This window comes from Qipengyuania flavescens, from assembly GCF_029688735.1.
Taxonomy (GTDB): domain Bacteria; phylum Pseudomonadota; class Alphaproteobacteria; order Sphingomonadales; family Sphingomonadaceae; genus Qipengyuania.
Map to the genome: position 1 here is coordinate 115,344 of NZ_JARULD010000001.1, position 54,663 is coordinate 170,006.

Here is a 54,663-nt window from a genome sequence, read left to right on the forward strand (position 1 = left end):
GCCTTTGATGGCAAAGACAGGGATGTCCTGCGCTGCGATGGCAGCGGCTGCATGGTCCTGCGTCGAGAAGATGTTGCACGTCGCCCAGCGCACGTCGGCGCCCAGCGCGACCAGCGTTTCGATCAGCACAGCGGTCTGGATGGTCATGTGCAGCGAGCCGGTGATGCGCGCGCCCTTCAGCGGCTGCTCTTCGCCATATTCCTCGCGCAGGGCCATCAGGCCCGGCATTTCGGTTTCGGCGATATTGATTTCCGCGCGGCCGTAATCGGCCAGCGCGATGTCCTTGACAACGTAGTCGGAAAATGCGGTCACGCTCATGTCCTCGAGAGATATTTGAAAAGAATGGCCTCGCACGCGAAAAGGGGCGATGCCGTATGGCGCCGCCCCTACCCCCTCCCTCGGGCGAAAGCAATTCTCGGCACCTGCCGCTCGGCTTGCCGCCGGGCGAGTGTCCGACAAGACAATTCTCGCCGGGACAGCGGTTGCAAGGGCAGCCCGCGCGGCCTACCTCGACACCGGACGGGACAGACAAGGAATTCAGCGATGACGATTTCGGTGGGCGACAAGCTGCCCGATGTGACCCTGGTCAAGGCGACGGAAAACGGCCCTGAACAAGTTCAGTCCGGCGAGTACTTCAAGGGCAAGACGGTTGCCCTGTTCTCGGTTCCGGGTGCCTTCACGCCGACCTGTTCGGCGCGCCATCTTCCTGGCTATGTCGAGAAGGCCGACGAGCTGAAAGCCAAGGGCGTGGACGAAATCGTGGCCACGGCCGTCAACGACGCTTTCGTAATGGGGGCCTGGAAGTCGTCTGCCGGCAGTGACGACATCACCATGCTGGCCGATGGCAATGGCGATTTCGCGGAAGCGGTCGGTCTTACCATGGACGGCTCGGGCTTCGGCATGGGCAAGCGCGGTCAGCGTTATTCGATGGTGGTCGAGGATGGCGTGGTGAAAGAACTTAACGTCGAAGCGCCGGGCGATTTCTCGGTGTCCAGCGCGGAGCATATGCTCGGCCAGCTCTGACAACGAAAGCCGTCCCAGCTGCGGACAATAGCGCGCCCCGCCTTGCCCGAATCGCAAGGCGGGGCGCAGTCGTATCCGCATGGGAGCCAAGAAAAGCGAAACCGGACAAGCGACTGCGCCGTCCGCCGATGAGGATTTCGGCGTGCTGCTTGGCTGGGACTCGAGTCCGGCGGGTCAGCGCATCATGCTGCTGATGCAGAGCGCCCGGAAAACACCGGACCAGCCCGACGATGTGCGCGATTTCCGCTATTTCCTCACGCGGGAGCAGGCCGTGCAGCTCGGTAACTACCTATACGGCCTTGCCGGCGAGACGGCGCCGAAACGCAAGTCCCGCGGTTTTCTGGAAAAACTGATCGGCGACTGAGCGGTCAGCCGTAGCCCATCAGGCTCAGCACTTCCTTGCGGCTGCGCTGGTCTTCGAGGAACGTGCCCATCATCCGGCTGGTGATCATGCCCACCCCCGGCGTACGGACGCCGCGTGCCGTCATGCAACTGTGCGACGCTTCGATCACCACCGCGACGCCCTGCGGTTCCAGGTTTTCCCAGATGCAGTCGGCGACTTCGGCGGTCAGCCGCTCTTGCACTTGCAGCCGACGCGCGAAGCCATGCAAAACGCGGGCGAGTTTCGAGATACCCACTACGCGATCGTTCGGCAGGTAAGCGATTGCCGCCTTGCCGATGATCGGGGCCATGTGGTGCTCGCAATGCGACTGGAACGGAATATCCTTGAGCAGGACGATCTCGTTATAGCCGCCAACTTCCTCGAACACGCGGTCGAGGTGAATGGCCGGATCTTCGGTGTAGCCGACGCAATATTCCTTCCACGCGCGTGCCACACGCCCGGGCGTATCCAGCAACCCCTCGCGTGAAGGATCGTCGCCCGTCCATTCGATGAGCGTGCGGATCGCATCCTGCACGTGTTCCGGGACCGGCGGTTTGCCGCGCGGATCGTCTTCGTCTGGTCCAACCAGGCTGCTCATTTACGCCACTTGCCTTTCCATCGGTTGCGAGCCCGTTCGAGCCTGCTCCCTTTGCGGAAAAGGCCGCCTTTGGCAAACGGCTCGAACATATCGTCGGGGCGTTCGGGGTCGAGCATACCGCTTTCCGCGACCTCTTCCTGCGCTCCGTTCAATTCGGGCGGATGGTATCGTATCAGGTTGCGGCCATCCTCTGTGATGGAATGATCGATCATCGCGGTCATCGATCCCTGCTGCTCTAGCAACTCGGGAACTTCTTCCTCGTCCAGCCCGCAATGCTCGGCCAGCAGGGAGTAGCGGATTTTCGCAATCGCTTCGCAAGCGTGCTCGTTTCCTTCGCGCGTGCAATCGACGAATACGTCGCATTCGCTGTCGAGCCCCATGGAGCGGTTGTTCATATTCGCCGAACCGATTCGGAAAATCTCGTCATCGACGATCATGATTTTCGCGTGCACGTAAATGTGCGTGATGCCGCTGACAGGCGTCCAGATGCTGAAGCGGCCCTTCTTGTCGCTATCCTCGATACATTTGACCAGTTCGGCACGGGTATGGTCCATCGCCTGTTGCTCCAGCCAGCCATCGGCGTGTGCAGGATGGACGATGACGATTTCGGGCGGATCGTCTTCTTGCACCCGCTCCAATATCGCCTCTGCGATCGCGCGCGATGCGAAATACTGGCTCTCAGCGTAGATGAATTTCTTCGCCCGCTTGATATGCTCGACGAACAGGGTCTCGATCTCGCGAACTTCCTTCCAGTCGCGATACTCGGCGCGCGTGCGGGCGATGCCGATCTCGACGTCTTCGAACGTCGCCTCCAGCCCTTTAGGCCAAAGGCTCTCTTCCCGTTTCTGGATCGGCAGCAAGGGCGTCCCGCCGGCGCGAATCCAGCGGTCGCGGCCCAATTCGCTCAACGCATCGGCAATATCGCCTTCCATCATCATCGAGGCATCGTGCCAAGGCTCGTAAGCCTGCCCACGCGGCGTTTTGCGCAGCGGGTTGTCTTCGGCATGGTCGCGCGTGTCCCAGCGCTTGACCGTCATGTCGATCCCGCCGCACACCGCCAGCGAATTATCGAGGACGGCGATCTTTTGGTGGTGGCTGCACCCAACCGGATGTGCGCTGTCGAATTTGAAGTCGATTCGGCGGTGCCGCGCCCAACGAATCAGGTCCCACCACATCGATCCGCGCACGACGAACTTGAATACACCGAAGCTCCATTTCAGGATCCGGATTTCAAGTGTCGGTCGATTGCGCATCAGCCACGAAAAGAAGCTCCCCAACCGCGCCGGGTATTTGTCCTTGTAGCTGCGCTGCCACCAGCTGCGACCTTCGGCGAGATGGATACGAGTGTCGAAGTCCCATCCGATCAGGAAGATGCGGTGCCTGGCCTCAAGCATCGCAGCCTGCATTGCGGAGAAATAATCGGCCGCATCGATGATGACGGCAGCCCGCTTGACCTTCTCATAACGCCAGACACCCGGCTCGACGCCATCGTCCAGCCGGGTGACCTGTGTCGGGTCCTGCTCGTGCGTGTCCATACCCCCCGCCGAGCCTATTCCTTGGCGTCTTCCTTCTTTTCCGGAGTCACCTCGGCTTCGGCTTTTTCCTCTTCCTTGCGGCGCTCGAACACCTTTTCCATGTGCGCGCGGTCATCATCATCGAGGTAATTCTCGAAGTCGGGAAAATGATCTTCTTCTTCCTCGTCGATGTGGTGGCGGTACTGGTGATCGAAATCCTTGAATTTGGTCAGCCACGAACTCGATGACATGTCGGTCGCCGCAAGGTCGTTCAGTGCCTCGTCGATTTCGTGGTGTTCGGCAACGGAATGGCGGGTCTCGTCCGTCGTGGGCGGCTTGCGGAGCATGGTCGAATAGAGCGCCTGCTCCTCCGCCGCAGCGTGGCTTTTCAGTTCCTTCGTCAATTCGGTGAAGAGCTCGTCCCGTTCGCTACTGTCGCCGCTCGTCTCCAGCAGCTTGTCCAGCAACTCGCGATGCGTGTCGTGATCCTGCTTGAGGCGGTCGAATATTTCTGCGTTGGTGGCCATGGGATTGTCTCCTTTGCCTATCAAACAGGTAAATGTGGCACGGGTTCCGCTTCCTTGCACGCATCGCCCGCGCCCCCCATACTCGGAGGCACGATGCACCACCGCCCGGGCCCCACCGCAGTCCAGATGCAGCAAATGGCAGAGGCGGTAGTGCGCGATCTCCCCGGCGAGTTTCGCGAGCAAATGCTGGATGTCGTGCTGCAGGTCGAAGATTTCGCGACCGCCGAGCAGCTCGAGGCAGTCGGCTTATCGGACAAATGGGAACTGACCGGTTTGTACGAAGGCGAAGCTTTGCCCGACCGGTCGATCTGGAGCAGTGGCAGGATGCCGGCGCGAATCTGGCTGTTCAGAGAGCCGCTGATTGCCGAATGGCGCGCGACGGGCGTGCAGATGGACGACCTCGTCCGCCACGTTGTGGTGCACGAGGCGGGCCATCACTTTGGCTTCAGCGACGACGACATGCACAGTCTCGAGGACGAAGCCTGAGAGGAGGCTTCCCATAGTGTGCCGGAAAAGGTTGCATGCCACCGATTTCCCGCGGGGTAGAACCAAAAAAGCCCACGACCCTCACAGGTCATGGGCTTTTTTGGCGCGCCAGGAAGGATTCGAACCTCCGACCGCCTGATTCGTAGTCAGGTACTCTATCCAGCTGAGCTACTGGCGCGTTGGAGGGGGCCACATAAGGGGGGCATCATCCCTTGGCAATCCCTAATGCGAAGCTTTTTCGAACATGCCGCGAGCCAGCGCCACGTCGAGCGGCGGCCTTTCCAGCGTGGCAATCTCCTCGGGCCGGAACCAATCGATGTCACCACCCTCGCGCGCCGACAGCGGGCTGCCGTCCCACGGCGATGTGTAAAGAAGGATGACAATCTGCCGGTGGCCGTCCGACGCTGGCTCTTGCGCGAAACATGCCGGCTGCAAAGCACCGGGTTCGGGCCGGTACCCAAGCTCTTCCTCTATCTCACGAATAAGTGCCTGGGCAGGATTCTCGCCGTTCTCGACCTTGCCACCGGGGAATTCCCATAGCCCGGCGTGCTGCTTGCCTGCCGGTCGGCGGTGCATCAGCCAGCGCCCTTGCCCGTCGCTCAAAGCCAGGGCGACCACCGGCATCCATGTCGGAAAATTTTGCAATCTCGGAAGCCTTCTCAACTCTTTCTTAACAGTCGGACCCGTATCCCGCCGATGTCAGCTTCGACAAAGCGACGAAAGAGGCAACGTTCCAATGGTCAAATTCCTGAAATCTCTGGGACGCGACGAAAGCGGTGCCACTGCTGTCGAATACGGGCTGATCCTCGCCCTCATCTTCCTCGCGATGATCGGGGCCGTTCAATCGTTCGGCACTACGACGATCGCGACGTGGAACAACGTTGAATCGGCGGTCGTCGCTGTAACGGGAGCGTGAGGGAATTTGGAAGTTCTGGGTGTTAGGGAATTCTCAACACCTGGGCTCCCATAAGAAGATCGCTCGAACCGTTTGATCGGAGCGAGCCGGGAATGAAGACTGAACCAGGAGACAACACATGAAGTTTTTCAACAAGCTGCGTCGTAACGAAGAAGGCGCCACCGCTATCGAATACGGCCTGATCGCTGCCCTGATCGCAGTTGCTGCCATCACCGCACTCGACAGCCTGGGTGACGAAGTCTCGACGACCTTCAACAACGTCGACACCACGATGGCTGCTGCCAACACCGCCGGCGCCTAATACGTCGCAAGCGAAAAAGAGGCGGCGGGGTTTGTCCCCGCCGCCTTTTTTTGTGTCTATCCGAATTTGCGCGACTGCTCAGCGACCGCGCACGACGACCTTGACCTTCTGACCAGGGGTGACGTTTTCGTCGGACGAGAGCCCGTTGAGCACGCGGAACCGCGCAACCTGATTGTCGTCATAGGCCATGTTCCGTGCCAGCGATGCTACGGTATCTCCGCTCCGCACGGTCACCACATCGACGACCCGAGGGATCACATTGCCCGCCTGCTGCGCGCTGATGCGGCGCATCGACGAGAACATCGTATTGAACGAACTGGCTTGTCCCGCCGGCGTAATTGCCAGGAAGTGATAAGCGCGATCGTCGGCGAACTCGTAGGCAAACACAGTCACATCTACCTGCCCATTACCTGACTGCACGCGCGTGGAGCCATAGGCTGCAGGCAATCCGTTCACCGTCGTGCGCTGGATCGACTGCGGACGCAGGTTCTGTTCCGTGCTGAGATTGGCAAATACCGTCGAGATATAGGAATTGAGATCGCCATTATAGGGCGCGAGGGTGAATTGCGCGCGGCCGCTCTGCCCGTTGATGGTCACGGCGCTCGTCCCGTTGACCATGTAGAACCCCTGCGGCGCGCTGAAGGCGAGGCGAAGTTCCGGGTGAATGAACTCGCGCCCTTCGATCACGCCCTGCTGCGGATCGTCGCCATAGAGCAAGCCGTCGATCCGGCTGAGGAAGGTGTCGCGATTGGTGACGCCGGTCATGCCCTGCGCCTTGGACAGCGCAGTCTGGACGCGGCTGGCGGGGTCCGGGTGAGTCGATGCCCATTCGGGAACGGTCGCATTGTCGCGGCCCTGGACCCGGGCATCGAGCGCGTTTTGCTGGGCGAGACTGTTCAGCACGGTCGCCATCGCGCGCGGGTCGTAGCCGGCCTGGTTGAGATAGCGGATGCCGAGTTCGTCGGCCTCCAGCTCCTGCGAGCGCGAAAAGCGCAGGGTAAGGAGCTGCGAACCCTGCAGCAAAGTCTGCCCGACTTGCTGGCCGAGGCCGGAATTGCCGAGAAGGATGCCGGACAGGATCGCTCCTGCCGCGCCGAGCAGGGTGTTACGCTGGGCCGCCTGCTGGCGGCGCTGCGAGTGGCGCGCGGCCACGTGTCCGACTTCATGGCCGAGAACACCCGCAAGCTCGGCCTCGTTGTTCATCAAGGCAACGAGCTGGCGCGTCGTGTAGACATAGCCGCCCGGGATCGCGAAAGCATTGTTTACCGAGCTGTTGAGCAGCGACACCGTAAAGGCGCTGCGAGCATTGCCCAGTCCCGACTGCACCGCGATATTCTGGCCGACCTGCTCAACGTATTGCGCCTGCGATCCGGTCATCGCGCCGCCGAATTCGCTCAGCAGTTGCGGATGCGCTTCGGCGCCCATCTGTGCTTCGCTTTGGGTAATCGGAGCCGACGAATCGGGGATCGGGCCGCCACCGACGGCCGCGCATCCCGCGAGGACGAGCGACAAAGATGCAGTTGTTGCAGCGAGAATGGACTTGGAGCGCGACATGAGGTGTTCCCCTTGCGTAACGAGCGCCGGTTGGCGGTCTAAGTTCGTGTACGCATGGGAGAACATGGCGGCGGGTCGCTTTGTTCCCGCCGAGCGAATGCGTCGCTAGCCTGCGATGCGGAGAAAACGCTCTTCGCGCATCCGTTTGAGCTCGTCTGCCGAATGGCGACCGAGCTTGTCCAATTCTTCGGCAATCGCATCGCCCAGAGAAGTTGCCGCTGCACGCGGATCGCGATGAGCACCACCGACGGGTTCTGCGACGATTCGATCGATCACGCCGAGGCCCTCGAGATCTTGCGCTGTCACCTTCATCGCCTCGGCCGCATCGGGCGCTTTTTCGGCCGTCCGCCAGAGGATCGAAGCGCAACCTTCGGGCGAAATCACCGAGTAGACCGCGTGCTCCATCATCAGCACGCGCTCGGCGCTCGCGAGAGCCACGGCCCCGCCGGACCCGCCCTCGCCCACGATTGCGGCGACCATTGGAACCGGTAGCGCGAGGCACGCCTCGGTCGAGCGGGCGATGGCTTCCGCCTGCCCGCGCTCTTCGGCCTCTACGCCGGGAAACGCGCCCGAAGTGTCGACCAGCGTGACGACGGGCAGATCGAACCGCCCCGCCAGTTCCATGAGGCGGATCGCCTTGCGATAGCCTTCCGGCTTGCCCATGCCGAAATTGTGGCGCAAGCGGCTGGCCGTGTCGTTGCCCTTTTCGTGACCGATCAGGACGACCTTGCGTCCATCGAGCTTGGCGAAGCCGCCTAGGATCGCCTCGTCCTCGCCGTAAGACCGATCCCCGCCGAGCGGGACGAACTCGTCGAAGGCGTACTCGACATAGTCGCGGAAATGCGGACGCGAGGGATGGCGTGCCACCTGCGTCTTCTGCCACGGCGTCAGCGTTTCGTATGTGCTGGTGAGGAGCGCCGAGCTCTTCAGCTCGAGCCGCTGCAGCTCGTTGGAGATATCGACGTCGTCGCCTTCTGCGGCGGCGCGCAATTCGGCGACGCGCTGTTCAAGCTCGGCGACCGGCTTCTCGAATTCGAGGTAGGAAATCATCGCGCTCCGCTAGTCCGATGCGCGCGCTTTCGCAAGCGGGTGGCGCTGGTTGACCAGTTCGACCAGCCGCGCGGCATCGACATGTGTGTAGATCTGCGTGGTAGAAATATCGGCGTGCCCCAGCAGGGTCTGGAGCGCGCGCAAGTCCGCTCCGCCCTCCAACAGATGTGTCGCAAAGGCATGGCGCAGCACATGCGGGCTGAGCTTTTCGGGCGCCAGATCGGCACGGGCCGCCAGTGCCTTGACCAGCTGGAACAGGCGAACGCGCGAAAGATGCCCGCTGCGCGACGGAAAGAGCCATGGTGAGCCGTTGGGCCGGACCGCCAGCCAGCGCGACAGGGCAGCCTTGGCACGGCGACTGACCGGCACCATGCGCGCTTGCCCGCCCTTTCCTGTCACCGTCAGGAATGGCGCATCGCGCGGGACGGCAGCGAGCGGTAGCGAGACCAGCTCTGTCGCGCGCAATCCCGAGCCGTAAAGCATTTCCAACAGGACGAGCATTCGGATCGCCTGAGGAGAATCGCTCGCGGCCTCTTCTTCCGCAGTCCTGAACAATCGTTCGATCTCGTCGTGAGAGAGAATTTTGGGGAGCGGCCTTCGCGTCGTCGGACGCGGCAGGGCGTGGGTCGGATCGTCCGGACGCAGGCCCTCGTCGACGAGAAAGCCGAAGAACTGCCTCAGTGCGGACAGCTTGCGCGCGACCGTCGACGGGGCGAGAGCGGACCAGCCTTGAGCGAGCTTCGCCAGTTGTGCAGGTCGCGCTTGCGCCAGTTCGCCGCCAAGCATTTCCTCTGCCTGTTCGAGATCGCGGCCATAAGCCAGGATCGTGTTTCGAGCGGCTCCGCGTTCTGCGGAGAGCATAGCCAGAAAATCGTCGATCGCATTCACTGCCCGACCTCAGGCCCGCGCGACCGCCTCCGCGGCGATCATGCGCGCTTCGGCTTCCAGTCCCACGCGGCGCAGCGCGGACACGATATGGAAGAGATGCCGCGCCGTCATACGGTCCCAGCTGTCGCCCTGCATGCCGAGGCCGGCGAGAATGGCCACCAGCGCCGGATTGCCCGCGTTCGCCGCCGCATCGATAGCCCGGGTCCAGCGCGTCTGGCCGCCAAGGCTCATGGAAAGCCGACGGCTGTATTCGTCGATCTCGCCCGATCCCACACGTTCCAACCCGGCAAGCCCGGCAAGAAACATGCGCGACTTGCGTTGCCCGCCCGATTCATCGGCATCGACGAAACTGTCGAGTTCGCCGTCGGTGACAGCTTCGCTACGCGTCGGCGCAGCCAGGGCCAGCAAGGCCCAGCCGAGGCTTCCCTCCTCGACGATGCCCGACCAGCGCATCGCGTCACGATCGAGGCCGGCAGTAAGCATGGAAGCAATGAGTTCGCCTGCTTCGTCTTCCAGCGCATCGTCCGCAGGCAAGCGCGCCGCGGCATAGGCGGTCAGCACGCGGCGTCCATAACCGAAGTCTCCGCCGTCTCCCCACACATCGCGGATGGCGCCGAGGCGAGTGGAAGGATCGCTGCCGACATAGGCTTCGCGAAGGCGCGAGGCGCGGCGGTAGGCTTCGCTGTCCTCGCCCCCATCGGCGAAAATCTGGCCATACAAGTCGACCATCGCACTGGCCGAGAAAATGCCGCTCTGCGCCGCAATATCCGCTGCATCGGAACGCTCGGCAGCGCTCAGAGCCGGCGTGAGAGCCGCGCTTTTCAAAAGCTGCGGACCCAAACCTTCCATCAAGTCTTCGGGGATCGGCTCGCCCAGGGCGTTGGCCATGGCGAAGCGCCAGGGCGTGATCTGCTCCACGCCATCCCACTCGATGGTCACCGCGCGCCGGCCATCTCCTGCCGCCCCGGCAAACCTCTGGGCAAAGAGGACATCGATCGTTTCGCCCTGGCCGCGGGACTGCAGGCGGCGCAGGTCGTTCTGCGCGCGGGTGGCCTCGCCGGCGTAAGCATTGCAGATGCCCGCCAGCATGTTCCATTGCGGATCCTCGCGATCGGTGTCGACCAGGCGCACTGCCGGACAAGCACCGACGATATCGGCCGTACCGATGTAAGCGTCGATCGCGGCATCGACGAGCGCGGGCGAATAATTCGCCGTGTCGATATCCTGCACCAGGGCGCGTGCGACCGCGTATTCGCCCATCGCGTTCAGGGCTCGCACGCGCAGCGTGGCGAACTCGATCGGGTCCATGCCCTCGGGCGCGGCCAGACGGCTGGCGAGCGCACGGCGAAGCAAGATGTGGCCCCAGCGTGACACCAGCGGCGATTGCGTCCCGGCCAATGCAGCGCGGACGAGAGCGGCAGGCTGCCGCGCCAGCGATGCACGGGGCAAGCCGCCCTCAGCCGTCGAAATCACTCCCGCACGCTCGGTCGAGCGCCGGGCGGCGGGCGGAATGTCGAATTTGGGCTTCAGGCCGAGTAGCTCGTCGAGTTCGTCGGTCGACATGTTTTCCAGCTGCTCCAGCGTCGGCAGACGCGAGAGGTCGAGACTGGTCGAATTGGAACTTGAGCTTTCGGCGGGCTGATCGGGGATCGGCTGGACGATCTCGCCCGAACGACTGGGAGGCGTCGCTCCGGAACTCGGCGTCGCCGATGGTGCCGGAGAAGGGGTGGGAGTGGGCGCGGGATCTTCGAACCCCGGCGGCAGCAGATCGGTCGGCGCCGATTGTGCGAGGACGAGCGATGAACACAGCGCCAGTGCCGCGCCGCCGACCAGCCATGCAGCCTTCATCGCGCCGCTCCCGGCAGGGTAATTTCTTGCTCGATCGGATGCAGCGGTTCTTCGCCGCCATCGATCCAGGCCAGGATGCAGAGCGCGACAATAATCAACCCCGCGATGCCTCCCATCCGCTTGCTGTCCATGGCCAAGTTTTTCGCGTCCCGCTTCAAGTGCTGATACCTTGCCCGCGCCCTAGCCCATGTCTAGGCACGGCGGCAATGACCGAAGCGCCCGCCATCACACAAGATGCCATTTCCGCCATCATCCGGCGGATCGACCGGCCGGTGGTGCTGGTCGGCTTGATGGGAGTCGGCAAATCCACGGTCGGGCGGCGCTTGGCGGCCTTGATGCACACCGACTTCATCGATGCCGACGACGAAATCGAGCGGGCGGCGGACCGCAGCATCGCGGAAATTTTCGAGGCGCACGGAGAAGCCTATTTCCGTGAAGGCGAACGCCGCGTGATCGCGCGGTTGATGGAGGAGGACCACGGCGTCATCGCGACGGGTGGCGGCGCATTCATCGATGCCGAGACCCGGGCGCTGATCGTCGATAATGCCATCGCAGTCTGGCTCGATTGCGACATCGACACGCTGGTCGAACGGACCGGCAGGCGCAACACCCGTCCCCTGCTGAAAAAAGGCGACCCGAGAGAGATCCTCACGAACCTGAAGGACCAGCGCAGCGGCGCCTACGCGCAGGCACAGCTGCATGTGGTGACCGACGACGGGCCGCATCACCAGACCGCGCTGCGCATCTTGGAGGCGATCGACGCATGCCTGTGATCCCGGTCGAACTCGCTGGCAGAAGCTACGAAGTGCATGTCGGCAAGGGGTTGCTGGACGAAGCGCTCTCGCTCGCATGCGCTTTCATCGAGCCCTATCATGGCCGCAAAGTACCGGTCGTAGCCGATCGCAATGCCTTGAAGCACCACGGCGAGCGCCTCGCGCATTCGCTTGCAGCCGACGGCTTCGAAATCGCTTGGTACCTCGTCGAGCCGGGCGAGGCCGCGAAAAGCTGGGCGGGACTGCAGGACTTGGTCGATTGGCTGCTCGGTCTCGGCATCACGCGTGGCGATCACGTGTTCGCGCTAGGCGGGGGGGTGGTCGGCGACCTTACCGGCTTCGCATGCTCCATCGTCAAGCGTGGCTGCGGTTTCGTGCAATTGCCCACGACGCTCCTCGCCCAGGTCGACAGTTCGGTCGGCGGCAAGACCGCGATCAATACATCGGCAGGCAAAAACCTTGTCGGCGCGTTCCACCAGCCCTCGCTGGTTCTCGCCGATCTCGATGCGCTGGCAACTTTGCCCGAGCGCGAGATGCACGCAGGATATGCCGAGGTGCTGAAATATGGGGTTCTGGGCGATGCAGGTTTTTTCGACTGGCTGGAAGACCATGGCAACAAGGTTCTCGCACTCGAAGAAGCCCCGCTCGAATATGCCGTCGCGACCAGCGTCGCCGCGAAAGCCCGCATCGTTGCCGAGGACGAGCGCGAGACCTCCGGCACCCGCGCGTTGCTCAATCTCGGCCACACTTTCGGGCATGCGCTCGAGGCGGAGACCGGCTTTTCCGATCGCCTGCTGCACGGCGAAGGCGTCGCGCTCGGCATAGTGCTGGCCGCTCGCTATTCGGCGCGGCGCGGCGAAATTTCCGAGGACGAGGCTGCACGTGTGACCCGCGCTATCGACAAAGCTGGACTGCCCGCAGAGATCGCCGCACTGGAGCTCGAATGCGATGGCAGCGCGCTGGTGGCGCACATGCTGCACGACAAGAAAATGGACGCGGGCGGCACGCTGCCCTTCATCCTGCTCCGCGGTATCGGCGAGGCGTACCTTGCGAAAGACGTCGATCTGGCGGACGTTGCCGCCTTTCTCGACGCGCAATTGCAGGCGCATTGACGCGCGAAAACGCTGCGCTCATGCTGCGCAGCATGACGCGCTTCATCGACCTGTCGATCCCCATCACGAACGACGTCGTGTCCGATCCCGAAGTGATGCGGCCGAAGATCCGGTACATGACCCACGAGAGCACGTGGGAGCAGATCGCAATGTTCTTTCCCGGGCTGGAAAAGGACGATCTGCCGGATGGCGAAGGCTGGGCGGTCGAGATGCTCGAACTATCGACGCACAATGGCACGCATATGGACGCGCCGTGGCACTATCACTCCACCACGGATAGCGGTACCAGCCCTGCCCCCAGCATCGACGAAGCGCCGCTCGACCGTTTCCTGCGGCCCGGTGTTAAGCTCGATTTCAGCCACCTTCCGCACGGCCATGTGGTCAGCGGGGCCGAGGTTGAGCAAGCGTTCGCCACGATCGAATACGAACTCCAGCCGCTCGACATCGTGCTGGTCCAGTCCGGCGCGGTCTACGGCACGGAGAACTTCACGGACCAAGGCGTCGGCCTCGGCGCGGAGGCCACTCTATGGCTGACCGAGCGCGGCGTCGAAGTCGTCGGCACCGATGCCTGGAGCTGGGATGCACCTTTCAGCCACACGGCAAAGCGCTGGGCGCAGGAGCGCGATCCGGCGATCATCTGGGAAGGCCACAAGGCCGGTCGCATCCGGCCCTATTACCAGATCGAGAAGCTCACCAATCTCGCCGCCCTGCCCGCGCAAGGCTTCACCGTGAGCTGCTTCCCGGTCAAGATCGAACGCGCCAGCGCAGGATGGATTCGCGCGGTCGCGATAGTCGACTGATCAGCTCGCTCGTGGTTCCAGCCGGGTGACCTTCGCCCCGGCGCCGACCGGCTGGTAATCCGCCATCATCGCATCGTGTTCGGCGAACAACCGCTCGATTTCGCCGCGCCGCTCCAACAGCATTTGCGCAATGCCTGGGGCGAGACTGTCGCCATCGCCGATCTTGCCGAGAATGCCTGCGAGGTCCGCGATCGTCGCGTCCTCCGGGGTCTTGTGATAATTGCCCCGCGTATCGAAGAACCCTGTTCCCCTGTGTGCCATGCCTAACTCCTGTGCCTGGTGCCTCAGAAGCGAACCGAAGGGGCACAGTATCGGTCATAAACCGAGTCGTTCAAAGCGCCTTCACCACGTTTGCCCCGTGCAGGGACGAAATAATCGTGCGATGGCGCATTCTGGCAATATTCGTTCGACAGCCTGAAGCCTTTGGACAGGCTGGCTGGTCTATTCGAGCTCCAGGATGATTTCATCGACTGCGAGACTATCTCCCTCTCCGGCGTTGATCTTGCTAACGACGGCCTCTTTCTCGGCGCGCAGGATGTTTTCCATCTTCATTGCCTCGACCGTGGCGAGAGGCTGGCCGGGCTGCACTTCGTCGCCCTCGGCGACATGCAGCTTCACCAGCAGGCCCGGCATCGGGCAGATGAGCATCTTCGAAAGATCGGGCGGCTCTTTCTCGATCATGTGACCGGCAAGGTGCGCAATGCGGCTCTGCAGGATACGCAACTGGTGCGTCGCGCCGCGGGTAGTGACGGCATAGCCAGTGCGCGTCGGCGATAGCTGCAGGGTATAGGTTGCTTCAGGCTCGGCGGAGTCTTCTCCGAAGAGCGCGACCTCGACCATGGTCTCGCCCGGCGTGTATTCCATCTCGAGGACCACCGGCTCGCCATCCACGGTGATCGCGTCCTCGACCAGCCTCACTTCGTGAGTGGTCGAACCTTCCTCGCGTTCGCCAATCCGTACGTTCCAGTCGCCCGGGGCGTAGAAGTCGCTATCGAGTTGCTGGTCGATCCGCCGCGCACGGTCGGCATCGGCGGTGGCAATCACACCGCCGACGGCTGCGAGAACGCGCGTAAGCTGCGTATCGGCGGGTGCGCCTTCGAAGCCCTCCGGATATTCCTCGGCGATAAAGCCGGTCGTCAGCTCGCCCGAGCGGAAGCGCGGATGCTGCATGATTGCGCTGAGGAAATCGACATTGTGGCCCAGCCCCTCGATCCGGAACGCATCGAGCGCCTTGATCTGCAGGTCCGCCGCTTTGTCGCGCGTCTCGCCCCAGGTCACCAGCTTGGCGATCATCGGGTCGTAGTGAATCGAGACCTCGCCGCCCTCGTAAACGCCATCGTCGACGCGAATGCCGTCGACACCGCGGCGGCCGTTCTCGGAGCCGTCGTCGGTCCAGGGTTCGACCGGTGGCTGATAATGCACCAACCGCCCGATGCTCGGCAGGAACCCGCGATAGGGATCTTCGGCATAGACGCGGTTCTCTATCGCCCAGCCGTCTATCTTCACATCGTCCTGCGTCATGGCGAGCTTCTCGCCCGCTGCCACCCGGATCATCCATTCGACCAGATCGACGCCGGTGATCATCTCGGTCACCGGGTGCTCCACCTGCAGGCGGGTGTTCATTTCGAGGAAGTAGAAGCTCTCGCCGGTCTTGTCCGCGCCGCTGACGATCAGTTCGACCGTGCCGGCACTGTGATAGCCGACGGCCTTCGACAGGGCGACGCACTGCTCGCCCATGGCCTTGCGCATCTTGGGTGTGACGAAAGGCGACGGCGCTTCCTCCACTACCTTCTGGTGGCGGCGCTGGATGCTGCATTCGCGCTCGTTGAGATAGAGCACGTTGCCGTGTTTGTCGCCGAGGATCTGGATTTCGATGTGGCGCGGATCTTCGATGAATTTCTCGATGAAGACGCGGTCGTCGCCGAAGCTGTTGAGCCCTTCGCGCTTGGTCGCTTCGAAGCCTTCGCGCACGTCCTTCTCGCTATAGGCGAGGCGCATGCCCTTGCCTCCGCCGCCCGCGCTGGCCTTCATCATCACCGGATAGCCGATGTCGTCGCTGATCTCGACCGCGTGGTCCGTATCGCGGATTTCTCCGACGAAGCCGGGGACGACGTTCACCCCCGCCTCGCGCGCGATCTTCTTGGATTCGATCTTGTCGCCCATCGCGGCGATCGCGTCGGCGGGCGGGCCGATGAAGGCGATGTTCTCGGCGGCGAGCGCCTCGACGAAGCTCGCACGCTCGGACAGGAAGCCGTAGCCCGGATGCACAGCCTCGGCCCCGGTCTGCTTGCACGCGGCGATGATCTTGTCCGCGACGAGGTAGCTTTCCGACGCCTGCGCCGGGCCGATATGCACCGCCTCGTCCGCCATGCGCACGAAGGGGGCGCGCGCGTCCGCATCGGAATAGACCGCAACGGTGGCGATCCCCATGCGCTTGGCAGTCTTGATGACGCGGCAGGCGATTTCGCCGCGATTGGCAATCAGGATTTTCGAGAACATTATTCGGGGCTCTCCGCCAGTTCGCGCAACTGTTTCGTGCGATCTTGAGTGAGGTCGGTGAGGCAGAAGCTCACCAACATGGGTTCCATGGTGCCGCCCCGTGCCTGATAGCCCGCGCTGGCGCAATGCGCGTCGCGATAGGCGATCCAGGCGCGCTGGGACTTCAGCAGCGTATCGAAATAAGTCGGCCTGCCGTCATCCGGCACGAAGTCGCCGCGATCCATGGCGCGCATTGCCGCGGCGGTTTTCTTCCATTGAATGTTCAGCGCACGATCGGCCTTGAGATAGTCGCGGTGCGCGCAGAAATTCATCGCGCTTTGTACCCCGCGCTCGGCCCGTGCGCGGTCGCACGGCGGCAGCGGATTGGGCTTCGTGGCGGCCTGCGCGGCCATGACCAGCGCAGCGGCGATTAGGCTCATGACGTTTCCTCTCGCCGGTTCGCATAGCCGATTAACGCGCCAGCGTAAGCCCCCGCGCCGCGCCGGTCGCCCTCGCCTTCGATAAGGCTGGCGACAGCTGCGACGAGACGTTGGCGGTTCGACTGCGAAAGTTCTCCGAACGGCGCAACGTAGATGCCGATCGTGAAGAGGATTGCGCCGGTCTGCGGCAGGCGGCGCAGCGTCTGGCGCTCCGAGCGGACGAACAGCGTCTCACCCGCGTTCTCGGGCGTGACATGGGCGAAGGCCTGTTCGGGTGGCTCGGCGACCCAGCGCTTGTCGCCGGTAGCGGCGATGAACCAGTTGCAGCGCCCGTAGATCGCGCCGGGTTTCAGCTTGGCCATGAAGTTGTCGACGCCGCTGGCGAGCTGCTCCTCATAGCCGTGGATGGGCGCGTGGAGCGAGCGCAGGGGCAGCCCCAACTTGTCGGCCGGCGTCCAGTCAGATGGCCACGCGACCGCCGCACCGACGAGGCGGTATTGGTCTTCTCCTGGGCGCAGGGTGAGGAGGCACATATCCTCGTGATACGCGCGAGCTGCTTCGGGCAGGCCGCCAGACACTCCGAGCATGGCGGCGAGTTCTGCCCCAGGTGCCTCGCTTTCGGGTGAGAGCTGGATACCCTCGGGGTAGGTAGCAAAGCCTTCGGCACGCGCTTCAACGTCGGGATCGGGTTGGAGCCACTCACCCTCGTGCAATTTGGCAAGCCCAATCTTGAGCACGCCTCCACCCCGAGCGCGGGGCAGCAGTTCGTCGACAGAGAAACCTAGAGTCATCTATCCCTCGTCATTGCGAGGAGCTGCAGGCGACGCGGCAATCCATCGCGCTGCGACGGCGGACAGCTCGGGAGATGGATTGCCGCGCGGCTTCGCCGCTCGCAATGACGGTGAGTAGTGTCACTCCGCCGGCTCGCGCTCCGCCATCTTGCACGCACGCATCGGCTCCTCCTGCTGCAGCGCCGTCATGCCGAGCTTCGCCAGCAGCGCGCTGTCGCTGTCGTCGCCCGCATTGGGTGCAGTCAGCAGCTTGTCGCCGGTGAAGATCGAGTTCGCTCCCGCCATGAAACACAGCGCCTGTGTGGCTTCGGACATCGACTCGCGGCCTGCGGAGAGGCGCACCATGCTCATCGACATCGTGATCCGCGCCACGGCAACAGTGCGGACAAATTCGATATCGTCGATCTTGGCGAGCGGCGTGTCGGCCAGCATATCGCCCAGCACCGTGCCCTTGACCGGGACCAGCGCGTTCACCGGCACGCTCTCGGGATGCCGCTCCAGCGTGGCGAGCGTGTGGACGAAGCCCACCCGATCCTCGCGCGTTTCGCCCATGCCCACGATCCCGCCGCTGCACACGTTGATGCCCGCATCGCGCACGTTCTGCAGCGTATCGAGCCGGTCCTGGTAGTTGCGGGTCGAGATCACGCGCTCGTAATATTCCGGCCCGGTGTCGACATTGTGATTGTAGTAATCGAGGCCCGCTTCCTTCAGCATGTCCGCCTGTTTCGGCGTCAGCATGCCCAGCGTCATGCAGGTCTCCAGCCCCATCGCGCGCACGCCCTTCACGATCTCGACGATGGCGGGCATGTCGCGGTCCTTAGGGTTGCGCCACGCCGCGCCCATGCAGAAGCGCTGGGAGCCTGCATCCTTCGCCTGCGCCGCGCGCTGGAGGACCGATTGCACCTCCATCAGCTTGGTCGCCTCGACCTCGCTGTCGGCCTTCACCGACTGCGAGCAATAGCCGCAATCCTCCGGGCACCCGCCAGTCTTGATCGACAGCAGCGTGCAGAGCTGGATTTGCTCGGGCGAATGGAACTCGCGGTGGACCGTGGCCGCGCGGAACAGCAGCTCGGTAAAGGGAAGATCGAAGAGGTCCGCGATTTCCTCGCGGGTCCAGTCAGTGCGGATTTCAGTCATTCGAGATTACTTTCCAAGCGATAAAGGTCCGCACGGCTTCTACGATGAACAGGAATGCAGCCAGCCCAACCACCAGCCAGCCGGAGCGCGAGACGCAGTGCTCGAGTGCTGGCCCCACCGAGTGGTGAAGCTGACAGTCGTTCGCGAAAGATACCCGGATGCCCCAAAGGATTGCTGCCACAGAGCCCCACACCATTAAGCTCAACAGCAATAGTGCCTTCTTATTCAATTGCGTTCCCCTATCTTCACTCCGCCGCCTCGTCCAGATCCTCGCCCGCTGGCGGCATGTTGTGACCGAGCAGGCGCAGCACGTCGGCGGCGCATTCGATCACGTTGCTGCCCGGGCCGTAGATGCCCTGCACCCCGGCATCGCGCAGGAAGTCGTAGTCCTTCTGGGGGATCACGCCGCCAGCGATCACCTTGATGTCGCTGCGGCCCGCTTCCTTGAGCAGGCCGATCAGTTCGGGAATGAGCGTCTTGTGGCCCGCCGCGAGGCTGCTTGCGCCGATGGCGTCGACATCGTGTTCGAGCGCCATGTCGCGGGTTTCCGCCGGCGTCTGGAACAGCGGGCCGGAGACGACCTCGAAGCCCATGTCGGCAAAGGCGCTGGCGATCACATTGGCGCCGCGGTCGTGGCCGTCCTGCCCCATCTTGGCGACCATCAGCTTCGGCGCGCGTCCCAGTCGCCGCTCGACCGCCTTCACCCCTTCGACCACCTGCGCATAGCGGTCATCGTCCGAATAGGCCTCGGAATATACGCCGCGCACGGGCTTCGGCATGGTGTCGTAGCGGCCATAGGCGTCTTCCATCGCCTGGCTGATTTCGCCCAGTGTCGCGTCGTGGCGGGCTGCTTCTACCGCCAGCGCGAGGAGATTGCCCTCACGCTGCGCCGCGCCGCGAGCCAGCGCGTCGAGCGCCGCCTTGCAGGCGAACTCGTCGCGGCCCGCCCGGACCTTTTCGAGCCGCTCGATCTGGCTTTGGCGGACGGCGTGGTTGTCGATATCGAGCGTGTCGATCTCGTCTTCCTTGTCGCGGCGATATTTATTCACGCCGACGATCACGGTCTCGCCCCGATCGACGCTGGCCTGCTTGGCGGCGGCCGCTTCCTCGATCTGCGCTTTCGGCTTACCGCTGGCGACATATTCGGTCATGCCGCCCGCCGCCTCGACCTCGTCGAGCATCTGTTTCGCTTCGTCTACCAGCGCTGCGGTTAGACTTTCGATGTAATAGCTGCCGCCCAGCGGGTCGGCGACATTGGTGATGCCAGTCTCTTCCTGGATCACCAGCTGCGTATTGCGCGCGATGCGGGCGGAGAAGTCGGTCGGCAGCGCGATCGCTTCGTCCAGCGCATTTGTGTGGAGCGACTGCGTGCCGCCCAGCACCGCTGCCATCGCCTCCACCGTGGTTCGGATGACGTTGTTGTAGGGGTCCTGCTCCTGCAGACTCACGCCGCTGGTCTGGCAGTGCGTACGGAGCATCTTCGACTTGGGGTTCTGCGCGCCCAGCCCTTCCATGACATCGTGCCACAGATGGCGCGCGGCGCGCATCTTAGCGATCTCCATGAAGAAGTTCATGCCGATGCCCCAGAAGAAGGACAGGCGCGGCGCGAAGGCATCGATATCGAGGCCCGCTTCCATCGCGCGCTTGGCGTATTCCTTGCCGTCGGCGATGGTGAACGCGAGTTCCTGCACCGCCGTCGCCCCGGCCTCGTGCATGTGGTAGCCCGAAATCGAAATGCTGTTGAATTTCGGCATGTTGGCCGAGGTATATGCGATGATGTCGGAGACGATCCGCATGCTCGGTTCGGGCGGGTAGATATAGGTGTTGCGGACCATGAACTCCTTCAGAATGTCGTTCTGGATGGTCCCGGCGAGCTTGCCCTGGCCCACCCCCTGCCGCTCCGCCGCGACGATGTAGAAGGCGAGTACGGGGATCACCGCGCCGTTCATCGTCATCGACACACTCATGGTGTCGAGCGGGATCTGGTCGAACAGGATTTCCATGTCGCGAACGGTATCGATCGCGACGCCCGCCTTGCCGACATCGCCGACCACGCGCGAATGGTCACTGTCGTAGCCGCGATGCGTGGCAAGGTCGAAAGCGACGCTCAGGCCCTTTTGCCCTGCCGCGAGGTTGCGGCGATAGAAGGCGTTCGATTCCTCGGCGGTCGAGAAGCCCGCATACTGGCGGATCGTCCACGGCCGGCCTGTGTACATCGAGGCATAGGGCCCGCGCGTGAATGGCGCGATGCCGGGGACGCCGGGATCGAGCCCCTCGGTGTCCTCGCTCGTGTAGAGCGGCTTCACATCGATGCCCTCGGGGGTGTGCCAGGTGAGGTCGCGGCCCTTCACCTCCTTGTCGGCGAGAGGCTTCCAGTCGTCATAGGTGGGTTTGTCGGTCATGATTGCACTCAGGCTTTTGCACTCGGGCGGGCGGACACGCGCTCGTGCCAGCCGCGCAGGTTTTCGCAATCCTCTGGCATGCCGCAGCCGACGAACTCGGCGAAATCGGCTGTCGTCAGCAGGAGGATGTCGGCCGCGCTATAGGCCGGTCCGGCGAGAAAGTCGCGGCCCGCCAGCGACTGGTCGAAGAAGCGGAAAGCCTCGGCGACGCGCGGGCGGTTGGCTTCGCCCCACTCGGCATTGCGGCCGGGCAGTGCAGCGGTAAACGGATGCGTGTGGACCCACACCGCAGCGATCGGCGGCATCGCGATCATCTCGACCCGGCGGCTCCACATTTCTATCTCCGCGATTTCGAGCGGGGTCGTGCCGAACAGCGGCGGATCGGGGTGCAGCGCCTCGAGATAGCGCATGATCGCCACGCTTTCGGCGATCACCGTGCCATCGTCGAGCTCGAGGATCGGCGTCTGCCCGCGCGGGTTCTTGGCGACATAGTCCGGCGCCTTCTGCTCGCGCTTGGGAATGGAGACTTCGCGGGCAGGCAGTTCGATGCCCTTCTCTGCCGCAAAGATGCGCACGCGCCGCGGGTTGGGTGCCGGGTTTGGGCTGTCGTAGAATAACATCGTGGTCCTCTCTCCCGCGCGGCTCAGTTCGACCAGTGCGTCGTTCCCTTGGGTGTTTCCATGATCTCGGTCAGCTGGCCCATCATGTCCTTCGGGTGGAGGAAGAAGATCGGGGTGCCATGCGCGCCGATGCGCGTTGGGCCGAGGATGCGCTTGCCCTTCTCCTCGAACCAGCTGCGCGCTTCCTCGATATCCTCGACTTCGTAGCACAGGTGGTGCTGGCCCCCTGCAGGGTTCTTGGCGAGGAAACCGGCGATGGGCGAGGCATCGGACAAGGGCTCGATCAGCTCGATCTGCGTGCCGAAGCTGGGGCCGCTCTCGGTCGGATCGCCGGGCGTATCGACGAAGCAGACCTTCACGCCCTGCTCTTCCAGATCGAACGGCTCGCGGATCTTCGTCGCGCCCATCACGTCGCGGTAATAGGCGATCGATTCCTCGATCGATGGCGTGGCGACGCCGATGTGGTTGAGACGGCCGAGTTTCATGCGCCTGCTCCTGCAAAAACGAATGGCGCGATCCCGCTAACGGAACCGCGCCACTCAATGCAATGCCTAGCCGCGCGAAATCATTCGCCGGTGGAAATATCCCCAAGCCCTTCTACATATTCGGCGCCTGCGAGGATTTCCGCCGAGCTGCCTTCGAAGCTGTCGCCGATCGGCTGCACACGCCCGCCGAGGCAGGTGCCGAGGAAGCCTTCCATCGCGGCGAAAAAGCTCTGGCGGTTCTCCGGCTTCTGGAAGCCGTGCCCTTCGTCGGGATAGTTGATGTAGGTCACCGGCAGGTTCTTCGCCTGCATGGCCGCGACGAGATTGTCGGCCTCCGGCTTGGTCACGCGCGGGTCGTTACCGCCCTGCCCGACCAGCAGCGGCACCTTGATATCGTCGATCCGGCTGATGGCGGAGCGGGCCAGCAGGTCCTCGCGCGCCGCGGGATCGGTCGGGTCGCCGACGTAGCGATACCACGTCCCGGCCAGGAACGGCTTCCAGTATTCGGGAAAGCTCTCGATCAGCGTGACGAGGCTGGACGGGCCGACTATGTCCACACCGCAGGCGAATTTGTCCGGCGTGAAGGTAACGCCGATCAGCGTGGCGTAGCCGCCGTAGCTGCCGCCACCGATGGCAACCTTGTCTTCCTGCGCGATGCCCTCGCCCACGGCCCAGTCGACCGCGTCGATCAGGTCGTCATGCATCTTGCCGGCAAATTCGCCGACCGCGGCATTGGTGAACTCCTTCCCGAACCCGGTCGAGCCGCGGTAATTCACGCTGAGCACGGCATAGCCGCGATTCGCCATCCACTGGTGGATCGTATTGTAGCCATAGCCATCGCGCGCCCAGGGCCCGCCGTGAACCCACAGCAGCATCGGCACCGCTTCGTCCGGCCGCCCGTCGCCATCGGCATCGCTGCCCGGCGGCAGGGTGAGGTATGACACCAGCGTCTTGCCGTCGCGCGACGTCAGCTCCAGCGGATGCATAGGCTGCAGCGGCGCATCGGCGAGATCGGGCCGCGTGGCGAACCACGGCGTCAGCGTGTCGGCGGTGCGGTCGTAGACATAATACTGACCGGGTGCCTGTGCCGAGCCGTCGTAGACGATCCAGGTGTTGTCGTCCTGCGAGCGCGAGGTGACCGAGAATTCGCCCTCCAGATTGGCATCGAGGAAGTCGAGCTCGGCCTGCGCCTCTTCGGTCAGCGCGGTCCACTCGCTCTTCAGGTAATTGGTCGAATAAGCAATCGGCTCGTAAGTATCGTTGTCGACCATGATGTTGCTGAGATCGGCCTGTTCCGGCTCGACGATCACGCGCCGTTCTCCGGTCGTGAGATCGACCGCGACGCCTGCCGCGAGGTTCCGGTCGCGGCTGTCGATCATGTAAACCGTGTTGTTGTCGCGCGAGAACTGGACGATGTTGGTGTTCAGCATGTCCTCGCTGGGAATGTCCGCGAACACCTCGCCCGGCGTCAGGTCCTCGTTGAGATAGACCGCCTGCATTCCGCCATCGGGCTGCGGGATCATCGCCATGCGCGGCTTGTAGGTATTGTCGGTGATGAAGGACGCATAGCCGGGATTCTCGGCGATCAGCGTCCGCTCGCCGGTCTCGATATCGTATTCGTAGAGATCGGTCAGCTGCGGGTTGCGCTCGTTCGTGCCGACCAGGATCACGCCGGGGCGGTCGCGGCTGGCGCCCATCAGCTGCGCGCGAATGCCGTCGTCCAGCGGCGTCAGGTCGCGCGTTTCGCCGGTGCGCGGGTCGGTGGCATAGACATGGAAGTTCTCGTCCCCGTCATTGTCCTTCACGAAGAGGACGTACTTGCTGTCGACCGACCAGAGATGGTTGGAAATCCCGCGATGGCGATCGTCGGTGACGACCTTGCCGTTGGAGGGATCGGAGGCCGGCGCGACCCAGACGTTCATCACGCCATCGTCGGGCGCGATCCAGCTGACCCACTGGCCATCCGGGCTGATGCGCCCCTGGCTGGCGACCGGATTGCCGAACAATTCGCTCCGGTCGATCAGTTCGTATTCGGACAGTGCGTGATGTTCGGCATGGCCGACGCCGGTCATCATAGTCGAAGCGGCAAGCGCCGAGGCTGCCAGCAAGTTCTTCTTCATCGAAATGCCTCCTCCTGATTACGGGAGGAAAGCTATCGTGGAGAACAGACCGAGTCTAGCCGTGAACCTTAACGTGTAGACTACCGCGATACTTCCATCTGGCCAGCAATGAGGGGTGTCTAGAGAGGAATATTATCGTGCTTCTTCCACGGGTTCTCGAGCTGTTTCGTCCGCAGCTTCCTTAGCCCCAGCGCGATCCTCCGCCGCGTGGAGTGCGGGTAGATCACCTCGTCGATATAGCCGCGCGAGGCTGCCACGAAGGGGTTGGCGAAGCGGTCTTCGTATTCCCTGGTTTTCTCGGCGATCTTGTCCGGGTCGTCGCGATCCTGGCGGAAGATGATCTCCACCGCGCCTTTCGCGCCCATCACGGCGATCTCGGCGGTGGGCCAGGCGTAGTTGAGGTCGCCGCGCAAATGCTTGGAGGCCATCACGTCGTAGGCACCGCCATAGGCCTTCCGGGTGATCACGGTGATCTTGGGCACGGTCGCCTCGGCATAGGCGAACAGCAGCTTCGCGCCGTGCTTGATGATACCGTTATGCTCCTGCGCGGTGCCGGGGAGGAAGCCGGGCACGTCGACGAAAGTCAGGATCGGGATTTCGAAAGCGTCGCAGAAGCGCACGAAACGCGCGGCTTTCTTGGACGATGCGATGTCCAGCACGCCGGCAAGCACCATGGGCTGGTTCGCCACCACGCCCACCGTGCGCCCCTCCACCCGGCCGAAGCCGCAGATGATATTGGCCGCATGGTTCGGCTGAATCTCGAAGAAATCGCCCTCGTCCAGCGTCTTCCGGATGACTTCGTGCATGTCATAAGGCTGGTTGGCATTGTCGGGGATCAGCGTGTCGAGGCTCGGCTCCTCGCGGTCCCAGGCGTCGGCGGTCGGGCGCTCGGGCACGTCCTCGCGGTTCGACAGCGGGAGGTAATCGACAAAATTGCGCGTCGCGAGCAGGGTTTCGATGTCGTTCTCGAACGCATTGTCCGCGACCGAGGTCTTGGTCGTATGAGTCTTCGCCCCGCCCAGTTCCTCTTGGGTGACGACCTCGTTGGTCACCGTCTTCACCACGTCGGGGCCGGTGACGAACATGTAGCTGCTGTCCTCGACCATGAAAATGAAGTCGGTCATCGCGGGGCTGTAGACCGCCCCGCCCGCGCATGGTCCCATGATCAGGCTGATCTGCGGCACCACACCGCTCGCCAGCACGTTTCGCTGGAACACCTCGGCATAGCCGCCGAGCGAGGCCACGCCCTCCTGGATGCGCGCGCCACCGCTATCGTTGAGGCCGATCACCGGCGCACCGACCTTCATCGCGGTGTCCATCACCTTACAGATTTTCTCTGCGTGTCGCTTGGAAAGAGAGCCGCCGAAGACGGTGAAATCCTGAGAGAAAACGTAGACCAGACGACCGTTGATGGTGCCCGACCCGGTAACCACCCCGTCGCCGGGGATCTTCTGGTCCTCCATGCCGAAATCGACGCAGTCGTGCTCGACATATCGGTCGAGCTCTTCGAAGCTGCCCTCGTCCAGCAGCACATCGAGCCGTTCGCGCGCGGTCAGCTTGCCCTTGGCGTGCTGCGCATCGATGCGTTTCTGCCCGCCGCCCAGCTCGGCAGCTTCGCGGCGACGTTCCATTTCGGCGATATTGGCGGACATGCTCTCTCCGTAAAATCTCTCGGACAAGCGCCTAGAGCCGAGCGAGCCGCAGCGTCAATGTCGGAGCGCACTTATCAGGAATTCGACATTGCCCTCCGGCCCGGTGATCGGGCTCTCGACGATGCCCTGAACCGCGAAGCCGAGGCCCTCGGCCCAGTCGCGCACTTCGTCGCAGACCCGGCTATGCAGGGCGGGATCGCTGACCACGCCTTTCTTGCCGACTTCTTCGCGTCCGACCTCGAATTGCGGCTTGATCAGCGCGACGAGGCGGCATTCGCGCTCGGCCAGTTCGAGCGGACGTTCCAATACCTTGGCGAGGCCGATGAAGCTCGCATCGCAGACCACCCAGCCGACCGGACGGTCGATCATATCGGGCGTCAGGATGCGCGCGCTCGTTTGCTCTAGCACGGTGACGCGCGGGTCCTGCCGCAGTTTCCAGGCGAGCTGGTTGGTGCCGGAATCGACCGCGAAGACATGCTCCGCCCCGCCCTGCAACAACACGTCGGTGAAGCCCCCGGTCGAGCTGCCGATATCCATGGCCGTTGCGCCGCTTGGGTTCAGCCCGAAATGTTCGATCGCATGGGCGAGCTTGATGCCGCCGCGGCTCACCCAAGGATGATCGCGTCCTCGCACATCGAGCGGCGCGTCCTCCGCCAGTTGCTGGCCCGGCTTGGCAAGCTTCTGCTCGCCGGAGAATACCAGCCCCGCCATTACCAGCGCCTGCGCGCGGGTCCGGCTTTCGACCAGCCCGCGGTCCACCAGCATCTGATCGAGGCGTTTCTTTCTCGGCATCGGAAAGAAAGCGCGTAGCGGGCATTGAGGCTATATGAAACCGATCTATGCCCACGCCGCAGGCGCGCTCGCGCTGAGTTTCACCATCGCCGCCTGCGTGCCGGCACCGGACTCGACGCCAGCTCCCGAGCAGGCTGCGACAGCTACGCCACCTGCGACTCCCACGCCGAGCGCGACCCCGCTGCCGCCACCGCCAGTGGAGGCGAACTGGATCGATCGCCCGCAGACGGCGGGCACCTGGCGCTTCAGCGGGAACCAGGCAGCTTTCGTCGAACGTGATAGCCAAGGTGGTCCGGTCGCGCCGAGCACTCCCCTGTTTATCATGGAATGCAACGGGAATGCCGTGCGGCTCTCGACTCAACTGCCCCGACCAGGCGCTCGCGTCATGGCCATACGCACCGAAACCGCGTCGCGGACATTACCACTCTCGCCAGTTTCTGCAGGCGGCGAACCCGCGTTCGCCTTCACAGACCTGCAACCGCGCGACCCCCTTCTGGACGCGATGGCTTTGACGCGAGGCCGCTTCGCCGTCGAGGTACAAGGCGCGCCCTCGCTCTATCTCCCTGCCTGGGCGGAGGTGACGCGCGTGATCGAGGACTGTCGCAGATAGCAAAAAGGCCCGCGCAAATTTGCCGGGCCACAAAAACCAATTCTGACGTGGGAAAACTTTTTTTCAAGCCTTGAATTGCGCGCCGCGGCGCAACAAATTGGCAATCAAGATCAGCGGGTAGCGCGGTCTTGGCCCCCGGTGAAACGGGGATCTAGCTCACAAGCTTGAAAGGAGGTGATCCGATGTCTCATGGTTCAGTAGCGAGGTCGGTGAAGATCCCTACGGAGCATATTCGGTAACATTCCTGCCGAGTAAGGCTACGTGAGCGGCGCTTCCGGCCGCTGACCATGCGAAGGCCAGTCTCTCCTTAGGGCGAGGCTGGCCTTCTCATTTTTTCTGGTGCGAATTCTTTTTTGGGTGCGCTATCGACATCCGTCGATAGCTTGCGGCACCAGCCCACTCCCCCACCCGGCCACCCAATCAGTATAGTGCCGTGGGTGGCCGGGTGGGGGAGTGGGCTGGTGCCGCACGGAAAGCGCGGAAGCGGTTTCCGCACGCGACAAGAATCCGGAGTGTGCCGGTGCCGCCGCAAGGTCAGGACCGATATCCTGACCGCACCAATCTCAAACACTCTCTCCCAAATCTTGCGAAAAATCCCCGCTGGCCTTACGCGCGCAGGCATGGATTTCGAGCACCTCCCCCACCCCGCCCCCGTCCCCGGCGAGACGCGCCAGCAGGCGTTGCAGGACCCAGGCTTCGGCAAGCTCTTCACCGACCACATGGTCGTGATCGATTACGATGCCGATCAGGGCGGCTGGCACAAGGCGACGCTCGGCCCGCGCGAGCCGATCAGTCTAAATCCGGCAGCGGCCGTCCTGCATTACGCGCAGGAAATCTTCGAAGGCATGAAAGCATACAAGCAACCGGACGATGGCCTCGCCCTGTTCCGCCCCGAACAGAATGCCCGCCGCTTCAACGAAAGCGCGCGGCGCATGGCGATGCCCGAGCTGCCGGAAGAGCTGTTCCTCGAATCGATCCGGCAACTGGTCGGGGCGGACCGCGACTGGGTGCCGAGCGACCCCGACGGCTCGCTCTACCTGCGCCCCTTCATGTTCGCCTCCGAAGCCTTTCTCGGCGTACGTCCGGCCCGGCAGTACAAATATATCCTGATTGCCAGCCCCGTCGGCCCATATTTCAAGGGCGGCGCCAAGCCGGTGAAAATCTGGGTCAGCCGCAACTATACGCGCGCCGCCCCCGGCGGGACCGGCGCCGCGAAGACCGGCGGAAACTACGCCGCCAGCCTCGTCCCGCAGGCCGAGGGCATCGAAAACGGCTGCGACCAGGTCGTCTTCCTCGATGCGGTCGAGAAGAAATGGATCGAGGAACTGGGCGGCATGAACCTGTTCTTCGTGTTTGACGACGGCACGGTGGTTACCCCACCCCTGACCGGCACGATCCTGCCTGGCATCACCCGCGACAGCCTCATCCAGTTGCTGCGCGAAGAGGGCCTGCAGGTACGCGAGGAACCTTACAGCATCGACCAATGGCGCGCCGATGCCACTAGGGGCAAGCTGCTCGAGACGATGGCTTGCGGAACGGCTGCCGTCGTCACTCCGGTCGGCACGGTCCTTGGCCCGGATGGCGAATTCACCATCGGCAGCGGCGGCACCGGGCAAATGACCACCAAGGTCCGCGAGAAACTGGTCGGCATCCAGAAGGGCCGCGTCGCTGATACGAACGGCTGGGTGATGCGGCTGTAAGGCGCGTGCCACGCGCAGTTTACGCTCCTTCAAGGTCCATGGGCTATGCAATGGCGATGAGCACGACCGACCGTATCGTAACCGCCCAACTCGACGAGGCGCATGACGAACTGCATTACCGCTGTGGCGGTTTGTGGGACGTGCAATCGATCGACGAGTTGTTCGCCTGCCTCAACGAGGCCTGCCTGCCCTTGGTCAAGCAGCGCAAGGCGATCTATTCGCTCGGCGATTTCACCACTGCCGTGCCCCAGGATCGCGAGACTGCGGAAAAAATCGGCGACTATCTTCGCACCGCCAAGCAATTCGGCCTTAACCGGACCGCGATCTACGGTGCCCCGGTGCTGATGCGCATGCAGTACAAGCGTGTCGCGCCGGATGTGATTGTCGAGTTCTTCGACACGAAACCCGAAGCGCTGCAATGGCTGCGCGCCGATCGCTGATCAGTCAGCGCATTCCTTCAAGGCATCGCGCATCGCATCGATCAGCCAGCTGGCGGCCGTCCTCGGCCGGGCATCGCGCCGCCACAAGGCGCTGAGCGTGTAATCGGCGCCTGGCTTTTCAGGCAGATCGAGCTCACACAATCGCCCTTCCACTAAATCGGCAGCGATAGTGTGTCGCGGCATGTTGCCCCAGCCGATCCCTTCCTTCAGCAGGGCATGCTTCGCGCCGAGATCGGCCAGCCGCCAGCTTTGCGGAGACAGGACGGAGAACTCCCGCCCTTCGGTCAGTGGCGATCGATCGGACAGGACAAGCTGCAAGTGCTTGCGACTTTCGCCTGGCTTCACACCTGATCGCGCCAAGGGATGATCCGGCGCGGCGACCGGCACCAACTCGACCCGACCGATAGCCTGCCGTTCGAGCTCCTCGTGGCCGGCCAGCACAGGGCCGCCAATGGCAAGGTCGGCGCTGCCGTCCAGCAGACATGCGGCCACTGCTCCCAATGCTTCGACTTGTAGCCGCAGCGCGGTGGTCGGAAACATCGTCCGGAATCGACGCAGGACAGTCGCCGTAACTTCGCCCGGCATCATCACATCGACGACCAGCGAGACCTCGCTCTCGAGGCCCGCGTGGAGGCTCTGCGTTTTCGCCAAGAGCGTATCGATGCCATCGGCCACCGCCTTGGCTTCCACCAGCAGGCCCTTACCCGCCTCGGTCAGCACCGGGCGGCGCGATCCCTCGCGCTCGAACAGCGACACGCCGAGCTGCGCCTCCATCTGCGAGATCCCGTAGCTGACGGCCGATACCGCCCGCCCCATCTTGCGCGCGGCTGCGCCGAAACTTCCTTCCTCGGCCACCGCGAGGAAGATGCGCAACTGATCGAGGCTAGGCTCGCCCAGCTTCACTGTTCTGATTTCCTGAACATCTTGCCGCGTTTTATCGCAGTTATCGGAACAAGCAGCAAGGCCTATCTGCTAGTCCAACGACACCTTCCCTCACAGGAGCAGGCAAATGATCGAACACCGTCCCTTCGACAGTCTCGGCAAGGCCAATCATGGCTGGCTGGACGCGAACCACCACTTCTCCTTCGCCGGTTACCACGATCCTTCGCGCGTTAATTGGGGCGCGCTGCGCGTCTGGAACGACGACAAGATCGCGCCGAAGAGCGGCTTCCCTACCCATCCCCACAACGACATGGAAATCATCACCTATGTCCGCACAGGCGCCATCACCCATCGCGACAGCATGGGCAACGAAGGCCGCACCGAAGCGGGCGATGTCCAGGTGATGAGCGCCGGGCGCGGCGTCGCGCATTCGGAATTCAACCTGGAAGACGAAGAAACCACGCTGTTCCAGATCTGGATCATCCCGGAAGAGCGCGGCGGCGATCCGGGCTGGGGTGCGCGACAGTTTCCCAAAGGCGACCGCGCCGGACAGTTCGTGCCCCTCGCCAGCGGCGTCGCCAATGACGATGATGCCCTCCCCATCCGCACCGATGCCCGCGTGCTCGGCGCGACCGTGAAGGTGGGCGAAAGCGTGACATACACGCCGCGTACTGCCGACCGTCACCTCTACCTCGTGCCCGCCACCGGCAGCATTCGCGTGGGCGACATCGAAGCGCAGGCCCGCGATGGCATCGCCATTACCAAGGAAGACAGCATCACCATTACCGCCCTCGAGGACAGCGAACTCGTCCTCGTCGATGCGGCCTGAGCAGGAGTAGAGCCATGACGAATATCCTCCACATCACCAGCAGCATCCGCGGCGATGACAGCGTTTCGACCAGCCTCGGCAACAGACTGGTCGAAAAGCTCGCTGGCAAGAACGTCGTCACGCGCGACCTCGCCAAGAACGACCTACCCTTCATCGATGCCGAACGGCATGCGGCCAACCTTGCGCCCTACGCCGACCGTTCGGAGACGCAGCATGGTCTAGCGAAGATCGCCGACGAGCTGATCGACGAACTCGAGGCAGCCGATACGATCGTCTTCAGCGTACCGGTCTACAACTTCACGATTCCCGCCACGCTGAAGGCCTGGGCCGATCTCGTCGCGCGCGCCGGACGAACCTTCCGCTACACGCAGAACGGACCGGAAGGCCTGCTAACCGGCAAGACGGTTTATATCACGGCAGCGACCGGCGGAACGGCGATCGGCAGCGATATCGATTTCATGTCGCCCTGGTTGAAGTTCTTCCTCGGCTTCCTCGGCATGACCGATGTGCGGATAGTCGCAGCGGACGGCATCATGGGCGAAGGCGGCGAAGAGAAAATTGCCGAGGCCCATCAGGAAGTCGAACGGCTGGCCGCGTAATCCTCCGACCCTCCCCTCCCTTACGCGCCAGCGACGTGCCGGGAAGTTCTATCAGCTTCCCGGCACGTTTCTTTTGAGGTCGTCGAGCCAGACATCGGCCACCGCATCGCTGGGTGCCCGCCAGTCGCCACGCGGGGAGAGCGCCCCGCCTGCGCTGACCTTCGGGCCATTGGGCAAGGCGCTGCGCTTGAACTGGCTGAATTCGAAGAAGCGCTTCAGGAAATTCTCGAGCCACTTCGCGATCGTGGCGAGGTCGTATTCGTTCTTCCGATTTTCGGGAAAATCTATCGGCCACAGGCCTTCCTTCGCATCCTTCCACGCATGCCATGCAAGGAACGCGACATGGCTCGGGCTCTGTCCCCAGCGGACAATGTGGTGGAGGAAGAAGTCGTTCAACTCGTAGGGCCCGATGATCGACTGGGTGGACTGGATCGCGCCGTCCTCACCCGCAGGCACAAGCTCCGGGCTGATCTCGGTATCGAGAATGGCGAGCAGCACGTCGTCGCATTGCTCGTCGAACTGGCTGGTCGTTGTGGTCCAGCGGATCAGGTACTGGATCAGCGTCTTGGGAACGCCTGCGTTGACGGCGTAGTGGCTCATCTGATCGCCCACACCATAGGTGCACCAGCCGAGCGCCAGTTCCGACAGATCGCCCGTGCCAATCACGAACCCCGAATGATGGCCCGCCAAGCGGAAGAGGTAGTCGGTACGCAGCCCGGCCTGCACGTTCTCGAACGTCACATCGTAATGCGGCTCGCCATCGGCAAAGGGGTGGCCGATGTCTTCGAGCATCTGCCGCGCGGCGGGCTTGATATCGATTTCTTCCGCGGTGATCTCGAACGCTTTCATGAGCTTCCATGCGTTCGACTTGGTGTCGTCCGACGTCGCAAAGCCGGGCATGGTGTAGCCGCGAATGTCGCTGCGTGAGCGCCCGAGTCGATCCATCGCCTTGGCCGCCACCAGCAAGGCATGCGTGCTGTCGAGCCCGCCCGAAATGCCGATCACCAGCGATTTCGCACCGGTCGCCTGTATGCGGCGCATCAGCGCATCGACCTGGATGTTGAAGGCCTCGTAGCAATCCTCGTCCAGCTTGTGCGCGCGGTTGGGCACGAAAGGGAAGCGGCGGATCGGGCGGATAAGATCGGCACCGTCCGGCTCATATTGGTGCGTAAATAGGACCGTGCGGTAGAAGTCCTCTGGTCGTCCCGCTGCTTCGGCTGCATCATTGAAGGTCTGCATCCGCATGCGGTCGTTGAGAATCCGCCCCGTATCGATGTCGGCAATGCATAGTTCGGGCTCGAGATCGAACCGAACGCTTTCCGCCAGGAGATCGCCCAGTTCGTAAATCATTCCCTGACCATCCCAAGCGAGGTCGGTGGTACTCTCTCCGTGTCCACTTGCCGAATAAGCGTAGGCGCAAACGCAGCGAGACGAGCTTGCACGACTCAGTAAGTGACGTTCGTCCGATTTCCCGATCGTGATGTTCGACGCCGACAAGTTCAAGATCATCGTGGCCCCTGCGAGCGCGGCCAGGACGCCAGGTGGCTGCGGTGCCCAAAAATCCTCGCAAATCTCTATGCCGAATACGAAACCTTCAAGGTTTTCTGCCGAGAACAGGATGTCCGTTCCAAAGGGGACCTGCTTGTCTCCGACGCAAATTTCCAACCCTTGGATGCTGCGGCCGTGAGCAAACCATCGTTTCTCGTAGAATTCACGATAGTTGGGAAGATAGCTCTTCGGAATTACCCCGAGTATCTTGCCCCGCGCGATCACGATCGCACAATTGTAGATTCGACCCTTATGCCGCAGAGGAGCGCCGATTACGAGAACGGGCGACAAATCCCTTGAAGCATCACGGATTTGCTCAAGGTGGAGTTCTACCGATTCCAGTAGCGCCGTCTGCAGGTGAAGATCGTCGATCGCGTAGGAGGAAAGGCAAAGCTCCGGATAAAGCAGCAGGTCGACATGCAGCTCATCTGCTTTTTTTGCCTGCTCCACGATACCTTGCGCATTGTAAGCTACGTCGGCTGTCCGCACTTTCGGCGTTGCAGTCGCTAGCCGGACAAACCCATGCGTATGCCTGTCGAAGAAAGGATGGAGATCGCCGGTCATTTGAGAAGTGCGTTCTTCATCATCATGAGCGCCACTTCAAGTGCTGCAAGCCGGACGCCGTCCCGCCCGATTTCCCCAAAATGCCGTTCGCAGTGCTCCGAGGCTTCTCCTTTGAGCAGACATGCGAAATGAACAAGCCCCTCTTCGTCCGTAGGCCCGGCCGGCCCGGCAAAACCGGTAATCGATACGACGACATCCGCTTCGGATTTTTGCAGTGCGCCCTGCGCCATGGCAATTGCGACTTCCCGGCTGACTGCACCACAATTTTCGATCTCGCTGCTGTCGCAATCGAGCATCTCACATTTTGCTTCATCCGAATAGGTGACGAAAGCTCGTTCGAAAACGTGCGATAAACCGCTGACATCGGTCAACACAGCTGCCAACAGCCCGCCGGTGCAGCTTTCCGCCGATGCGAGCCGCAGACCCTTCGTCTTGGCCAACTCGAGGACGTGCTCGGCTAAAGTAGAAATTTCCTCAGGAAGTATGGGGTCGATCGTCTCGGCCATAGCCGCTTTCCCTCTGAAACAAGTCGGGCTGTGTGTCTAAACGCAGCTACTACCCAACCTTGCCAGATCAGACCGGTTCCTGTTCTTTCATTCGCATCTCGTTGCGAAACCCGTTCAACACCGGGCCCGCCGAATGCGTCGCTCCGGCTTGATGTGCGAAGGCAAGCATCAGGTTGTTGCCCAAGCCACCGGGATTGAGCTTGATTGCCTCCTCGCCGACCCCGTCGTCCTCGATAGTCAGTCGCCAGCCACCATCGACCGATTGCAGAAACACACCGATCTTGCCGAGCCGACCTTCGGGGAACGCGTATTTCGCACAGTTCGAGATGGCCTCGTTAAGGTAGAGGCCGATCGCCACTGCCGTTTCGCTCGGCAGCCTCATCGGTTCTATTTCGCGATATACATGGATATTGTCGGTCAGTGCAGCGCGCTCGATCCGGTCCAGCAGGACATCGAGGTAGGGCTTCATCGCGACATCGCCGCCTTCTTCGTGGTCCATCGTCAAAGTTGAATAGGCATCGGCGAAGGTCCGCACGCGGCCGACGGCATCTTCCAACGCGCCATGCAGGGCGGGATCGGGCATCTGCCGTTTCTGGATTTCGAGCAGGCTGGCCACGAGCGCGAAGTTGTTCTTGGTGCGATGCTCGAGCTCTGCAAGCAGCGTCAGCCGTTTATCCGCGCGTTCGCGAATTTCCTTCATGGTACTTTGCGCGGCTCGGCGAAACGCTTCGGCAAAAACGATGACGATCAGGCAGCAAACGGCGTTGAGCAGCACGCGCGCCGGATCGGTAGGATTCGTCAGGAGGAAGGACGACTGCCCCGGCAATACGAAATACCACGCCCAAAAGAAGGTGACGATGAAAGCCACCAGCCCCGCCCGCCAGTGACCATAGAAGGTCGCCAGCAACACTGTCGGATAAATCAGCGCGAACGGCCCGGACTCCGGCGCCCACATATCATAGAGCGACCGCAGCCCAATCATCGCCGCTGCACAAATAGCACCGAACGTCAGCTGCGCCGCGAGCTTCCCGCGACCAGTGATGAATTGTCGACTGACATCGAATTCCGCGAGACGCTGCACCCCGTCTCTCCCATCGGGGAAGCTAATTCCGTAAGCACGTTGCGGTTCGGAAAGCCGAAACACCCCGAGGCATCGGCTCCGCTCTTATATTGAGATTATTGCAACCTGTCGACTCGTCTTGCGCACAATCAGGCGGCAGCGAGCAATTCAGCCGCGCTGGGACTTTCCTGCAACAGCTCGATTAGGCCACGTTCCTCACGGGTCAGCCATCGCGTTGCACGCGGCAGCCGCAGGCCTTGCCTCCATTCCTCTTGCCGATCGACAAGGTCGATGACAGCCGGGTGGATATAGCTCTTGCGCGTCACCGCAGGTGTGTTGCCTAGCTGCCCAGCCACACAGTCGAGCAGCGCCTTCATCGGCATCCGGCCCTCGCCCGCGCGGAGGCACTCTAATCCCATCACGCTGGCGTGCCAGGTGCGGAAATTCTTTGCTGTAAAGCGCTCGCCCATGCAGGCTTCGAGGTATTCGTTCACGTCGCCTGAATCGACGGTCTGCACCTCGCCATCTTCGTCGATATATTTGAAGACGTTCTGGCCGGGTAGGTCCTGCATCTTGCGCACCGCCCGGGCGAGGCTGCCGTCGGTCAGCGTGACTTCGCGCATCTTGCCGGACTTGCCCTTGTACCGCAGTTTGAGCGTCTTTCCGGTCACCTCGGCATGCTTGCGCCGCAAGGTCGTCGCGCCGTAGCTCTTGTTGCGCTCCGCATAGCCCGTGTTGCCGACACGAACCGCGCCGAGGTCAAGCAGGCGGATGACACTGGCCGTCGCCCGTTCTCGCGTCAGCTTGCTTCCTTTCAAATCCTCCTCGACCTTCTTGCGCACCAAGGGCAGAAGGCTGCCGAACTCGATGCAGCGGTCGAACTTTTCGCCCTCGCGCTCGGCGCGGAAATCGGGGTGATAGCGATATTGCTTGCGGCCTTTCGCATCGATCCCGGTGGCGAGGATATGGCCATTGGGCGCGGGGCAGAACCATTCGTCGACATAGGCCGGCGGCAAGGCGATCGCGTTGAGCCGTTGCTTCTCCCCCCGATCGGTAATGAGCCGGCCTTTCGGATCGTAATAGGCCCATCCCTTCCCCGCACCCTTGCGGGTGATGCCGGGCAAATCGTCGTCGACATAGATGAGCTTCGTCATGGCGTAGCGATAAACCGTGGGTGGGCTGTCACGGTTCCCCACCTTGCGACGAATGGATTGGCAGACTAGCCCACGTGCAAGAGGAGACCACGAATGGCCGATGCGACCTATACCCCGCCCGAAGTCTGGACCCACGATGCCGAGAACGGCGGCCGCTTCGCCAATATCAACCGCCCGACTGCCGGCGCGCGCGAGGAAAAGGACCTTCCCGTCGGCGAGCACGACTTCCAGCTCTACTCCCTCGCAACGCCCAATGGCGTGAAGGCGACGGTGATGTTCGAGGAGCTCCTCGAAGCGGGACACTCCGACGCGGAATACGACGCCTGGACGATCAATATCAGCGAAGCGCAACAGTTCACCAGCGGCTTTGTCGAGGTAAATCCCAACAGCAAGATCCCCGCCCTGCTCGACCGCAGCAGCGACCGCCCAGTCCGCGTGTTCGAAAGCGGCGCGATCCTGCTGCACCTCGCAGAGAAGTTCGGCGCTTTCGTGCCAACGGATCATAACCGCGCCGAGGTGCTTAGCTGGCTGTTCTGGCAAATCGGCAGCGCACCGTTCATCGGTGGCGGATTCGGCCACTTCTACGCCTATGCGCCCGAGAAGTTCGAATATCCGATCAACCGCTACGCCATGGAAACCAAGCGTCTGTTCGATGTAGCCGATCAGCGTTTGGCGCGGTCGGAATATCTCGGCGCCGACAATTACACCATCGCTGACATCGCAGCCGCGCCGTGGATGATCCCCTTCGTCGAAGGCACCATCTACAACGAGGCGCGCAAATTCCTTTCGATCGACGAATACACGAACGTCGAGCGCTGGGCGAAGCAGATCGCCGCGCGCCCCGCCGTGAAACGCGGACGGATCGTCAACAAGGCTTGGGGCGACGAGGATACCCAGCTGCTCGAGCGGCACTCAGTCGCCGATTTCGAGGGCAAGAAACTCTAGCTCGGAGCTCACGGCTGGAGGCGGGATCGACCTCCGGCCAGCTCCGCGCGTGTCGCGCTCCGCTTCCGAACCTGCCCCTCGCTTCGCGAGCAGGTTCGATCCTGAGCTGGCGTCGCGGGGAAAAACTGGCTGGGGTGGCAGGATTCGAACCTGCGCATGCCGGTACCAAAAACCGGTGCCTTACCGCTTGGCTACACCCCAGCAGGCGAGCGCCCCTATAGCCGAGCCGCGCGCAATGTGAAGGGGCGCGATCCGCATTTTTCGCCATCGCGAACAGAAGCGCCCGCGTAGCCCGAAGTGTTTTCCACTTAGCGCTTTCATAAGATGGTAGCGGAGGAGGGACTCGAACCCCCGACACGCGGATTATGATTCCGCTGCTCTAACCACCTGAGCTACTCCGCCGCACCAAGTCTGCCTTGGGAGGCATGCCGGGGCTTTCGGCCCGCGCGGCAGGCGGCGCATTTACGGCGCAGGGAGCATGGGGTCAACCGCGCAATTCGCGGCTACGCAATTTTCTTTCGCGGTGGATCTACGCAGTGTCTTTGCCGCGGAAAGCGAAGGTCTTCACATGCTCCCACGGACCGCCGCGATAGTGGAAGAGGGAGAGGCCGGGAAAGGTGAAATTGCGCGGCAGGATCGTCCCGTCGAGCTGCGCTTGCAAGGCCTTGGCTTCCTTGCCGCTGACCTTGTTCTGGATGGTCACGTGCAGGCGCGGGCGGTGCTGGTCCTGTTGGGTCAGGAGGCCATGAAAACCGTCGGCGAGCAGGTCGCGCAGGCGCAGCATGGCCAGGCTTTCGAGCTTGATCGCCGTCCCCCGCCCCAATGACATGAGCCCCACCACTTTACCAGGCACCGGCGCAAAGTCGCGCGCCATGCGCTCGCACACCGTGACCACCTCGCCCTCGCACATTCCCGGCAGCGCGTGGAACAGCGTCACATGCGCTTCGAGGTAGTTGCGCTCGGGCGGGAAATGCGCGTCGCGCAGCGCGGTGTAGCGCGCATGCATGTCATCGGGCAGCTGCGCCGTCAGGATGAGCGATGCGTCGCCCTCGCTCACATCTCACCGCGCTGGCGGCGGATCTCGAACCACTTCGCGACATTGGCATTATGCTCGTCGAGCGTCTCGGCAAAAGCATGGCCGCCGGTTCCGTCCGCCACCATGTAGCGCGCCGTCGTATCCGCCGGGTTCAGTACCGCCGCGATGGATTCGCGGCCCGGATTGGTGATCGGCCCCTTGGGCAGGCCGACCATGGTGTAGGTATTGTAGTCGTTGATCGCCGCGATTTCCGACTGGCGGATGCGGCGGCCGAGCGGCTTGCCCTTAGTGATCGGATAGATGATCGTCGGGTCCGCCTGCAGCAGCATGCCGTCTTTGACGCGATTGGAATAGAGGCCGGCCACCATCCTGCGTTCACGTGCGACGCCGGTTTCCTTCTCGACGATCGAGGCAAGGATTACCGCTTCCTCGATGCTGTCGACCGCGATGTCGTCGCCGCGCTTGGGCCAGGCTTCGGCGAGGTAGTTCTTCATCGCCGCCTGCATCCGCGCAAGCACCTCGCCCCGGCTTTCGCCACGCTCGAAATCATAAGTGTCGGGCAGGACCGATCCTTCTGCAGGTACCGGGATCTCGCCGGTCAGCAGGTCTTCCGCCATGAGCCGCTCGTAGACCATGATCGAGGGCAAGCCTTCGGGAATGGTGACGAAACGTCGGATCACCTCGCCGTGCTGGAACGTGTCGAGAATGCGCGCAGGGCTGGCGCCCGACGGCAGCAGGAATTCGCCCGCCTTGATCGGATCGCCCGAGCCGAGAATTTTCGCGCGCAGCAGGAAGCCGTCGGCAGAACCGATAAGCCCCTCGTCCTCCAGCTTGTTCGCGACCGAGGTCAGCGTCGCACCGGAGGGGACGATGAAATTCGTATCCTCCTCCACATCCGCGCCGCCCCACCAGCCGGAGGCGAACCAGATCGCGCCGATCGCCAGGACGAGCGCGGCAATCGCGCCGATAATCAGCGCACCGGTCTTTTTCACGTCAGTCGACTTTCTTGACGATCAGCGAGGCATTGGTCCCGCCGAAACCGAAACTGTTGTTGAGCGCGGCATGCACTTCGCGCTTTTTCGCGGTGTGCGGCACGAGGTCCACGCCTTCGGTGCCTTCGTCCGGATCGTCGAGGTTGAGCGTCGGCGGGACGATCTGGTCGCGGATCGAAAGGATGCAGAAGATCGCTTCCACCGCACCCGCGCCACCGAGCAGGTGGCCGATGGCGGACTTGGTCGAGCTCATCGATGCGCCGCCGAGATTATCGCCCAGCACGCGCTTCACCGCGCCGAGCTCGATGGTGTCGGCCATGGTCGAAGTGCCGTGGGCATTGATGTAATCGATATCGCTCGCCTCCATGCCCGCTTTCTTCAGCGCCATGCGCATGGCGAGTTCGGCGCCCTTGCCTTCGGGGTGGGGGGCAGTGACATGATAGGCATCGCCCGACAGGCCATATCCGACCACTTCGGCATAGATTTTCGCACCGCGGGCCTTGGCGTGCTCGTATTCCTCCAGCACCACTACGCCCGCGCCCTCGCCCAGCACGAAGCCTTCGCGGTTCTTGTCGTAAGGGCGGCTGGCCTGTTCGGGGCGGTCGTTGAAACCGGTATTCAGTGCGCGCGCTTGCGCGAAGCCCGCAACGCCGAGCGGGTTGATGGTCGACTCAGAGCCGCCGGCAAGCATGATGTCGGCATCGTCGTCGCGGATCATGCGCGCGGCATCGCCGATCGAGTGCGCCCCGGTCGAACAGGCGGTCACGACGGCATGGTTCGGCCCCATCAGGCCATAGCGAATCGAGACCTGCCCGCTGACAAGATTGATGATCCGGCCGTGGACGAAGTGCGGGCTGACGCGGCCCGGACCGCGTTCGTGGAGGTTGACCGACTCCTGCTCGATCCCCGGCAGGCCGCCGATGCCGGCGCCGATCGAAACGCCCGCGCGTTCCTTGGTAGCCTGGTCCATCTCGGTGAGACCGGCATCTTCCAGAGCCTGCCCGGCGGCGTCGAGGCCGTAGACGATGAACGGATCGACCTGCCGCTGGATCTTGGGATCGACGCGCTTGTCCGGATCGAAGCCCCATTCATGGTCCTTGGGCTTCACCTCGCAGGCGATCTGCGCCTTCTGGTTGCTGGCGTCGAAGCGGGTGATCGGCCCCGCCCCGCTCTTGCCCGCGATCAGGTTGGACCAGCTGGTTTCCACATCGCCGCCCAGGGGGGTGACGAGGCCAAGACCGGTTACGACCACACGACGCATGTATTTCTCCGAATAAAAAACAACAGGCCCGGCCCTTATCGGGTCGGGCCTGTCCGTTCCCGCCAATGAAGCAGGTTTGCCGAAAAGCGGCGAGCGTAGCCCTCGGCTTAGCCCTTATGCTCTTCGATGTACTTGGTCGCATCGCCGACGGTCGAGATCTTCTCGGCTGCATCGTCGGGGATTTCCACGCCGAATTCTTCTTCGAAGGCCATGACCAGCTCGACGATGTCGAGGCTGTCTGCACCGAGATCGTCGATGAAGCTGGCTTCCTGGGTCACCTTGTCGGCTTCGACGCCGAGGTGCTCGACGACAATCTTCTGCACGCGGTCGGCAGTATCGCTCATTTTTGTCCCTCTCGAATTCATGGGGGTTTGGAAATTGGCTTTCGCCCTAATGAACGCCGCGAGCGAGCGCAAGGGGCTGGCGCATCTCGCATACAATTGACCTGTCACACGCTGGGCGTATTATCCGCGCAATACGCAAGGAGACCATCGTCATGAAACGCCTCGCTTTTGCCGCATCCGCTCTGCTCGCTGCCGCATCCCCCCTTCCCTTGCTGGCGCAGGATGCCGCGCCCCAGGAAAGTGCTGCGGCCCTCGATACCGGCACAGGCGCGCAGATGACGCCGATCCCGGGCTGGAACCGCGAGATGCGGGGCGATGCAATGGTATTCACCGCGCCAGAAGGCGATGCCACCGCCGCGATCGTCGGGGTCGACGAGGCGGCCGACGGCGCAGCCGCTGTTGCCGCCGCCTGGGCGAAGCTGGACCCGGCATTTGAGCGCGAGGTGCTGATCGCACAGGATCCCCCGGCCCGCGACGGCTGGGACCAGATCACGGTGGTGAACTACAAGACGTCTCCAGCCGAGCAGCTCGCCATACAAGGCATCGGCCTGCGCAAGGGCGACACCTGGACCGTGGTGCTGATCAATGGCGCAATCGCGACCATTGCCAAGCGTGGGGCACAGCTCAATCAAGCCTTCGGGTCACTGCGTCCGACCGACTTCGAGCGCGAAACATTTGCCGGTCGTGATGCCAACGAATTGACGCCCGCCCGCATCGCCGAGCTGAGCGGCTACCTGAGCGAGGCGATGGAGGGGCTCGAGATACCCGGCGTCGGGCTGGCGCTGGTGCAGAACGACCGGATCATCTGGGAAGGCGGCCTCGGCACCACCGAAATCGGCGGCGGGCAGGAAGTGGACGAGGACACCAGCTTCATGGTCGCCTCCAACACCAAGGGCATGGCGACGTTGTTGCTCTCGACGCTGGTCGACGAAGGCAAGCTCGCCTGGGACCAGAAGGTGACCGAGGTCTATCCCGAATTCCGCCTCGGCAGCGCGGAGACGACCGACAGCGTGCTGGTCGAGCACCTCATCTGCGCCTGCACCGGCCTGCCCCGCAAGGACATGCAGTGGGTAATGAACACCAGCCGCGAGACCCCGGCGAGCGACACTTTCGTCCAGCTCGCCGCGACAGAACCGACCAGCGGCTTCGGCGAAGTGTTCCAGTACAACAACCTGATGGCCAGCGCGGCAGGCTACATCGGCGGGCACTTGGTCTATCCCGACATGGAGATCGGCGCTGCCTTCGACCGCGCCATGAACGAGCGTATCTTCGGTCCGCTCGGCATGACGCGCACGACCTTCGACTACGCCAAGGCGATGGACGACAACTGGGCACGGCCGCATGCGCGCGGCTTTGCAGGCCCGGTCGAAACCGCGCCGATGCAGTGGAACTGGATGGTTTATCCCTACCGCCCCGCCGGCGGCGTATGGTCCTCCGCGCACGACATGGCGCTCTATGCGCTGAACGAGCTGCGCGAAGGCACGCTGGCCGACGGGACCGATCTCGTCTCGGCGGAGAACCTGCTGAAGCGACGCGAGCGGTATGTGCCGATCGGTGAGGATAGCTGGTACGGCATGGGCTTGATGGAGAGCGCGAACCTCGGCAAGTCGATCTATTACCACGGCGGCAGCTTGATCGGCTTCAAGAGCAATTTCTGGTTCATTCCGGAAGATGGCGTGGCGGCGGTGCTGCTGACCAATTCGGATACCGGCCAAGGCCTGCTCGGTCTGTTCCAGCGCAAGCTGCTCGAAGTCCTCTACGACGGTGACGACGAGGCGGACGAAAACCTCGTCGCAGCGGTCAGACTTGGCGCGGAAGCGCGCGAAAAGGGGCGCGAGGGGATCGTCGAGAAGGGCGATGCCGATGTGCTCGGCGCTCTCGCCCCGCGCTACGTGAATGACGAACTGGGACCGCTGACCATCAGCAGCGAGGATGGAACGACGTTTGCGACCGTCACTTCGGGCACGACTGCCATCGGCACGAAAGCCAATGACGACGGCACCCAATCGATCATCATGATGACCCCGGGCTTCTTTGGCTTCCCGTTAGTCGTGGGTGAAAGCGACGGCAGACGCACGCTGACCCTGCTGGATGCCCAGCATAATTACGTGTTCGTGGAAGAGGCAGGCTGAAGCGAGACAAATCCGCGCCGCATCGCAGCCGGGGCCGGACCTGCTTTCCGTGTGAGGGGTTGGTTCAATATCAACCTCTTACACAAGGGAAGCACATCATGAGCAGTACGACTTTCAAGAGCTTGGCCGACACCACTTTCGATTCGGTCGAAGGCTATCGCAAGGCTGCCGAAAAGGCCGACAGTCCGCAGCTGAAGCAGGCCCTCAACCAACGCCTCCAGCAGCGTGAACAGACGCTTCGCCAAATGAACGCGGAACTCGAGCGTCAAGGTGACGAGCTCGTCACCAAGGGCACGATGACCGGCGAGGCGCATCAGATGTTCGCGAGCATCTCCGACATGTTCGAAAGCGGCGACGAAGCCGCTGCCGAACGCGTCGAGGAAGGTGAGGACTATATCAAGAACAAGTTCCAGGAAGCGATCGAGAGCGACCAACTCGAAGCGCAGGAACGCGCCGTGGTCGAGCAGTGCTATAACGAAATCTGCGAAGGCGAACAGTTCGGCGATATGATCGAAAAGCAGTACGACTGATCCCTCAATCAGTCACAACGGAAGGGCGCGGAGCGATCCGCGCCCTTTTTCGTGTGCGGTTTTGTATCTCGCTTCTCCAGCTAAACCGGCCAGCTACCGATTGGGTAGTGCACCCAAGCTAGCTCCGCTGGTAGATATGGACAGCGCAAGCGAAACGATAACTCCGCTGGCACCAATGCAATCAAGCGATTGGCCAACAGGAGGCATGACCATGCAAACTCTCAACCAAAACGAACTCGACCTGATCGGCGGTGCAGGACCGCTCGATGATGCCGGAACCGCGCTGCAGGTAGCTGCCGGTGTCGGCGGAGCAGCAGCTCTCGTCCCGACCCCGGCATCGCCGTATCTCGCCGGTTTTGCTATCGTGTCCGGCACTCTCGGCACGATGCTGAGCTACGCCGACTCGAAAATCGACTGGACCGAGTGAACGCTGGCCCAGCACATACGGGACCATCGCTGCCGATCGCACCGATGGTCCCCACTCTTGGAAGACAACATGACACCACGCATATCACGTACGAAGGTCTGGGCCTTGATGCTCGCATCGCTGACCGCAGCGGTCGTGCTCGCGCTTGGAATCCAATTCGTCGCGCGATTAAGCCAATTGCAGCCAGCTCCGTGGGTCGAACTGGCACTGCCCATCCTTCCCGTCGTCCTTGTCGGCATATACATCTTGCGCCGACGATGAGGCTTTAGACCTTAGCCGGAGTGATCCTCGCTGCGTTCCGGCGCATCGCGCTTAGCAGCGTTGCTGTTCATGTCGGTTTTCTCGGCCTCGCTGGCGGCCTTCTGTGCTTCCAGCGCCGCTCCGCCCAGGCGGATGTGGACATCGCGAAGCTGGCTGGGCGCGACCACGCTCGGGGCGCCCATCATCAGGTCCTGCGCCTTCTGGTTGAGCGGGAAAGCGATCACCTCGCGAATGTTCGGTTCGTCGGCGAGGAGCATCACGATCCGGTCGATGCCGGGCGCGGAGCCGCCGTGCGGCGGTGCGCCGAGCTTGAACGCCTCGATCATGCCGCTGAAGTTCGCATCGACATCTTCCTGCGAATAGCCGGCGATTTCGAAGGCCTTGTACATGATGTCCGGGCGGTGGTTACGGATGGCGCCACTGGATAGCTCGTAGCCGTTGCAGACGATGTCGTACTGCCATGCGAGGATATCGAGCGGGTCCTTGCTTTCCAGCGCTTCCATCTCGCCCTGCGGCATGGAGAAGGGGTTGTGGCTGAAATCGACCTTTTTCTGGTCCTCGTCGTACTCGAACATCGGGAAGTCGACGATCCAGCAGAACTTGAAGCAGTCCTCCTCGATCAGGCCGAGTTCTTCCGCCACTCGGGTGCGCGCGGCACCGGCCAGCTTGGCGGCGTCCTTTTCCTTGCCTGCTGCAAAGAACAGGCCGTCGTTCTCGCCCAGCCCCAGTTCGGCATAGAGCTTTTCCATGCCCTCGGACCCGTGGTTCTTCGCGATCGGGCCGCCGAACTCGCCACCCTTGCGGGTGACGTAACCGAGCCCGGCAAAGCCTTCGCGGCGCGCCCAGTCGTTCATCTCGTCGAAGAACTTGCGGCTCTTCTCATGCGTGTTCGGCGCTGGGATCACGCGCACCCGGCCACCGCCGCCGACGATCTTTTCGAACAGGCCGAAGCCTGATTTCTCGAAATGCGATGTGACGTCCGAAATAATCAGCGGGTTGCGCAAATCGGGCTTGTCGCTGCCGTATTTCAGCATCGCTTCGGCATAGGGGATGCGCGGGAACTCGCCCGCGGGCGTCACGCTCTTGCCGTCTGCGAACTCCTCGAACACGCCGGCGAGCACCGGTTCGATCGCCTGGAAGACGTCTTCCTGCGTGACGAAGCTCATTTCGAAGTCGAGCTGGTAGAATTCCGGACTGCGGTCGGCGCGCAGGTCTTCGTCGCGGAAGCAGGGCGCGATCTGGAAATAGCGGTCGAAACCGGCAACCATCAGCAGCTGCTTGAACATCTGCGGCGCCTGCGGAAGCGCGTAGAAGCGGCCCGGATGCAAGCGGCTCGGCACGAGATAGTCGCGCGCGCCTTCGGGGCTCGAAGCACCCAGGATCGGCGTCTGGAATTCGCTGAAGCCCTGGTCGGTCATGCGGCGGCGCAGGCTGGTGATGACCTGGTTGCGCAGCATAATGTTTTTGTGCACGCGCTCGCGCCGCAGGTCGACGAAGCGGTACTTGAGGCGCGTTTCTTCCGGATAATCCTCGGCGCTGTTCACGATGAGCGGCAAATCGTCCGCGCGGCTTTGCACCTCGACCGAACGGGCGAAGACCTCGATCTCGCCGGTCGGCAGGTTTTTGTTCACAGCCACATCGTCGCGCGCCTTCACCGTCCCGTCGATGGTGACGACCGATTCCAGCTTGATCCGGTCGAGGATCGGCAGCGCCTCGCTATCCTCGTCCGCCACGATCTGGGTGATGCCGTAATGGTCGCGCAGGTCGACGAACAGCACGCCGCCATGGTCGCGCTTGTTATGCACCCAGCCCGACAGGCGGACGGTATCGCCGACATTGTCCTTCGTCAGCTGTGCGCAATTGTGGGTACGATAGGCGTGCATCTAAAATCTTTCCATTTTCGGAGCTATGGCGCTAGGGGCGTCCCGACTTTGGGGCGACGCGCTCCTCTAGCAGGAAACGCGCGCGCTAACAGGGCACCTGCGGCTTTTTGTCAAGGCTCGCAGCGGCCGAGGGCGGTACTCCGCCCCACAGACAGAAAAGACACGATGAAGATACACGATCTGATTACCACTTCCGACGCGCTGGCCGATCTGTGCGAGCGTCTGGCGAAAAGCGATTTCGTCACCGTCGACACCGAATTCATGCGCGAGAACACCTATTGGCCGGAACTGTGCCTGGTGCAGATCGCCAATGAAGAAGAGGCCGCGGCGATCGACCCGCTGGCCGACGGTATCGACCTTTCCCCCCTGTGGGACCTGATGTGCGACAATGAGAACGTGCTCAAGGTCTTCCACGCGGGCGGACAGGACGTCGAGATCGTTTACAACTTCACGCAGCGGACCCCGCATCCGATCTTCGACACGCAGATCGCAATGATGGCGATCAGCCAGTCCGAACAGATCGGCTATGCCAATCTCGTTGAAAGCTGGCTCGGCATCACGGTCGACAAGGGTGCGCGCTTCACCGACTGGAGCCGCCGCCCGCTGACCGACCGGCAGATCGAATATGCCATCGGCGATGTGACGCACCTGTCGAAGATCTTCCCCAAGATTCTCAAGAAGCTCATCAAGACCGAACGCGGCGGCTGGCTCGACGCGGAAATGGACAAGCTGGCCGATCCGGAGAACTACGCCAACGACGCAGGCCAGGCGTGGAAGCGCATCCGCTCGCCCGGTCGCAATCCGCAGGTGCTCGGCCGGCTGAAGGCGCTGGCCGCCTGGCGCGAAGGCGAGGCGCAGCACAAGAATATCCCGCGCGGCCGCATCATGCGCGACGAGACGCTGGCCGATATCGCCAGCCACCCGCCCAAGAAACAGCCCGACCTCACGAAGGTGCGCGGCCTGTCGAATGCATGGAAAGACAACGACATCGGTAAGCGTCTGATGAAAGTGCTCGAAAAGGCGGAGCCGTTGTCGAAGGACGAGATGCCCGACAAGCCCAAACGCGGCGCCCCGCTCGGCAAGGAAGGCGCGCTGGTGGCGGACCTCCTGAAGCTGCTACTCAAGATCCGCGCTCGCGAGATCGACGTCGCCCCGCGACTGCTGACCAGGGCGGACGAAATGGAAGCTCTTGCCGCCGGTGTGCGCGACCTGCCGATCCTGCAGGGCTGGCGCTACGAGGTGTTCGGCAAGGATGCGCTCGAACTGGTCGAGGGCCGCATGGCCTTCGCCGTGCGCGACGGGCGCCTGCTGATGACCCATATCGACGACATGCAGAGCGAGATGGTCGAAACGCAGGCGGCGGAGTGATCAATCCAACTTCGTCATTGCGAGCGTAGCGAAGCAATCCATCTCCCATGCCTCGCGAATTGGAACCAGCTGTCTACATGATGGCCAACCGCAAGAATGGCGCGATATACATTGGAGTAACATCCAATCTCCCCGGTCGCGCGTGGCAGCATCGCGAAGGCGCGACCGACGGGTTTACCAAACGCTATGGGTGCAAACTGCTCGTCTGGTTCGAAATGCGTGAGGACATGGAACAAGCCATCCTTCGCGAAAAGCAATTGAAGGCAGGGTCGCGCAAAAAGAAAATCGCGCTTATCGAAGGGGCGAACCCGGTCTGGCGAGATCTGTACCCGGAAATCGCCGCCGGATGATGGATTGCCGCGTCGCCTGCGGCTCCTCGCAATGACGTGCTAGGGATTACTTGCTTTGTCCACCTACCTCCCCACCCTCAAACAGCTGCAATATCTCGTGGCGCTGCACGAGCATGGCCATTTCGGCCGCGCGGCGGAGGCGAGTTTCGTGTCGCAATCGACGCTCTCCGCCGGGATTCGGGAGCTGGAATCGCTGCTCGGCGTGACGCTGGTCGAGCGCAGCCGCCGCGTGGTGCGTTTCACCGCGCTGGGCAATCAGGTCGTGGACAAGGCGCACCGCATCCTGCGCGAGGCGGAGGAGCTGGCGGACCTCGTGCAGGCCGCAGGCAAGCCGCTCGCGGGGCAGCTCCGCATGAGCGTAATCCCGACGATCGCGCCCTTCCTCCTGCCGCGCTTCCTGCCGCGCCTGCGCAAGGAGCGCCCCGACCTCGAGCTGTTCCTGCGCGAGGAAACCAGCCACGACGCGGTCGAATCGCTGCAGCACGGGCGGGTCGATTGCGTGCTGCTCGCCCTGCCCTTCGCCACCGGCGAGGTCGAGATGGCGCATATCGCCGACGACGAGCTTTACGTCGCCTTCCCCGAAAACGACCCGCGCGATCCGCCCGAAAGCGTCCCGCCGAGCATGATCGACGACGGCCGCCTGTTGCTGCTGGAAGACGGCCACTGCCTGAAGGACCACGCGCTCGCCGCCTGCAACCGCCCCGAACTACGCGGCTCGACCACGATGATCGGCACCAGCCTGCACACGCTGGTGCAGATGGTCGACAACGGCCTCGGCCTGACGATGCTGCCGAAAATGGCCGTCGATGCGGGCATATTGAACGGCACCAAGGTCGTCGCCCGCCCCCTCAAGAGCAAGGGCGCCACCCGCGAGATCGCCCTGATCTGGCGCAAGAACTCGCCCCGGCGTGACGATTTTGAGTTGCTGGCTGAGGAGCTGCGGGCGGGGTAAGCGAGCGCATGCGTAGAACGCTATGTGCCCAAAAGCGGAAGTTCAGCTAGCGACCCGATTGCAGACATCTGCAAAATCTGGCTAGGTTGTCGCTACTAGGCCACTCCGAAGGATGGTGAATGGTCCTATCAATATGTCGATTAACACTCATTGTCCTGACAGCTCTCGGTATTCTCTTGGTAACCGTTCGAGTGGGTGAGACTTGGCAACAGGGTTATTTCCAGCTTCTCGGCTGGCTCGCGCTCGTATTCTCAATTCCGTTGCTCGCTCTTGTCCAATGGCTTTGGTGGAAGAGGAATAATAGAACTGAAAATGCGGCACGCCGAGAGCAGCGGACGGGCTCATAATACTGTCCGCTTACCACCCCAGTTGCGTACTGGGTCCGAGCCTGCCACCCAACCTTTGGATGGATGCTAAGACAAAGGTGTAGGGACCGCTGAAATGCTTGAACCACTCATCATATTGGCAGTTGCAGCGATGTATTGCAGATATGCCTATCTTTACGCCCCACCATCTTTGGAAAGGTGGGATCGGATCCTTTACTCATGCATACCACTCGCATCGCTTGTCTTCATGGTATGCGTCGGCGCTATTGCCCCCCATTTGGATGAGGAATGGCAGGTCATCGTGATTGGTTCGTTTGCCTTACTTATCCTGACCGTTTCCTTCGTCGCAGTGAAAACTTTGCGGAATATGGCCCACGCGAAAGGCAAAGATTTTTAGTAAATCAATGCGTAGCGCGCGTCCGCTCCCCACCCTAAAGGCAGAGATTCCGGCAATTTTCCTACAGGTCCATTTTCTGCCATTCGAACCGAATGTTTGGCGGATTGGACAGACAAGCACAAAATGCGCGGTTTCTGCCCCACATTGGCTTGCTTCAGTTTGCAAACCGGAAGGTGACACATCGGCCCGTCGAATTGCCCGCAATCCCGCTCTCTCCGCTCCTTCCCGTCGAAATCGCAGTTTTGCAAAACACCCCGGTCGCTGGTCCACGCCCCCGCTCAATCCATGTGTTTCAAACCGACCCGCAGGTAGTCCCACCCGGTAATTACCGTCAGTACTGCCGCGGCCCACAGGCTCACGAGGCCGTAGGTGTGCGGCACATTCGCCTCCATCGCACCGACCATCACGGTCCAGTCCGGCAGGCCCTGCCCCAGGATGAGCGAGCCCAAGGCCATCATCTGGAAGGTCGTCTTCCATTTGGCGAGGCGGCTGACGGGGACGGAGACCTGCAGCGGCCCGAGGAATTCGCGCAGGCCCGACACGGCGATCTCGCGCATCAGAATGATCAACCCGGCGATCACATGCGCATCGCCCACGTATGGCCCGCGCAGCACGCCCTGCGCCGCCAGCACGAGGATCACCGCGGCGACCATGATCTTGTCGGCGATCGGATCGAGGAAGATGCCGAGCTTCGACACCGTCCCGCTGGTGCGCGCGAGGTAGCCGTCGAAATAGTCGGTGATGCCCATCGCGCAGTAAAGCACGAAGGCGGCGAGATAGCCTTGCTCCCACCCCGGCCACCACAGCAGGAAGGCCAGCAACGGGATCGCGAAGATGCGCGTCAGCGTCAGGATGTTGGGCAAGGTGAGCATCGCCCATCCCCTAGCGAGTTACGGCTCGCCGCAAAAGTCGCCGATTGTCCTTGTCCGCTACGGCGTTGCGCCTCTACACGGGTCGCCGAGTGACGGGGCCATTCCCGGGGGGTCATGCTTACATCCACGCATCTGCTGCGCACGAGGCGATTCCTGCCGCTGTTCGTCACGCAGCTGTTCAACGCCTTCAACGACAACCTCTACAAGACCACCATGGTCCTGTTTGTGGTCTATGCGGTCTACAGCGACCCGGCGACCGAGGCGAGCTTCAGCGGGCTGGCATCGGGCCTGTTCATCCTGCCCTTCTTCCTCCTTTCCGCGCTGGCCGGGCAGCTGGCCGACATGCGCGACAAGGCTAAGATCATCCGCATAGTGAAGGCGTGCGAGATTGGGCTGATGATCATCGGCGCGTGCGGGCTCTATCTCGCCTACAACGGCATCATGGTGCACACGGTGGCGATCCCGCTGCTGCTGCTGGCGCTGTTCCTGACGGGTGTGCAATCCACCTTCCTCGGCCCGATCAAATACGCGATCCTGCCGCAGCATCTGAAGAAGGACGAGGTGCTGGCAGGCACCGGGCTGGTCGAGGCCGGAACCTATGTGGCGATCCTCACCGGCACGATCCTCGCCGGGCCGATCGCGGTGGACTACACCGGCTGGGCGGCCATCGGCATCATCGTGACCGCCTGCATCGGCTATCTCGTCAGCCGGCAAGTGCCCTCCGCCCCGCCCATGGGCGAGATCGAGAAGCTCGACTGGCATATCCTGCGCGCCTCGGTGAAGCTGGTGCGCGACACAATGCACAACAAGGAAGTCTATTACGCGATCCTCGCGATCAGCTTCTTCTGGACCATCGGCGCGGTGCTGTTCATCCAGTTCCCTCCGCTGGCCAAGAATACGATCATGGCCAGCCCCGAAGTCGCGAGCCTGTTCCTCGTGGTCTTCTCGATCGGCGTCGCGATCGGATCGGTCGCGGTCAATGCACTGCTGAAAGGCCGCGTTTCGGCGCGCTACTCGCCGGTGTCGGTGATCATCATGGGGCTATTCGTCGTCGCGTTCTATGTTGTCGCGAAAATGTGGCAGGCCGACCAGCCGGAGACACTGCTCTCAGTCAGCGAGTTCATCGCGTGGCCCATGGCGGCCGTGCTGCTGCTGTGCTTGCTGGGCATCTCCATCGCCGGGGGTATGTTCGTAGTGCCGCTTTACGCCTTCCTCACCACCCGCGTCTCGCCCGACCGCGCATCGCGCACGATCGCGGCGAACAATATCGTCAATTCGGGGGCGATGGTGGCCGGTTCGCTGGCTGCCATGGCGCTGAGCGCGGCGGGCGTGCCGATCACCGAACAGGTGCTGCTGTGCGCGGCGATGTGCCTGTTCTCGGCCTGGCTCGGCAAGCGCTTGGTCGACGCGGAGAATGCCGCAGCAGAGGCCGCCGCGGCTGCCGGGGCCTAGATGATGAAGGCGAGCACCGCGGCGACCGTCGCGAAATAGGTCGTCGCGACACCACGAACGTCGCTGGCGGTGAGAGCCCAGCTGACCGGCTCGTTCGCCGGCATGTCGGCAAAGGCCATGCGGCGCTGTGGCAGACTTGCCCGGAACCAGTGCCGGGCGGCTTCGCTCGAAAGAACAAGTGCGCGTCTCATAGTGAGGAGTTAACGCTTTCTTAACTGTTTGGTATCCCCCCGGCTTTCAACTGTCGCAAAACGGTACGAAACGGCCCAAATTAACCATGTTCGCCGATTGCCAGCCGCACGACGCGGAGTTAGTCGCGCTACCATGAGAGAGACCCACACTCCCGCCGCCGCCCGCCTGCTGGTCGATTGTCTGATCGAGCAGGGATGCGACCGGATCTTCACCGTGCCCGGCGAAAGCTTCCTTCAAGTCCTGGACGGGCTGGGCCAGCAGGACGCTATCGATGTCGTGACCTGCCGACAGGAAGGCGGCGTTGCGTTCATGGCTTGCGCCGATGGAGCGATGACCGGGCGGCCCGGCGTGGCCTTCGTCACCCGCGGCCCCGGCGCGACCAATGCCAGCATCGGCGTGCATGTTGCGATGCAGGATTCGCAGCCGATGATCCTGTTCGTGGGCGACGTCGACAGCTCGATGCGCGACCGCGAAGGTTTCCAGGAGGTCGATTTCAGCGCTTTCTTCACACCGATCGCCAAATGGGCCGCGCGGATCGACAGCGCGGATCGCATTCCGGAATATGTCGCCCGCGCCTATGCTACCGCCATCTCGGGCCGGCCGGGCCCGGTCGTGCTGGCGCTGCCCGAGGACATGTTGAGCCGGGACACCGATGCCACGCCGCGCCCGAGAGTGGAGCGCCCGGCGCAAGCGCCCTGCCCCGATGCGATGCAGGCAATGATGGCGCTGATCGCCGATGCCGCCGCGCCGCTCGCGATCATCGGCGGAGCGGGCTGGAACGCCAAGGCGCGCGAGCATTTCCAGCTGTTCGCCGAGCGGCTTGGCATTCCCGTGTCCACGGCCTTCCGCAGGCAAGATGCGATTTCTCCGACCAGCCCGGTTTACGCCGGCAATCTCGGCTACGGCCCCAATCCTCAGCTAGTCGAGCGGGTGAAATCGGCCGACCTGATCCTCGCCGTCGGCGCCCGGCTCGGCGAGGCGACGACCGACGGCTACACCGTCCCGCCGCTGAGTGCGCCGGACCGCAAGCTGATCCACGTCCACCCCGATGCCAACGAGCTCAACAGCGTCTATCCCGCCGATCTCGCGATCTGCGCCAGCATGGACGAATTCGCCGAGAGCGCCGCGCTATGGGACGAAGGCGAAGTGATCGATTTCGATGCCGGAGCCGAAGCACATGCCCAATGGGAAGAGTGGGCCACCGCCCACCCCAACGGCCACACGCTCGACATGGGGCGGGCGGTGCAATTCATGCGCGATACCCTCCCCGCCGACACGATCGTGTGTAACGGCGCGGGGAATTTCGCGGGCTGGTGGCACCGCTACTGGCGCTACAACGGCTTTCCCAGCCAGCTCGCCCCGACCTGCGGCGCGATGGGGTATGGCGTGCCTGCCGCCGTAGCTGCTGCGCTGCGCTTTCCGGAGCGAACGGTCGTAGCGGCTGCGGGCGATGGCGACTTCCTGATGAACGGACAGGAATTGGCCACTGCCGTCCAGCATAACGCGGACCTGATCGTGATCGTGGTCGATAACGGCGCCTTTGGCACCATCCGCATGCACCAGGAACGCGAATTTCCGGGCGAGAACCGGATCAGCGCGACGCGCCTTGCCAATCCCGATTTCGCGAAGATGGCCGAAGCCTTCGGAGGCTGGTCCGCCACTGCGGAGACGACCGAACAGTTCAAGGACGCGCTCGTGGCCGCCGAAGGCCGCAGCGGACTGCGCCTGATCCATTGCCGCGTCGATATCGAGCAACTCGCAGCGAGCGGCGCAAGCGTCAGCGGTCTGCGCGAACGCTAGACACCAAGAAGGGCCGCCTCGGCATTCCGGAGCGGCCCTTCTTTCTGGTTAGCTTGGCAACCTTAGACGTCGTTGCCTAGCTTGCCTTCGACTTCGCCCTTGAACTGCTGGGCTTCGCCTTTGGCTTCCTGTTGGCGGCCTTCGGCGCGGGTCTCGGGATCGTTCGACTGCTGCTTCACATTACCGGCAGCTTCGTTGGCATTGCCTTTGATCTTTTCGGTAAGTTCACCCATGGGTTCTCTCCTATGCTGTGGAGCGCAATTTTCTGCGCTGTTACAGGCAATTAACGGAGGCATGGTGTCGTGGTTCCGCTTGGCTGCGCCAGTGCGAAACGACAGCGCGACAAGCCGACATCAGCGCTTCGTCATCCCGCCATCCACCATATATTCCGACCCGGTCACGTAAGACGCGGCATGGGACAACAAGAACAGCGCCACATTCGCGACTTCTTCTGCATCACCGAAACGACCGAGCGGGACCTGAGACTTCACCTGCTTGCGAAATTGCTCTTCGCGCTTCTCGTCCATGTCGGCCCCGTTGATGAAGTTGGTCTCGATCGGCC

The 54,663-nt window shown here is 62.7% G+C and carries 58 protein-coding genes, 3 tRNA genes and 1 pseudogene (2 of these 62 running past the window's edge); 23 read left to right on the forward strand and 39 right to left on the reverse strand.

The window, feature by feature from the left end; genetic code table 11:
• Positions 1 to 312: the 5' portion of an adenosylhomocysteinase gene (gene ahcY, locus P8R33_RS00510; protein ID WP_278327039.1), read on the reverse strand. Its footprint begins 1,098 nt before the window's first position; the window shows 312 of its 1,410 coding nt (coding positions 1–312); it begins with the start codon at positions 310 to 312; its stop codon lies off the left edge, out of view.
• 231 nt (positions 313 to 543) lie between these two features.
• Here ahcY and P8R33_RS00515 point away from each other — a divergent pair, with 231 nt between their 5' ends.
• Positions 544 to 1,023, forward strand: a complete 480-nt coding sequence (locus P8R33_RS00515) for a peroxiredoxin (RefSeq protein ID WP_278327040.1) — start codon at positions 544 to 546, stop codon at positions 1,021 to 1,023.
• Positions 1,024 to 1,102: 79 nt separating this feature from the next.
• A complete protein-coding gene (locus P8R33_RS00520; protein WP_278327041.1) occupies positions 1,103 to 1,387 on the forward strand; it encodes a hypothetical protein in 285 nt (94 codons plus the stop codon).
• Positions 1,388 to 1,391: 4 nt separating this feature from the next.
• On the opposite strand, the gene folE is transcribed toward P8R33_RS00520, so the two are convergent.
• From folE to P8R33_RS00535, 3 genes are read right to left on the reverse strand one after another with little or no spacing between them, the layout of a single operon-like run.
• Positions 1,392 to 2,003 carry a GTP cyclohydrolase I FolE gene (gene folE / locus P8R33_RS00525; protein WP_278327042.1) on the reverse strand — a complete coding sequence of 204 codons (612 nt, stop codon included), beginning with the start codon at positions 2,001 to 2,003 and terminating at the stop codon, positions 1,392 to 1,394.
• Positions 2,000 to 3,538, reverse strand: coding sequence for a phospholipase D-like domain-containing protein (locus P8R33_RS00530; RefSeq protein ID WP_278327043.1), 1,539 nt, complete (start codon positions 3,536 to 3,538; stop codon positions 2,000 to 2,002). Before P8R33_RS00530 ends, folE begins: the two co-directional genes overlap by 4 nt.
• Positions 3,539 to 3,552: 14 nt before the next feature.
• The gene (locus P8R33_RS00535) at positions 3,553 to 4,044 is read right to left on the reverse strand and encodes a hemerythrin domain-containing protein (protein ID WP_278327044.1); all 492 of its coding nucleotides are present in this window, start codon (positions 4,042 to 4,044) and stop codon (positions 3,553 to 3,555) included.
• Positions 4,045 to 4,137: 93 nt separating this feature from the next.
• Here P8R33_RS00535 and P8R33_RS00540 point away from each other — a divergent pair, with 93 nt between their 5' ends.
• Complete coding sequence (locus P8R33_RS00540; RefSeq protein WP_278327045.1) at positions 4,138 to 4,530, forward strand: metallopeptidase family protein; 393 nt, start codon at positions 4,138 to 4,140, stop codon at positions 4,528 to 4,530.
• A 101-nt stretch (positions 4,531 to 4,631) separates the two neighbouring features.
• Here P8R33_RS00540 and P8R33_RS00545 read toward each other — a convergent pair.
• Positions 4,632 to 4,708: transfer RNA gene (locus P8R33_RS00545), tRNA-Arg, on the reverse strand.
• A 44-nt stretch (positions 4,709 to 4,752) separates the two neighbouring features.
• Positions 4,753 to 5,154 (reverse strand): NUDIX domain-containing protein, encoded by a 402-nt coding sequence (locus P8R33_RS00550; protein WP_278327046.1) that lies wholly within the window; start codon positions 5,152 to 5,154, stop codon positions 4,753 to 4,755.
• A 112-nt stretch (positions 5,155 to 5,266) separates the two neighbouring features.
• Here P8R33_RS00550 and P8R33_RS00555 point away from each other — a divergent pair, with 112 nt between their 5' ends.
• Both P8R33_RS00555 and P8R33_RS00560 read left to right on the forward strand, forming a co-directional pair.
• Positions 5,267 to 5,446: a Flp family type IVb pilin gene (locus P8R33_RS00555; RefSeq protein ID WP_278327047.1), complete on the forward strand. Its 180-nt coding sequence runs from the start codon at positions 5,267 to 5,269 to the stop codon at positions 5,444 to 5,446.
• A gap of 118 nt (positions 5,447 to 5,564) precedes the next feature.
• Complete coding sequence (locus P8R33_RS00560; protein ID WP_278327048.1) at positions 5,565 to 5,747, forward strand: Flp family type IVb pilin; 183 nt, start codon at positions 5,565 to 5,567, stop codon at positions 5,745 to 5,747.
• A gap of 78 nt (positions 5,748 to 5,825) precedes the next feature.
• On the opposite strand, the gene P8R33_RS00565 is transcribed toward P8R33_RS00560, so the two are convergent.
• The 5 genes from P8R33_RS00565 to P8R33_RS00585 all read right to left on the reverse strand — a co-directional run bounded on the left by P8R33_RS00565 (position 5,826) and on the right by P8R33_RS00585 (position 11,218).
• Entirely contained in the window at positions 5,826 to 7,301 is a 1,476-nt protein-coding gene (locus P8R33_RS00565) for a M48 family metalloprotease (protein WP_278327049.1), read from the reverse strand.
• Between the two features lie 105 nt (positions 7,302 to 7,406).
• Complete coding sequence (locus P8R33_RS00570; protein WP_278327050.1) at positions 7,407 to 8,351, reverse strand: acetyl-CoA carboxylase carboxyltransferase subunit alpha; 945 nt, start codon at positions 8,349 to 8,351, stop codon at positions 7,407 to 7,409.
• Between the two features lie 9 nt (positions 8,352 to 8,360).
• Positions 8,361 to 9,239: a tyrosine recombinase gene (locus P8R33_RS00575; protein WP_278327051.1), complete on the reverse strand. Its 879-nt coding sequence runs from the start codon at positions 9,237 to 9,239 to the stop codon at positions 8,361 to 8,363.
• A gap of 9 nt (positions 9,240 to 9,248) precedes the next feature.
• Positions 9,249 to 11,087 carry a hypothetical protein gene (locus P8R33_RS00580; protein WP_278327052.1) on the reverse strand — a complete coding sequence of 613 codons (1,839 nt, stop codon included), beginning with the start codon at positions 11,085 to 11,087 and terminating at the stop codon, positions 9,249 to 9,251.
• Positions 11,084 to 11,218, reverse strand: a complete 135-nt coding sequence (locus P8R33_RS00585) for a hypothetical protein (RefSeq protein WP_278327053.1) — start codon at positions 11,216 to 11,218, stop codon at positions 11,084 to 11,086. Before P8R33_RS00585 ends, P8R33_RS00580 begins: the two co-directional genes overlap by 4 nt.
• Positions 11,219 to 11,293: 75 nt before the next feature.
• Between P8R33_RS00585 and P8R33_RS00590 the strand changes: the two genes are divergently transcribed.
• Genes P8R33_RS00590 through P8R33_RS00600 form a run of 3 tightly spaced genes read left to right on the forward strand, consistent with a single transcriptional unit; the run spans position 11,294 to position 13,772 of the window.
• Positions 11,294 to 11,860, forward strand: coding sequence for a shikimate kinase (locus P8R33_RS00590; protein WP_278327054.1), 567 nt, complete (start codon positions 11,294 to 11,296; stop codon positions 11,858 to 11,860).
• Positions 11,851 to 12,972 carry a 3-dehydroquinate synthase gene (aroB, locus tag P8R33_RS00595; RefSeq protein ID WP_278327055.1) on the forward strand — a complete coding sequence of 374 codons (1,122 nt, stop codon included), beginning with the start codon at positions 11,851 to 11,853 and terminating at the stop codon, positions 12,970 to 12,972. The genes P8R33_RS00590 and aroB overlap by 10 nt, the downstream gene beginning before the upstream one ends.
• 32 nt (positions 12,973 to 13,004) lie before the next feature.
• On the forward strand, positions 13,005 to 13,772 hold the full coding sequence (locus P8R33_RS00600) for a cyclase family protein (RefSeq protein WP_278327907.1): 768 nt from the start codon (positions 13,005 to 13,007) through the stop codon (positions 13,770 to 13,772).
• Here P8R33_RS00600 and P8R33_RS00605 read toward each other — a convergent pair whose 3' ends face one another.
• From P8R33_RS00605 to P8R33_RS00660, 12 genes are all read right to left on the reverse strand, one after another.
• Complete coding sequence (locus P8R33_RS00605; RefSeq protein WP_278327056.1) at positions 13,773 to 14,033, reverse strand: hypothetical protein; 261 nt, start codon at positions 14,031 to 14,033, stop codon at positions 13,773 to 13,775. It lies immediately after the preceding gene.
• Between the two features lie 180 nt (positions 14,034 to 14,213).
• Positions 14,214 to 16,271 carry an acetyl-CoA carboxylase biotin carboxylase subunit gene (locus P8R33_RS00610; protein WP_278327057.1) on the reverse strand — a complete coding sequence of 686 codons (2,058 nt, stop codon included), beginning with the start codon at positions 16,269 to 16,271 and terminating at the stop codon, positions 14,214 to 14,216.
• Entirely contained in the window at positions 16,271 to 16,663 is a 393-nt protein-coding gene (locus P8R33_RS00615) for a lysozyme inhibitor LprI family protein (RefSeq protein WP_278327058.1), read from the reverse strand. The genes P8R33_RS00610 and P8R33_RS00615 overlap by 1 nt, the downstream gene beginning before the upstream one ends.
• A 23-nt stretch (positions 16,664 to 16,686) precedes the next feature.
• A complete protein-coding gene (locus P8R33_RS00620) occupies positions 16,687 to 17,481 on the reverse strand; it encodes a heme-dependent oxidative N-demethylase family protein (RefSeq protein ID WP_278327059.1) in 795 nt (264 codons plus the stop codon).
• Positions 17,482 to 17,601: 120 nt separating this feature from the next.
• Positions 17,602 to 18,618: a biotin synthase BioB gene (gene bioB / locus P8R33_RS00625; protein WP_278327060.1), complete on the reverse strand. Its 1,017-nt coding sequence runs from the start codon at positions 18,616 to 18,618 to the stop codon at positions 17,602 to 17,604.
• Positions 18,611 to 18,847, reverse strand: a complete 237-nt coding sequence (locus P8R33_RS00630) for a hypothetical protein (protein ID WP_278327061.1) — start codon at positions 18,845 to 18,847, stop codon at positions 18,611 to 18,613. The genes bioB and P8R33_RS00630 overlap by 8 nt, the downstream gene beginning before the upstream one ends.
• 16 nt (positions 18,848 to 18,863) lie before the next feature.
• Positions 18,864 to 21,020, reverse strand: a complete 2,157-nt coding sequence (scpA, locus tag P8R33_RS00635; RefSeq protein WP_278327062.1) for a methylmalonyl-CoA mutase — start codon at positions 21,018 to 21,020, stop codon at positions 18,864 to 18,866.
• Between the two features lie 8 nt (positions 21,021 to 21,028).
• A complete protein-coding gene (locus tag P8R33_RS00640) occupies positions 21,029 to 21,640 on the reverse strand; it encodes a glutathione S-transferase family protein (protein ID WP_278327063.1) in 612 nt (203 codons plus the stop codon).
• 23 nt (positions 21,641 to 21,663) lie between these two features.
• Positions 21,664 to 22,125, reverse strand: coding sequence for a methylmalonyl-CoA epimerase (gene mce, locus P8R33_RS00645; protein ID WP_278327064.1), 462 nt, complete (start codon positions 22,123 to 22,125; stop codon positions 21,664 to 21,666).
• A gap of 80 nt (positions 22,126 to 22,205) precedes the next feature.
• Complete coding sequence (locus tag P8R33_RS00650; RefSeq protein WP_278327065.1) at positions 22,206 to 24,245, reverse strand: S9 family peptidase; 2,040 nt, start codon at positions 24,243 to 24,245, stop codon at positions 22,206 to 22,208.
• A gap of 119 nt (positions 24,246 to 24,364) precedes the next feature.
• Positions 24,365 to 25,897 (reverse strand): acyl-CoA carboxylase subunit beta, encoded by a 1,533-nt coding sequence (locus P8R33_RS00655; protein ID WP_278327066.1) that lies wholly within the window; start codon positions 25,895 to 25,897, stop codon positions 24,365 to 24,367.
• 54 nt (positions 25,898 to 25,951) lie between these two features.
• Positions 25,952 to 26,689: a TlyA family RNA methyltransferase gene (locus tag P8R33_RS00660; RefSeq protein WP_278327067.1), complete on the reverse strand. Its 738-nt coding sequence runs from the start codon at positions 26,687 to 26,689 to the stop codon at positions 25,952 to 25,954.
• Between the two features lie 34 nt (positions 26,690 to 26,723).
• Here P8R33_RS00660 and P8R33_RS00665 point away from each other — a divergent pair, with 34 nt between their 5' ends.
• From P8R33_RS00665 to P8R33_RS00675, 3 genes are all read left to right on the forward strand, one after another.
• Positions 26,724 to 27,299 carry a hypothetical protein gene (locus P8R33_RS00665; protein WP_278327068.1) on the forward strand — a complete coding sequence of 192 codons (576 nt, stop codon included), beginning with the start codon at positions 26,724 to 26,726 and terminating at the stop codon, positions 27,297 to 27,299.
• Between the two features lie 620 nt (positions 27,300 to 27,919).
• On the forward strand, positions 27,920 to 28,999 hold the full coding sequence (locus tag P8R33_RS00670; protein WP_278327069.1) for a branched-chain amino acid aminotransferase: 1,080 nt from the start codon (positions 27,920 to 27,922) through the stop codon (positions 28,997 to 28,999).
• A 56-nt stretch (positions 29,000 to 29,055) separates the two neighbouring features.
• Entirely contained in the window at positions 29,056 to 29,439 is a 384-nt protein-coding gene (locus tag P8R33_RS00675; RefSeq protein WP_278327070.1) for a hypothetical protein, read from the forward strand.
• On the opposite strand, the gene P8R33_RS00680 is transcribed toward P8R33_RS00675, so the two are convergent.
• Positions 29,440 to 30,342, reverse strand: coding sequence for a LysR family transcriptional regulator (locus P8R33_RS00680; RefSeq protein ID WP_278327071.1), 903 nt, complete (start codon positions 30,340 to 30,342; stop codon positions 29,440 to 29,442). It abuts the gene before it with no gap.
• A gap of 106 nt (positions 30,343 to 30,448) precedes the next feature.
• On the opposite strand from P8R33_RS00680, the gene P8R33_RS00685 reads away from it, so the two are divergent.
• Positions 30,449 to 31,150 carry a pirin family protein gene (locus P8R33_RS00685; protein ID WP_278327072.1) on the forward strand — a complete coding sequence of 234 codons (702 nt, stop codon included), beginning with the start codon at positions 30,449 to 30,451 and terminating at the stop codon, positions 31,148 to 31,150.
• Positions 31,151 to 31,164: 14 nt separating this feature from the next.
• On the forward strand, positions 31,165 to 31,749 hold the full coding sequence (locus P8R33_RS00690) for an FMN-dependent NADH-azoreductase (protein ID WP_278327073.1): 585 nt from the start codon (positions 31,165 to 31,167) through the stop codon (positions 31,747 to 31,749).
• 51 nt (positions 31,750 to 31,800) lie between these two features.
• Here the strand turns inward: P8R33_RS00690 and P8R33_RS00695 are convergent, their stop codons facing one another.
• From P8R33_RS00695 to P8R33_RS00710, 4 genes are all read right to left on the reverse strand, one after another.
• Positions 31,801 to 33,861: an NAD(+) synthase gene (locus P8R33_RS00695; RefSeq protein WP_278327074.1), complete on the reverse strand. Its 2,061-nt coding sequence runs from the start codon at positions 33,859 to 33,861 to the stop codon at positions 31,801 to 31,803.
• The gene (locus P8R33_RS00700) at positions 33,858 to 34,367 is read right to left on the reverse strand and encodes a CinA family protein (protein WP_278327075.1); all 510 of its coding nucleotides are present in this window, start codon (positions 34,365 to 34,367) and stop codon (positions 33,858 to 33,860) included. The genes P8R33_RS00695 and P8R33_RS00700 overlap by 4 nt, the downstream gene beginning before the upstream one ends.
• Before the next feature lie 67 nt (positions 34,368 to 34,434).
• Complete coding sequence (locus P8R33_RS00705) at positions 34,435 to 35,448, reverse strand: sensor histidine kinase (protein WP_278327076.1); 1,014 nt, start codon at positions 35,446 to 35,448, stop codon at positions 34,435 to 34,437.
• Between the two features lie 128 nt (positions 35,449 to 35,576).
• Positions 35,577 to 36,581, reverse strand: a complete 1,005-nt coding sequence (locus tag P8R33_RS00710; protein WP_278327077.1) for a DNA topoisomerase IB — start codon at positions 36,579 to 36,581, stop codon at positions 35,577 to 35,579.
• Between the two features lie 93 nt (positions 36,582 to 36,674).
• Here P8R33_RS00710 and yghU point away from each other — a divergent pair, with 93 nt between their 5' ends.
• Positions 36,675 to 37,526, forward strand: a complete 852-nt coding sequence (gene yghU / locus P8R33_RS00715; protein ID WP_278327078.1) for a glutathione-dependent disulfide-bond oxidoreductase — start codon at positions 36,675 to 36,677, stop codon at positions 37,524 to 37,526.
• Between the two features lie 126 nt (positions 37,527 to 37,652).
• Here the strand turns inward: yghU and P8R33_RS00720 are convergent.
• The 6 genes from P8R33_RS00720 to P8R33_RS00745 form a co-directional block, all read right to left on the reverse strand.
• A tRNA-Gln gene (locus tag P8R33_RS00720) sits at positions 37,653 to 37,727 on the reverse strand.
• Between the two features lie 124 nt (positions 37,728 to 37,851).
• A tRNA-Met gene (locus P8R33_RS00725) sits at positions 37,852 to 37,928 on the reverse strand.
• A gap of 127 nt (positions 37,929 to 38,055) precedes the next feature.
• Entirely contained in the window at positions 38,056 to 38,583 is a 528-nt protein-coding gene (locus tag P8R33_RS00730) for a 2'-5' RNA ligase family protein (protein ID WP_278327079.1), read from the reverse strand.
• On the reverse strand, positions 38,580 to 39,554 hold the full coding sequence (gene mltG, locus P8R33_RS00735) for an endolytic transglycosylase MltG (protein ID WP_278327080.1): 975 nt from the start codon (positions 39,552 to 39,554) through the stop codon (positions 38,580 to 38,582). The genes P8R33_RS00730 and mltG overlap by 4 nt, the downstream gene beginning before the upstream one ends.
• Position 39,555: 1 nt before the next feature.
• Positions 39,556 to 40,815, reverse strand: coding sequence for a beta-ketoacyl-ACP synthase II (fabF, locus tag P8R33_RS00740; protein WP_278327081.1), 1,260 nt, complete (start codon positions 40,813 to 40,815; stop codon positions 39,556 to 39,558).
• A gap of 107 nt (positions 40,816 to 40,922) precedes the next feature.
• Complete coding sequence (locus P8R33_RS00745) at positions 40,923 to 41,159, reverse strand: acyl carrier protein (protein ID WP_165193492.1); 237 nt, start codon at positions 41,157 to 41,159, stop codon at positions 40,923 to 40,925.
• 152 nt (positions 41,160 to 41,311) lie between these two features.
• Here P8R33_RS00745 and P8R33_RS00750 point away from each other — a divergent pair, with 152 nt between their 5' ends.
• From P8R33_RS00750 to P8R33_RS00760, 3 genes are all read left to right on the forward strand, one after another.
• Positions 41,312 to 43,291, forward strand: coding sequence for a serine hydrolase domain-containing protein (locus P8R33_RS00750; protein WP_278327082.1), 1,980 nt, complete (start codon positions 41,312 to 41,314; stop codon positions 43,289 to 43,291).
• A 98-nt stretch (positions 43,292 to 43,389) separates the two neighbouring features.
• Positions 43,390 to 43,821: a ferritin-like domain-containing protein gene (locus P8R33_RS00755; protein ID WP_278327083.1), complete on the forward strand. Its 432-nt coding sequence runs from the start codon at positions 43,390 to 43,392 to the stop codon at positions 43,819 to 43,821.
• Between the two features lie 211 nt (positions 43,822 to 44,032).
• Entirely contained in the window at positions 44,033 to 44,248 is a 216-nt protein-coding gene (locus P8R33_RS00760) for a hypothetical protein (protein WP_278327084.1), read from the forward strand.
• A gap of 272 nt (positions 44,249 to 44,520) precedes the next feature.
• On the opposite strand, the gene aspS is transcribed toward P8R33_RS00760, so the two are convergent.
• Complete coding sequence (aspS, locus tag P8R33_RS00765; RefSeq protein ID WP_278327085.1) at positions 44,521 to 46,392, reverse strand: aspartate--tRNA ligase; 1,872 nt, start codon at positions 46,390 to 46,392, stop codon at positions 44,521 to 44,523.
• A 165-nt stretch (positions 46,393 to 46,557) separates the two neighbouring features.
• On the opposite strand from aspS, the gene rnd reads away from it, so the two are divergent.
• From rnd to P8R33_RS00785, 4 genes are all read left to right on the forward strand, one after another.
• On the forward strand, positions 46,558 to 47,760 hold the full coding sequence (gene rnd / locus P8R33_RS00770; RefSeq protein WP_278327086.1) for a ribonuclease D: 1,203 nt from the start codon (positions 46,558 to 46,560) through the stop codon (positions 47,758 to 47,760).
• Positions 47,761 to 47,807: 47 nt separating this feature from the next.
• A complete protein-coding gene (locus P8R33_RS00775) occupies positions 47,808 to 48,110 on the forward strand; it encodes a GIY-YIG nuclease family protein (RefSeq protein ID WP_278327087.1) in 303 nt (100 codons plus the stop codon).
• 55 nt (positions 48,111 to 48,165) lie between these two features.
• Complete coding sequence (locus P8R33_RS00780; RefSeq protein WP_278327088.1) at positions 48,166 to 49,062, forward strand: hydrogen peroxide-inducible genes activator; 897 nt, start codon at positions 48,166 to 48,168, stop codon at positions 49,060 to 49,062.
• A 441-nt stretch (positions 49,063 to 49,503) separates the two neighbouring features.
• Positions 49,504 to 49,785: a hypothetical protein gene (locus P8R33_RS00785; RefSeq protein WP_278327089.1), complete on the forward strand. Its 282-nt coding sequence runs from the start codon at positions 49,504 to 49,506 to the stop codon at positions 49,783 to 49,785.
• A gap of 278 nt (positions 49,786 to 50,063) precedes the next feature.
• On the opposite strand, the gene pgsA is transcribed toward P8R33_RS00785, so the two are convergent.
• Positions 50,064 to 50,657 (reverse strand): CDP-diacylglycerol--glycerol-3-phosphate 3-phosphatidyltransferase, encoded by a 594-nt coding sequence (gene pgsA, locus P8R33_RS00790; protein ID WP_278327090.1) that lies wholly within the window; start codon positions 50,655 to 50,657, stop codon positions 50,064 to 50,066.
• A gap of 114 nt (positions 50,658 to 50,771) precedes the next feature.
• On the opposite strand from pgsA, the gene P8R33_RS00795 reads away from it, so the two are divergent.
• Positions 50,772 to 52,109 (forward strand): MFS transporter, encoded by a 1,338-nt coding sequence (locus P8R33_RS00795; protein ID WP_278327091.1) that lies wholly within the window; start codon positions 50,772 to 50,774, stop codon positions 52,107 to 52,109.
• Here P8R33_RS00795 and P8R33_RS00800 read toward each other — a convergent pair.
• A complete protein-coding gene (locus P8R33_RS00800) occupies positions 52,106 to 52,300 on the reverse strand; it encodes a hypothetical protein (RefSeq protein ID WP_278327092.1) in 195 nt (64 codons plus the stop codon). The genes P8R33_RS00795 and P8R33_RS00800 overlap by 4 nt on opposite strands.
• A gap of 133 nt (positions 52,301 to 52,433) precedes the next feature.
• Between P8R33_RS00800 and P8R33_RS00805 the strand changes: the two genes are divergently transcribed.
• Entirely contained in the window at positions 52,434 to 54,101 is a 1,668-nt protein-coding gene (locus tag P8R33_RS00805; protein ID WP_278327093.1) for a thiamine pyrophosphate-binding protein, read from the forward strand.
• Between the two features lie 62 nt (positions 54,102 to 54,163).
• Here the strand turns inward: P8R33_RS00805 and P8R33_RS00810 are convergent, their stop codons facing one another.
• Positions 54,164 to 54,334: a CsbD family protein gene (locus P8R33_RS00810; RefSeq protein WP_278327094.1), complete on the reverse strand. Its 171-nt coding sequence runs from the start codon at positions 54,332 to 54,334 to the stop codon at positions 54,164 to 54,166.
• 120 nt (positions 54,335 to 54,454) lie between these two features.
• Positions 54,455 to 54,663: pseudogene (locus P8R33_RS00815) on the reverse strand (SDR family oxidoreductase) (its annotated part continues 241 nt past the right edge of the window); the annotation flags it as partial.

Excerpts from the sequence above, each read along its gene's own strand:
- P8R33_RS00560 (WP_278327048.1), top strand. The coding sequence starts at position 5,565 with ATGAAGTTTTTCAACAAGCTGCGTCGTAACGAAGAAGGCGCCACCGCT.
- P8R33_RS00660 (WP_278327067.1), bottom strand. The coding sequence starts at position 26,689 with ATGCCGAGAAAGAAACGCCTCGATCAGATGCTGGTGGACCGCGGGCTG.
- P8R33_RS00515 (WP_278327040.1), top strand. The coding sequence starts at position 544 with ATGACGATTTCGGTGGGCGACAAGCTGCCCGATGTGACCCTGGTCAAG.
- P8R33_RS00810 (WP_278327094.1), bottom strand. The coding sequence starts at position 54,334 with ATGGGTGAACTTACCGAAAAGATCAAAGGCAATGCCAACGAAGCTGCC.
- P8R33_RS00600 (WP_278327907.1), top strand. The coding sequence starts at position 13,005 with ATGACGCGCTTCATCGACCTGTCGATCCCCATCACGAACGACGTCGTG.
- bioB (WP_278327060.1), bottom strand. The coding sequence starts at position 18,618 with ATGACTGAAATCCGCACTGACTGGACCCGCGAGGAAATCGCGGACCTC.
- P8R33_RS00540 (WP_278327045.1), top strand. The coding sequence starts at position 4,138 with ATGCACCACCGCCCGGGCCCCACCGCAGTCCAGATGCAGCAAATGGCA.
- P8R33_RS00650 (WP_278327065.1), bottom strand. The coding sequence starts at position 24,245 with ATGAAGAAGAACTTGCTGGCAGCCTCGGCGCTTGCCGCTTCGACTATG.
- P8R33_RS00585 (WP_278327053.1), bottom strand. The coding sequence starts at position 11,218 with ATGGACAGCAAGCGGATGGGAGGCATCGCGGGGTTGATTATTGTCGCG.
- P8R33_RS00565 (WP_278327049.1), bottom strand. The coding sequence starts at position 7,301 with ATGTCGCGCTCCAAGTCCATTCTCGCTGCAACAACTGCATCTTTGTCG.
- P8R33_RS00555 (WP_278327047.1), top strand. The coding sequence starts at position 5,267 with ATGGTCAAATTCCTGAAATCTCTGGGACGCGACGAAAGCGGTGCCACT.
- P8R33_RS00685 (WP_278327072.1), top strand. The coding sequence starts at position 30,449 with ATGATCGAACACCGTCCCTTCGACAGTCTCGGCAAGGCCAATCATGGC.
- P8R33_RS00690 (WP_278327073.1), top strand. The coding sequence starts at position 31,165 with ATGACGAATATCCTCCACATCACCAGCAGCATCCGCGGCGATGACAGC.
- P8R33_RS00535 (WP_278327044.1), bottom strand. The coding sequence starts at position 4,044 with ATGGCCACCAACGCAGAAATATTCGACCGCCTCAAGCAGGATCACGAC.
- P8R33_RS00605 (WP_278327056.1), bottom strand. The coding sequence starts at position 14,033 with ATGGCACACAGGGGAACAGGGTTCTTCGATACGCGGGGCAATTATCAC.
- P8R33_RS00530 (WP_278327043.1), bottom strand. The coding sequence starts at position 3,538 with ATGGACACGCACGAGCAGGACCCGACACAGGTCACCCGGCTGGACGAT.
- P8R33_RS00570 (WP_278327050.1), bottom strand. The coding sequence starts at position 8,351 with ATGATTTCCTACCTCGAATTCGAGAAGCCGGTCGCCGAGCTTGAACAG.
- aroB (WP_278327055.1), top strand. The coding sequence starts at position 11,851 with ATGCCTGTGATCCCGGTCGAACTCGCTGGCAGAAGCTACGAAGTGCAT.
- P8R33_RS00520 (WP_278327041.1), top strand. The coding sequence starts at position 1,103 with ATGGGAGCCAAGAAAAGCGAAACCGGACAAGCGACTGCGCCGTCCGCC.
- P8R33_RS00775 (WP_278327087.1), top strand. The coding sequence starts at position 47,808 with ATGCCTCGCGAATTGGAACCAGCTGTCTACATGATGGCCAACCGCAAG.
- P8R33_RS00640 (WP_278327063.1), bottom strand. The coding sequence starts at position 21,640 with ATGTTATTCTACGACAGCCCAAACCCGGCACCCAACCCGCGGCGCGTG.
- P8R33_RS00785 (WP_278327089.1), top strand. The coding sequence starts at position 49,504 with ATGCTTGAACCACTCATCATATTGGCAGTTGCAGCGATGTATTGCAGA.
- P8R33_RS00655 (WP_278327066.1), bottom strand. The coding sequence starts at position 25,897 with ATGTCCGCCAATATCGCCGAAATGGAACGTCGCCGCGAAGCTGCCGAG.
- P8R33_RS00615 (WP_278327058.1), bottom strand. The coding sequence starts at position 16,663 with ATGGCCGCGCAGGCCGCCACGAAGCCCAATCCGCTGCCGCCGTGCGAC.
- P8R33_RS00800 (WP_278327092.1), bottom strand. The coding sequence starts at position 52,300 with ATGAGACGCGCACTTGTTCTTTCGAGCGAAGCCGCCCGGCACTGGTTC.
- P8R33_RS00805 (WP_278327093.1), top strand. The coding sequence starts at position 52,434 with ATGAGAGAGACCCACACTCCCGCCGCCGCCCGCCTGCTGGTCGATTGT.
- fabF (WP_278327081.1), bottom strand. The coding sequence starts at position 40,815 with ATGCGTCGTGTGGTCGTAACCGGTCTTGGCCTCGTCACCCCCCTGGGC.
- aspS (WP_278327085.1), bottom strand. The coding sequence starts at position 46,392 with ATGCACGCCTATCGTACCCACAATTGCGCACAGCTGACGAAGGACAAT.
- scpA (WP_278327062.1), bottom strand. The coding sequence starts at position 21,020 with ATGACCGACAAACCCACCTATGACGACTGGAAGCCTCTCGCCGACAAG.
- P8R33_RS00620 (WP_278327059.1), bottom strand. The coding sequence starts at position 17,481 with ATGACTCTAGGTTTCTCTGTCGACGAACTGCTGCCCCGCGCTCGGGGT.
- P8R33_RS00745 (WP_165193492.1), bottom strand. The coding sequence starts at position 41,159 with ATGAGCGATACTGCCGACCGCGTGCAGAAGATTGTCGTCGAGCACCTC.
- P8R33_RS00710 (WP_278327077.1), bottom strand. The coding sequence starts at position 36,581 with ATGACGAAGCTCATCTATGTCGACGACGATTTGCCCGGCATCACCCGC.
- P8R33_RS00755 (WP_278327083.1), top strand. The coding sequence starts at position 43,390 with ATGAGCAGTACGACTTTCAAGAGCTTGGCCGACACCACTTTCGATTCG.
- P8R33_RS00750 (WP_278327082.1), top strand. The coding sequence starts at position 41,312 with ATGAAACGCCTCGCTTTTGCCGCATCCGCTCTGCTCGCTGCCGCATCC.
- P8R33_RS00675 (WP_278327070.1), top strand. The coding sequence starts at position 29,056 with ATGAGCACGACCGACCGTATCGTAACCGCCCAACTCGACGAGGCGCAT.
- P8R33_RS00665 (WP_278327068.1), top strand. The coding sequence starts at position 26,724 with ATGAAACCGATCTATGCCCACGCCGCAGGCGCGCTCGCGCTGAGTTTC.
- P8R33_RS00590 (WP_278327054.1), top strand. The coding sequence starts at position 11,294 with ATGACCGAAGCGCCCGCCATCACACAAGATGCCATTTCCGCCATCATC.
- P8R33_RS00700 (WP_278327075.1), bottom strand. The coding sequence starts at position 34,367 with ATGGCCGAGACGATCGACCCCATACTTCCTGAGGAAATTTCTACTTTA.
- pgsA (WP_278327090.1), bottom strand. The coding sequence starts at position 50,657 with ATGCTCACCTTGCCCAACATCCTGACGCTGACGCGCATCTTCGCGATC.
- P8R33_RS00670 (WP_278327069.1), top strand. The coding sequence starts at position 27,920 with ATGGATTTCGAGCACCTCCCCCACCCCGCCCCCGTCCCCGGCGAGACG.
- rnd (WP_278327086.1), top strand. The coding sequence starts at position 46,558 with ATGAAGATACACGATCTGATTACCACTTCCGACGCGCTGGCCGATCTG.
- P8R33_RS00795 (WP_278327091.1), top strand. The coding sequence starts at position 50,772 with ATGCTTACATCCACGCATCTGCTGCGCACGAGGCGATTCCTGCCGCTG.
- P8R33_RS00695 (WP_278327074.1), bottom strand. The coding sequence starts at position 33,861 with ATGACCGGCGATCTCCATCCTTTCTTCGACAGGCATACGCATGGGTTT.
- P8R33_RS00610 (WP_278327057.1), bottom strand. The coding sequence starts at position 16,271 with ATGTTCTCGAAAATCCTGATTGCCAATCGCGGCGAAATCGCCTGCCGC.
- yghU (WP_278327078.1), top strand. The coding sequence starts at position 36,675 with ATGGCCGATGCGACCTATACCCCGCCCGAAGTCTGGACCCACGATGCC.
- folE (WP_278327042.1), bottom strand. The coding sequence starts at position 2,003 with ATGAGCAGCCTGGTTGGACCAGACGAAGACGATCCGCGCGGCAAACCG.
- P8R33_RS00760 (WP_278327084.1), top strand. The coding sequence starts at position 44,033 with ATGCAAACTCTCAACCAAAACGAACTCGACCTGATCGGCGGTGCAGGA.
- P8R33_RS00550 (WP_278327046.1), bottom strand. The coding sequence starts at position 5,154 with ATGCCGGTGGTCGCCCTGGCTTTGAGCGACGGGCAAGGGCGCTGGCTG.
- P8R33_RS00580 (WP_278327052.1), bottom strand. The coding sequence starts at position 11,087 with ATGAAGGCTGCATGGCTGGTCGGCGGCGCGGCACTGGCGCTGTGTTCA.
- mce (WP_278327064.1), bottom strand. The coding sequence starts at position 22,125 with ATGAAACTCGGCCGTCTCAACCACATCGGCGTCGCCACGCCATCGATC.